Source organism: Tautonia sociabilis, from assembly GCF_003977685.1.
GTDB classification, from domain to species: Bacteria; Planctomycetota; Planctomycetia; order Isosphaerales; family Isosphaeraceae; genus Tautonia; species Tautonia sociabilis.
Window position 1 is genome coordinate 1 of sequence record NZ_RYZH01000035.1, and the last position, 57,671, is coordinate 57,671.

Consider the following 57,671-nt stretch of genomic DNA (forward strand, 5'->3'; position numbering starts at 1 on the left):
AAGGCGATCGTGGCGGTGGCGCGTCGGCTGCTGGGGGTGATGGTCGCCCTGCTGCGGACGATGACGCCGTACCGCCTGGCCGCGACCTGAGCCGAAGCCGAAGCCGAAGCCGAAGCCGAAGCCGAAGGGACGATCCATCACCAAGAGCCGGAGACCTGTCGAGCCACCGCCCGGTGGGCGTGACGACCTGAGGGATGACCCCGGAGCGAACCCCGGCGGCGGCCCCGCCGCTGACCGCCGAGACATTGAGTGGCGGCGTCCCTCGGAATCCTCTTTCCTGGCGACGTCCGGCCTGGCCGGACGATCCCGCATAGATGGTTGAGCGTCCACGTCACGTCGGCCGAGCCTCGTGGAGAAGGATGCGGGCCGGGGCCTCCCCTCGGCCTGTGGCTCAGGGGAGGTGTGCCGGGGTGCACCGCCGCATCGCTGGTGGGCGTGGTCTGGGACGGGCAGGCCGACCGACGCCGACGGCGAGGGGGAGGTGCCGGGGCCCCGAGCCCACCGAACCTGCACCGGCAGCTTGACAGTCCCCCTCTCATAGATGGGTTCGCTCCGCACGGAGAACGCGAGGAACGGAGGCCGATCGAGGAGACGTCCGGATTGCCAAGGAGTCGCTCCCGGGAGCGAAAGCTCGGGCCGACACCAAGAGGATCGCGGGGCCGGGCGGGCGTGGTGAAGGAATGCTCCCGGTCGGAGGGGGATCCCGACCAGGGCGGGCCTCCTGGGGGCCGAGGCGGCTCCCCGAATCCTGGTTCCCCGGGATGTTCCCGAAGGATCGGTCCGCCGACGGTGGGATCGGCGGGAGGCGGGGGTCGGGTCGCTCCCCGTTGGGGGGGCTCGCGACTCGGGGCCGACACAACCCCGGCCATCCCAGGATTCGAGGAATCCGAGATCCGAGATCTCCGGAATCAGAAGGGTTGGGCGGGGGTTGACGGCAAGGATGGCTGAGCGGGCACCAGAGTGGGAGCAGGCGAGCCGAGCGAAGGGTCGACGGGGAGGGGAACGGGCCCGGAGGCGGCCGATCCCTGCCGGGCACCGCCGAAGTTGACCGCAGGCTCGTCCAGGAGGTCGGGAAGCCCGTCGAAGATGGGAGTCTCGAGCAGTGTCTCGTGCAGGCGATCGGGATTCGAGATGATGAGCACTCCATCAATGACGGTGTAGACCAGGTCGAGCTGTCGCAGGATGAGCCAGAGGGTCGTGCGCAGGGGGATCCCTTCCATCTTCATCCTGATCGGAGACTGGAGCGACTGATCAGCCTGCTGGAGCGCGACCTCGTCGACGTAAATCGGGATCCCAAAGCTCAGTTCGTCATCGACGGTCCCCTGGCGGATGTAATCCAGCAGGTCGGAGAGCGGCGTCTCCTGGTCGAAGGGGAGGGAGATCGGCCGGTTGAGCGCGGTCAGGATGGCCTTCGAGGCGGGGTCGGAGCTGCGGCGTCGCTGGGCGACCGCGGCGGGAGTCTGGCCGAGGTCCTCTTCGTCGACGTTGCGGAGACCTCCTCCGAGCGAGGCGCCGACCTCCCGAGAAGGCTCCGGGAGGGACTCGGGGCCCGAGGGCCTGGTGAAGGGGTCGCTGGCGATCGACGAAGCGGCCGCCAATGGTTGGGCGATCGGGTCCGGTAACGCGTGTGCGGGCGGCGGGGCAACCGCGGGAACGAGGGGAGAGGAGGGGGTCGGGGTCGGGGTGGCCAGGGAATTCACGAAGGGCTCGGCCGGCTGCTGGGCAAGCATCAGCTCGGCCTCGGTGAGCGCGAGCGAGACCTCGGTGATGTCATCGCTCGAGGCGGTGCCGAGGCGGTGCTTCTCACTCATGCTTGAGAAGAGGCTCGCGAGGTCGTCTCGGTATTGCTCGGTCACGGCGCGTTTTTCGGCTGCGTCCGCCAGGTTCAACCGGGCGTCGAGCAAGGCCCGGGCCCCGTCGAGGACGTGATCGATCGAGATCGTTCCGGCCTCGAAGGCCCGCTGCCGGGAGTTCAGGCGATCCACCGCCGCCCGGACGAGCTGGGTCTTGAGCCGTTCCAGCTCGGACTGAGACGGGCTGTCCTGGGGGTCGGACGAGCGAACGGGGAGAACCTGCTCGAGGGCGGGGTTCGTCTCGGTGAGGCGTGCCGCGGGGGTCGAGCGTTGGGAGGGTTCGGTGCTCGACGTCGCCGGCCGAGGGACATCAACCGGAGTCGAGGCAATCGCCCCGTCCTCCGAGGAGGAGGAGGAGGCGATCGTCGAGATGGCGCTGGAGGAGGATTCCTGGCCGGCTTCGGGGACGACGAGCCCCCAGCCCCCGGCGAGGGAGCCGCCGACGAGGGCGACAGAGGCGGCGGTGATCGAGAGCTTGGTCAGGACCATGGTGCGGAGTGCTCCCCGGGCGAGCAGCGCCGCGCCGACCGGGACCGACCCGGCGAGTATCGCGGCGCCGCCGGCAACGGCGACGGCGGAGGTCACGGTGGAGCCGAGCACGGGGGCGGGGACGCTCGCGGCGATCGCCTCGGTGGCGTACCAGCTCGACAGGCAGGCGGCGGAGACGCCAACCCCGCGTCGGGAGAGCCGCGATCGCAGCGTCTCCTTCGCGCGATGCAGGCGGCCCTTGACCGTGCCGATCGGCCAGCAGAGGAGGTTGGCGGCCTCGTCGTGCGAGTAGCCCTCGACCCAGCAGAGGACGACCGGGTCGCGGTACTTGCTCGGGAGGAGGTGGAGTTCCTCCCAGAGCAGGGGGCCGAGGTCGACGAGGATCGGATCGGTCGGGAGGATCGATTCCGCCCGACGGGCAGCCGCGACCGCCTCTCGGCGTCTCCTCCGGGCCGAGGCCACTCGGGCCTTGGACGCGATCCGGTAGGCCACGCCGACGAGCCAGGGGCCGAGGGGACGCGACCGGCTGAGGCGACTCGCCTTGCGGGCGAGCACGAGGAAGGTGGCCTGGAAGGCATCCTCGGCCTCGTGAGGGTCTCCCAGCAAGCGTCGGCAGACGGCCAGGACGGCGCTGCCGTGGCGGCGGACGATCGCCTCGAAGGCGGCGTCGTCGAGCGACTCGACGAACCGATCGAGCAGCTGGGCCTCGGTCAGCCCGGCCACCGTCCCGGCGCCGTTGAAGATCCGCTCGACCTGCCGCATCGCGGCCCCGACCGGTGCTCCCGCCATCGGATCAGCCCCCGTTCCTCCTCCCGGATTCCCCCGGATGCGGACGAGGGAGGTGGGACGGCCGGGGTCGAGTCGCCCCCGGGACGGGGGTCCTCCCGAACGTGCCCCGAGCCGACCCGGGACCAACCGACCGCCTTCCGCGAGAATCCGGACCCCCGTGTTCGGGTCTCCGACCGGTACTGCCCGCCCGGGTCGGATCGGTTACACGATACCGGGAGAACGGCCGGCGAGGGAACGATTCGGCGGGGGACGGAGACGCGGTTACCGGGAGGAGGGGGCGCCGTCGGGGTCCCGGGGGATGGTCAGCTCCCGGGTGAGCTGGCGGACGCCCAGCCCTCGGGCGTTGAGCAGGGGGCGGAGGGCGGTGAAGGCGGTCCAGGCCTCTCGGCCGGAGGGGAAGCTGAGCCAGGCCTCGAAGCGTCCCCGGGAGGACTGGCTACGGGCGTTCTGGACGCCCGGGCGGGAGCGGAGCTGGTCGAAGGCGTCCGCCAGCTCGGACAGGACGGCGTGCAGCTCCTCGGGGTCGATCGGGCCGTCGAGGCCGGCCTCGGGGTCGGGCCAGGTGAGGTGGAGCGATCCGCTGAAGCTGGTCGGCTCGCGGCGGTCGAGCAGGGCGTAGATGTCGGAGACCTCCAGGCGGAGCCAGAGGACCTCGACGAGGACCATGCGGGACGGGGGATAGTCTCGGTCCTTCACGCCGGGGCGGACCCGCTCGGCGTCGGCGGCCCAGTCGACGACGGGGCCGGGATCGGGGTCGAGGGAGGAGTCGTTGTAGTCGTGGGGAGGTCGCGAGGGGAACGGGCCGGAGAAGGGGGAGAACTCCCGTCGGGTGAGGAGTTCGTAGGCGCGGACGACGATGCGGAAGGCCCACTCGTCGCCGCCAAGGTCCGGGTGGTGCTTCTTGGACTTGCGGCGGAAGGCCTCCTGGATCGCCGAGGCGTCGGCCTGGCGATCGATGCCGAGGATGTCATGAGGATCGAGGTCGAGGCCGTCGAGCATCGCGATGAGCCCCGGGGCCGAAGGCGGTCAAGAGGGTTCCCCGAGGAGTTTAGTCCGCCGGCCCCTCCTCGTGACGGTCGGCGGTCAGACGGCGGCGGATATAGCCGGCTCGGGCGATGTTGCGCTCGTCGACCTCAAGCTCCTCCCCCTGGATCTTCTGGAGGTGGGCGGGCTGGGTGTGGATGAACAACTCGTTGACGGTGCGGATCTCCAGGTCGTCGATCAGGCCGAGGTTGATTCCCATGCGGACGCTGGAGAGCAGGTGCATCGTCTCGGAGCTGGAGATGGTGTGGGCGGTCTTGAGCACGCCGTAGGCGCGGCTGACCTGGTCGTGCAGGTGCTGGCGGCGCTGGGCAATCCACTCCTGACGGGCCTGACGCTCGTAGGAGATGATCTGGGGGACGACGTCGGACAGGTTGCGGATCAGCTCGCGTTCGCTCTTGCCGAGGGTCTGCTGGTTGGAGATCTGGTAGAAATCGCCGTCGGCCTGGGTTCCCTCGCCGTAAAGACCGCGCACGGCGAGGTTGATCTTGTGCAGGGCTCGGAAGACCTTCTCGATCTGCTTGGTGTTGGCCAGGGCCGGCAGGTGGAGCATGACGCCGACCCGGATGCCGGTGCCGACGTTGGTGGGGCAAGAGGTGAGGTAGCCGAGCTGGGGGTTGAAGGCGAAGTGGAGCTGCTCCTCCAGGCGGTCATCGAGGGCGTTGATCTGCTCCCAGACCTCCGGGAGGCTGAAGCCGGAGTTCATGACCTGGATGCGGAGGTGGTCCTCCTCATTGACCATGATCGACATGTTCTCGCGGGGACCGACGGCCACCCCTCGAGGGCCGTCGCCGCCGGAGAGCTCCCGGCTGATGAGCTGGCGTTCGACCAGGAGCTGGCGGTCGAGGAGGCCGAGGTCGACGAGGGACTGGTATTCCAGGTCGAGGCCGGCCTTGTCCATGGCCGATCGGCAAACGCGCTCGATCTCGAGTTTCTCGGGGTCGCTGGCGCGGGAGGTGAAGGGGAAATCGGCGAGGTTTCGGGCCAGTCGGATGCGGGAGCAGATGACAATGTCGCTCTCGGGCCCGGTGCCGCGGAGCCACTCGCCGGAGGTGCGGGTCAGGGCGTCGAGGTTCATCGGTCGGCATCCTCCTGGCGGAGCTGGTCCCGGAGCGTCGCGGCCAGCTCGTAATCTTCTCGGGCGATGGCCTCTCGCAGGCGGGCCCGGAGCCGGAGGCGGGGGGAGCGGCCGGGTGGGGTCCGCTTCCTCGGGGCCTTGCCGACGTGTCGGGTGGCGCCGTGCGCCGTGCGCAGCAGGGGCGACAGCCCCTGGGAGAAGGCCTCGTAGTCGTTCGGGCAGCCGAGCCGCCCCCCGGTGCGGAAGTCCATGAACTTCAGGCCGCACAGCGGGCAGGAGGCGCGGGCGAGCTCACCGACGAGCTCCCCGACATGCTGGACGATCAGGTGGTCGACGACCGCCTCCAGGGCAGCGTTCGGCGGCGGATCGGGCGGGGTGAGGCCGGCCTTCCGGGCGCAGGGACCGCAAAGGTGAAGCTCGCGGCGGGTGCCGTCAACGGTCTCGCTGAGGTGGACGGACGCCTCCCGGGAGCAGAGCTGGCACATCATGGCACCGGGCTCCGGGGGGATCGGGACGGGGGGGCGGTCGGGACGGGGCGAGGCGCCCCGCGGCCGGGTCGGCTCACCGTCCCTGCTCCTGCTCGAGGGACTTGATCTCGTCCCGGAGCTTGGCGGCGGCCTCGTAATCCTCGGCGGCGATGGCGCGCTTCAGGTCGTTGCGGAGGCGGATCAGGGTATTCTGCTGCCGGCTGGTGCGGGGGGCCCGCTTGGGGGCCTTGCCGGAGTGCCGGACCTCGCCGTGAATGTTTTCCAGCAGGGGCATCAACTCGTCGCGAAACGCCTCGTAATCGTAGGGGCAGCCAAGGCGGCCCGTGGAGCGGAACTCGGCAAAGCTGATCTGGCAGTTCGGGCAGCTCAGCGAATCGGCCGGCGAGGGCTCCCGGCTGGCGGAGGAGCCGGAGACGAGATCCTTGGCGAGCTGGCCGACGGGCAGGCTGTCGGGCTTGGAGGCGGCCGGGGCGAGGTGTTGCAGGGCGTGCTCGTCGCAGAAATGGAAGACCGCGAACTTCCCCGGAACCTCGGGGTCGAGATCGGTAATGTGATAGGTCGCCGGCTTGGAGCACTTCTGGCACTTCATCGCCGCGGTCCCCGGGCCCGAGCCCCACCGGCAGGCCCCGCCGGAGTGAGGCCCAGGCACCCGCGTCGCGGTGCCGTCCGGGCCGGGGGCGGGGCCGAGTTGCATCAGCGTTGACGATCGGGTTCCATTGTAGTGACGCCCCCCGACCTGTCAAGCAACCGCGATCCGCCCTAGCCGGCCGGCGCCGAAGCGCTTAGGTCCGGGACGGGCCGTCGCTTGTCGTCCGGCCGGACGGGCTGATAAGATCCCTCCGCGAGCCCGGGGCCCTCCCGGCCCCGGCGCTCCCGATCCGCCCCCACCCCAGCCGACCCGAGCCATGACGCCCCCTCGACCCTCCAGGCCGATCCTCCACCCCGGACCCGACCGCCTGGAGGCGATCATCAGCGGGGCCCCCGGCCTACCAGTGTATCGGGAGCTGACGGCCGATGGCCTGACCCCCGTTTCGGCCTTCGCCCGGATCGCTCGCCCCGGGCCGTCGTTTTTGTTCGAGAGCGTCGTCGGCGGCGAAAAGGTCGGCCGCTACAGCTTCCTCGGCACCGAGCCGTTCCTCCGGTTCGAGGCGAGGGGGAACCGCGTCTCGATCTTCCCCAACGACGACATCACCCACGCCTGGGAATTCGAGTCGCCCGACCCGTTCCACGAGCTGCGGACGCTGGTCCTCAAGTACGGCTCGGTCCACCTGCCGGGCCTGCCGCGATTCTGCGGCGGGGCGGTCGGCTTCGCGTCCTACGACGCGGTGCGCTACACCGAACGCCTGCCCGATGCCCCTCCCGACGACCGGGGCCTGCCCGACCTGGCCTTCAACTTCTACGACCGGATGGTCATTTTCGACCATATCCGCAAGACCGTCCTGGTCGTGGCCCAGGCCCGCCCCGAGCACCCGGGGGAGGCCGACGCCCGGGCGGCTTACGAACAGGCCGCCGAGCGCCTGGAGGAGCTGGTCGCCCGCCTCTCCGGCCCCGGGCCCGAGTTGCCCCCCGTGGACATCGACACCTCGGGAGAGCCGAGCCTCAAGCCCTCCTCGAACATGACGCGGGAGGAGTTCGAGAACGCCGTCCGACGCTGCCGGGAGTACATCAAGGCCGGAGACGTCTTCCAGGTCGTCCCCAGCCAGCGGTTCCGAGTGGAAACGACGGCCGAGCCGTTCGACATCTACCGGGCGCTGCGGGTGGTCAATCCCAGCCCGTTCCTCTTCTACCTGCCGTTTCAGGACTTCTGCCTGATCGGCTCCTCTCCCGAGATCCTCGTGCGCGTCGAGGACGGCGAGGTGACGATCCGCCCCCTGGCCGGCACCCGGAAGCGGGGCAAGGATGAGCAGGAGGATCTCCGGCTGGCCGAGGAGCTGCTGGCCGATCCGAAGGAGCGGGCCGAACACGTGATGCTCATCGACCTGGGCCGCAACGACGTCGGCCGAGTGGCCGAGCGGGCCAGCGTCCGGCTGACCGAGGTGATGGCCGTCGAGCGGTACAGCCACGTCATGCACATCTCCTCCAACGTGGTCGGCCGGCTGGAGGAGGGGAAGGACTGCTTCGACGCCCTGCGCGCCGGCCTGCCGGCCGGCACCGTCAGCGGGGCGCCGAAGGTGAGGGCGATGGAGATCATCGACGAGGTGGAGCCGACCCGCCGAGGCCCCTACGGCGGTGCCGTCGGGTACATCGACTCGACCGGGAACATGGACACCTGCATCGCCCTGCGGACGCTGGTCGTCCGGGGGAACACGGCCGACATCCAGGCCGGCGCCGGGATCGTCTTCGACAGCGACCCGGCAACCGAGTACGAGGAGACGGTCAGCAAGGCCCGGGGGATGCTCAAGGCGATCGAGCTGGCCCAGGATCGCCTGACCCCCGCGCGCTGCGGCCGGGAGGCCCCGCGACGGCCCTCGAAGTGATCGGCCCGTCGCCCCGGGCGTCGGCGCCCCCGGTCCGCGCGCGATGTGGGGTGTCGGCAACGCGCCGATGCATGGCCGCAACAATCGCGGCCGAGGTGACGAGGGAAGTCAACTTTCAGGCGAGAGCACACGTCGCATTTCGGCACGCGATGATGAGTGACCTTGAGCGAGGATGCCTTCGGGGCCACCATCGACGCAGACCCGCGGCCCGGAATATCGGGGCGGCCGGTCCACGAGGGCCCGGCTGGAGACGCGGCGGTCAGTCCGCATTGATGTAAACGCGAACAAACGAATCGGATACCAGGCATGTACCCGAGACGCTCTCGCATCGTCGGGGCGCTGGCTCTCTGCGCGCTCCTCTCCTGCGCGGCCGAACGTGGCCAGGCCGCGTTCGTCACCTCGCCCTCGGGCCTGCTCGGCCCGGTCGAGGTCATCGACTTCGAGCAGTTCAACTTCTCCCCCAACCCGATGTACCTGACCACCGCTCAGGTCATCGGCAACTCGCTGGGAACCGTCACCTGGGAGCCCACCTCCGGCAACGGGCTGATCGGCAACGGCCAGTTCACCGCCGTGTACGAGCCCTTCGGCCTGGGGTCCAACGGGAAGTGGTCTCGGGACGGTCGGGGAGGCTTCACCGGCCTCAACAGCGAGTCCGGCATCATGACCTACCGCTTCGCCACCCCGGTCTCGGGAGTCGGCGCCCTGATCAACTACCGACCGGAGAACCCGGAACCCGGCCCCGAGGTCCTGATCCTCGGCGCCGGCGACACGATCCTCGAGCACATCGTCCTGTCCGACGATCCCTCGTGGGAGATCTCCGGAACCGCCGACGAGCAGGGGGCCTTCCGCGGCTTCCAGCGCAACCAGGCGGACATCGTCGCCTTCCAGGTCCGCAACCGGGGCATCGCCGTCGACGACCTGACCTTCACCCGCAGCGTCCCCGTCTCCGCGGTCCCCGAGCCGTCAACCGCGGTCCTCGCCCTGGCGGGGCTGGCCGGAGTCGCCGGAATCCAGCGGGCCCGGCGTCGAAGACCGGCCTCCTGATCGCGAGCGGACCGGACGCCGTCTCCGGGAAGCGGCCCGGAGCAGCTCAAGCGACGACCGGAGTCCTCGAGCGGGCCTTGGCAACCAGCTCCGGGAGCACCGGGAGAAGCGATGCAGGTTCGGCCGGGGAGGGCCGATCGGTTGATCCCTCCCGTCATCCGATTCCCCCTCCCGGTTCCGTTCGAGAACGTTGAACCCCAGCGCGACCCGGCCCCTCCGACGATCGAGGGGACCGGGTCGTTGACTTTGGTCGAGAGGGCGGAGCTGCCCGTCCCGCTCGCATCGGCGTCGGGATCTCGGGCAGCGGCCACGACGCCGACGCCGACCAGCCGGCCGAGGGATCGACGCAAGGACCGATCCTGATGCGGCTTAGGAAATTAACACGCGAACCGACCCCCATCGGCCCGGTGTTCGCGTGGGGAGGTGAGCGTCGGCGGGCACTCCGGATCGATGCGCTGGGAGTCGCGTTGTCCCGACCTTCCCCAAGGACTCCCGATCGGTCACTCCCGCCCGATGCCCGAGACGGGCCTGCTGGCCCAGAACCGGGCCTCCCTCCCCCGCTTCCGGAAGGATGATCGCATGAGCACGAGCACGAGTACGATGCCGGGTCCAGCCCTGCTGGAGGAGGCCCCGGCCGCCCAGCGGCCGACGGCGAGCTTCGGCCGATTGACGCCGGTCTTTCTGGTCGATCGGGTCGAGCCCTGCCTGGAGTTCTGGGTCGATCGGCTCGGCTTCGAGGCCCGCATTCGGATCCCGGGGAAAGACGGTCTGGACTTCATCCTCCTGGCGAGGGACGAGGTGGAGCTGGTCTACCGAACTCGGGAAAGTGTGCGACGGCTCTCCCCCGAGGTGCTCAACGGCGGGGACCACCTGCCCTGGCTGATCCTCTGCCTGCCCGTCTCGGACCTCGACGCGGTGCTGCCGAGGCTGGAGGGGGTCGAGATCGTGGTGCCTCCTCGGGAGAACGAGTTCGGGATCCGGGACGTCTACGTCCGGGAGCCGTCCGGCCGGCTGGTCGCTCTGATCGAGCAGGGCTGAGGGCGGCCCCTGTCCGAGAGGGCGGTCGGATCGGATCGGATCGGATCGGATCAGGCGCCGGGGCCCGGGACCGGCTCCGGCGAGTCGGATCGGAGCGATCGAACCTGGCGGAGATTGGCGAGGTAGACGACTACGCTGAGCAGGCCTCCGGCGTACATCAGGGCTCGGAAGCCCATCATCGCCACGGCCCCTCCCGGGTGGTCGACCTGCTGGAAGAGGAAGTCGGAGACCTGCTCGCTGAGGCCCAGCGCCCCGAACGGCAGCGGGACCGAGGTGCTGAAGATCGATAACGGGACCACGACGTAGTGGTCCGCCAGGCTCGGCACCTCGGAGCGGAAGAGCGCGCGGTCGACCAGGTAGAACGCCAGCACGAACAGCCCGTGGCTGAGCATCGCCGAGGCCAGCGCCCCGAGCACCACGGGCCGCTTCGAGCGATAGACGCCGGCCGCCGTCACGAGCTCGGCGAGAATGGCCCCGAGCTTCCCCCGACCGGCGACCAGCCGGAGCATCGGGCGGAACAGCGCCGGGCTGAAAAGGATCGCCAGGCCGATCGGCCCCGAGACCGACGCCGCCCAGGCCAGACCGATCAGGATCCGGACGTCCCGGGTCGACCCCGACCACGCCCACGCCCCGGCCAGACCGGCCAGCAGAAACAGGCCGATCAGGCCGAGCAGGCGGTCGATGACCATCGACGCCACCGCCTGGGTCTTCTTCGCCTGCTCCCGGCAGAGGAACGCCCCCTTGATCACATCGCCGCCGACGGCCCCCGGGATCACCAGGTTGAAGACGTTGCCGATGAACCCGAGCCGGATCGCGTCGGCCACGCGGAAGGGCAGCCCGAGCGCCCGAACCAGCGCGAACCAGCGCAGGAACGTGAGCACCAACGCCGAGAGGTAGACAACAAAGCCGAAGGCGAAGGTCGGGCCGTCGACCTTCCGCGCCATCACCGCTCGGAGCTGCTCCCGGTTGGAGGAGATCGCCAGACCGAGCAGGGCCAGTGCGATCACCGAGAGCGTCAGGTTGACCAGCAGGGACCGGGTGGTTCGCGTCATCGGGTTCGGCTCGGCGGGTCGGGGCACTTCGAGACCTTCCGGGAGGCCGTCCCGCCCCCCTCGCTGCCGAAACGATAAGCAACCGCCGGGAGTCCCGACAACACGACCCCGCCGGGAAGGGCCCGAGTTCCGTCAGAGGCTGCCCTTGGTGGAGGGAATCCCGCCGCATCGGGGATCGGGTTCCCAGGCGTCCCGCAACGCCCGGGCCAGCCCCTTGAAGATCGCCTCGATGACGTGGTGGCTGTTGGAACCGGAGAGCAGGCGGACGTGCAGGTTCATCCGGCCCAGCGTGGCGACCGACCGCCAGAACTCGGGGACCAGCTCGGTGTCGAACGTGCCCACCTTCGGGGTCGGCAAGGAAGCCTCCCACGAGAAGAACGGGCGCCCCCCCAGATCGATCGCGCAGAGAACCAGGGCCTCGTCCATGGGCAGGATCGCGTGGCCAAAGCGCCGGATGCCAGCCCGATCCCCCAGGGCCTGGTCGATCGCCAGGCCGAGGCAGATCCCGACGTCCTCGGTTGAATGGTGGTCGTCGACGTGGCGGTCCCCCTCGCAGCGGACCTCCAGGTTGCAGGAACCGTGCCGGGCGAAGCCGTCGAGCATGTGGTCGAGGAAGCCCACCCCGGTCTGGACCGAGGACCGGCCGTCACCGTCGATCCCCAGGACCAGACGGATGTCGGTCTCCTTGGTCTTGCGGACGATCTCAGCGGAGCGATCGGGCACGGCAAGCCTCAATTCGGACAGGACGAGGGTGGCAGAGCCGACGCCGAGGCCTCGGGCGTCGGCATCGAGGACCGGATCGCGTCGACGGTATCAGCGGCCCCCCGGCCCCGTCAATCCGCCCCGAGCCGCCGAGCCGTTCCCCAGGATCGATCGATTCTCCAAAGCCCAGGGCGACCCCGAACGCCCCCCCGGTCGGGCTTCCGAAGCTCGGCCTCCGGCCGGATCGAGCCCCCCCGGATCGCTCCCTCGGCGCGTCAGCGGACCCTCGACCCGACGCAATCGATCGCCCCCGGTCGGCGACCCGAACCAAGTCCCTCCACAAAATCGGTCACAACCCTCTCGCCGACGGACGCACTGCCTGATATCTTGCTCGAGCGCAATCGAGCGGCAATCCATCCGAATCGCCCCCATGACGACCGAGCAAGGCGACCGACCAAACCTCGGCACAGCGTCTGCGATCGGCCGAGAACCCTCCGATCGAACGGGGGGAGGACGCCCCCTTCGGCCGTCAAGGCACGGTGATCGGGTTGAGAAATCGCAACACGCGAATGATCGGGCGGGAGGTCTGGGAAGGCTGGTCCGTTGTTGAAACGCGTCTCGAACGCTGATCGGCCAAAACCGCCCGGCGCTCTGGACGAACATTCGCGTAAGAAGGCCATCCACAAGTCGTTGAACACCAAACATGATCGGCATCAACAGCGCCGATGTCCGGTTTAATAAACGAAATGCGGCCTTCCGGAAACAGTCGAGGAAATTCGCTCGTTCACTCTTGTATTAACGACGGCCGAAGTTTATCTCTAGTCATCATGTGGGATCAGGACATAGGACAGTGTTCTGTGTCATGGTCGCACGAGCCCGGGCTTCTGTCATAGGGTATGAGGGTGTTCCCCGGGCCCGGGGTGGTTGATTCGGCAGGGACGCTGGAAACAAGGGAGCAAAGAGGACCGCCTCATGCGTCGTAACGTTCTCGCTTGCCTCACGATCGGTCTGATCGCCCTGTCCATTGGGGGCCAGGCCAAGGCCAACCCGATCGTCGGCACTCAGGGTGTCGTCAACATCGGGTCCACGACGACCGACACCGGCAACGTCAACACGGCCACCACCTTCGCCCTGAGTTTTCTGCTGACCACGAGCTCGCAGACCGGCGACTTCGCGACCTATGTCACCTCCCCGGAAAACCTCGGCGTGGCGACGCTGGACGTGAACACTCCGGCCACGTTCACCTTCGGCAATGCCGCCTTCGGCACCTTCGTCGGGACGGCGATCACCCGACTGATGTCCGACTCCCAGAACGAGTCCTTCAACGTCAAGGGTAATTTCACCCCCGGAACGCTGTTCCCGGCGGGCAGCCAGGCGTTTGGGGCTGAGTTCAACATCACGTTCAGCCAGGTGGGCGGGCCGAACACGGCGATTACGGCCGCCGGCACGCTGGTCACCGCCGTCCCCGAGCCGGCCAGCGTGGCGCTGGTCCTCTGCGGCGGTGCCGGCCTGGCGCTGGCCGGGCTGCGTCGCTCTCGGCGGGCGATGGCCTGAGTGACTCTGCTCACCCTGGCGGCCGCCGGCCGCCAGGGCCCCGAAGACCATCGGGGCTCGACGGGCGATCTTTCGCCCGTCGGGGCTCTCCTCGCTGCTCTGCTCTCGGGGTCCGGCGAGCATCGAGGTTTCATCGAACCTGAGGCGGTTGGCCTCGCCGGCTCGTCTCCCCTCGCTTGCGAGGCCGAACTTCCCGGGCGTTGACGCCCAGCCATCGATCGCGCACCTGCCGTTGCCACTCGTCCCCACCGGATCGAGAGCGAGGGAACGAACCACGGAGATCGGAGCGGGCCGATCGGTGCGATCCGCCCCGGATGTGGGGCCCGCTTCGACGTCGGAACCGGGGCCGAGGGAACGCGGATCCGAGTCCGGCGCCAACCCGGAAATGAGCGATCGGCGTCCTCTCGGGCTCGTCGCCGAATGTCCCATTCGCTTCCGATCCGGAGGGCTCCTCGTGGTCGGGGAGGGGTGCGCGCTCGCTTCGCGACTTCGAGCGATCAAACGTCCGTCGGCCCCAAGGCGACGCTCACCCGAACGTGTCGCGTGAAAGGATCATGTGTTTGGTCTGGTTGAAAAAAAACAACGACGACGGCGGCCGCCGACCGCCGACGGGTTGCCAATCGTATCCTGTTTTTCAGCAAGAGGTTGCGCCGAATCAAGGAGAATGTCCATCGAGCCGGGATGGGGTCTCACGGTGGGGGATGAGACGCTCCAAGTCGTTCGCTCATCGAGGATTATCGACGATTCCGCGTTGGAATCGATTTCCTTGGCGGAATCCTTCGCCTCGGTAAAAGGGCTGTGTTGGCCCCTCCTCACATCTTGTAGATTGGGCCCGAGCCGTTTACTCCTAGGGACCCAGTGGGGCCGAGACCGGGTTCTGCTCCCTCCCAGTGTCACCCTACTGGGCTTCTCGTGGAGAGGGATATTCGTGTCCCGATCTCCCGAAGCGGTCTCTACCTCGTGGAAACGATGGTTTCACCCACAGAGAGGAACGCCAATGCGCCGTAACGTCCTTGCTTGTATGGCCCTGGGCCTGTGTTCGTTGTTGATGGTCGGTCGCCAGGCCGAGGCTGCGCCGATCATCGGCAGCCAGGGCATCATTAACACCGGGTCCACGACGACCGACACCGGCAACATCAACACGGCCACGACCTTCACGATGAGCATCCTGCTCACCACGGGCTCGCAGACCGGCGACTTCGCGACCTATGTCACCTCCCCGGAAAACCTCGGCGCGGCGACGCTGGACGTGAACAATCCGGCCACGTTCACCTTCGGCAATGCCGCCTTCGGCACCTTCGTGGGGACGGCGATCACCCGCCTGATGTCCAGCGATCAGAACGAGTCGTTCAACATCAAGGGCAACTTCACCCCCGGTACTTTGTTCCCGGTTGGTAGCGAGGCGTACGCCGCCGAGTTCAACATCACCTTCAGCCAGGTGGGCGGGCCGAACACGGCGATCACCGCCGCCGGCACGCTGATCACTGCCGTCCCCGAGCCGGCCAGCGTGGCGCTGGTCCTCTGCGGCGGTGCCGGCCTGGCGCTGGCCGGGCTGCGTCGCTCTCGGCGGGCGATGGCCTGAGTCTGATGGCCCTGGCGGCCTCCGGCCGTTAGGACGGATGTTCCAAAGGTGCATGGGGCTCGACGGACGATTTCTCGACCGTTCGGCCCCTCTTCTGGCGTTCGGGCCGAGCGAGGACGGGAGAGGTGGTCGATCTCCGGCCGGAGGCGATCGGCCGTTCCCATTCCACCGCCCTCCCGACTTCCCTCCGACGCCCCAGGGCGCTTGAGACGCCCCCTCTCCTTTGCCCCAGCAGACGAGCCAAGAGACCGACACGAGGGGACCGGGCCTCAGGATCGAGGTTCGGTCCCCGTCTTGTTGCGCCATCGCGGAACGGCCGGGGTGGAAGGAAGAGCGGTCGATCGGTCGCCGATCCAGGGCGACCGATTACCTCGCCCCGAGCAGCCAGCGCTCGATCGTGGGGTAAACCTGCTGCCGGCTGGTCAGTCCGACCAGCGCGTCGCTGTGGCCGGAGTCGGCGGCGAAGCCTTGGGAGCGACCGAAGAACATCAGGGTCTTGTCGGCCGAGCCGACGCGATCGAAGAGGAACTGCTGGACCGGGGGCGGCGCGAGCTGGTCCGAGGCGCCGCAGGAGATGAGGATCGGAGCCTGGACATTGCCCAGCAGCGCGGCGTAACTTTGCCGCTTGCCGGCGTCGAGCAGCTCTCCTCGGGTGGCGAGGACGAGGTACTGCTGCAGCAGGCCGATTGAGGGAACGTCGATGCCGTCGTTGGTCAACGCCCGGTAGACCTCGGGAGCGACGTGGCCCTGGTTGAAGAACATGTTGTCGATGCTCGTCTTGGAGTCGATCAGCAGTTCCTCGGGCAGGATCTGGCCGGCGAGCTGGCCATTGCGGAGGGCGATCAGCTCGGTCAGGAACTGGACCGCGAGCTGGCCGTTGGGCATGGTCATCTGGCTTCCCACCGTCACCAGCCGGCCGATGCCCGGGTTCTGAAAGCGGCAGAGATGGCCCAGGGCGATGATGCCCCCCATCGAGTGTCCGATCCAGGCGATCTCCGGGGCCCCGGTCTGCGACCGGACCAGGTGGACCAGCGCCGGGACGTCGTAGATGATGTGGTCATCCAGGTTCCACTTGGCGAACTTGGGATCGAGCGAGGCGTAGCCGGTGGGGGCGACCTTGTTGTTGGTCGCTCGTCGGATCATGCCGCCGACGACCATCGTGGGAGCGGAGTCGATCCGGGCGACCCACTTGGAGCTGAGCCCCGATCCCCTCAGGTCGGCGACCCAGACGTCCCAGCCCCGAGCGGCGAGAAACCGGGCCAGGCTGACCTCGGGGCTGATGTCCCAGAACTGGGAGTTGTAGCTCAGGCCGTGGCAGAGCAGCACCGGCAGGGTGCCGGGGCGGGGGCCATTGACGGGCCGATAGCGGTGGGCGACGAGGGTCCAACCGTCGGCGGTCCGGATTGGCACCAATTCGCCCGACAGGTGCGGCTTGAGCGTGCGCTGGATGTTCTCAGGGCTGAGTTGCTGGCGAAGCAGGTCCTTCCCGAAGTCCTCCAGCAGGGCGCCGAAGTCCTGGCCACGGGCCGCTTTTGCCCCGATCGCGGCCTGGGCCATCAGCAGCCCGGCCGCCCGGATCGCCTGTCGCCGGTCCATCGCGTCGATCCTCCTCGCTCCTTCCGTCCTGGAGTGGGGCAGGGGGTTCGCTGCGCGCGGACCCCGGCCCGGAGTCGGTCGTATCATGTTTCGGCATCGGCGGACAGCCGAGGTGAGGGGATCGGAGGCGATCTCGTCCCCGGAGCCGAGGAGGGAGGGCGGACGACGCCGAGGGTGTCTCCCGGGGCTCCTCGGCTCCTCGGGGATTCGTCCCCTGACCGACTCCCGGAACATCCCTTGCCGATCGCGCCGTTGATCCCGAATGATAGGGGCGCCCTCGCCTTCCGCGAGCCCCCGAGACCGTCCCGATCCCCTCCTCGCGAGCCCCCTCCGAATCGTGGCCACCATCGACGCCCCGGCCGAAGCCCGAAGCTCCCGCAACCCCAGAGTCCGTCCGGAGTTACTCGCGCCGGCCGGCGACCGCGCCTGCCTGCTCGCCGCGATCGAGAACGGCGCCGACGCCGTCTACTTCGGCCTCCGGGGGCACAACGCGAGGGCCCGGGCCTCGAACTTCGAGCTGGACGAGCTGCCCGAGCTCATGGCGACGCTCCACCGCCGGGGGGTGCTCGGCTATGTCACGCTCAACACGCTGGTCTTCCCCGGAGAGCTGGAGGGGCTGGAGGAGATCGTGCGACGGGTGGCGGCGGCGGGGGTGGACGCCGCGATCGTGCAGGACATCGGCCTGGCCCGGCTCATCCGGGCGATCACGCCGGATCTGCAACTCCACGCCTCGACCCAGATGTCGATCACCAGCGCCGCCGGGGTCCGCATGGCCGAGGAGCTGGGGTGCTCCCGGGTCATCCTGGCTCGGGAGCTCTCTCTCAGGGAGATCGCCCGGATCCGGGCGCAGACGAGCCTGCCGGTGGAGGTCTTCGTCCACGGGGCGCTCTGCGTCGCGTACTCGGGCCAGTGCCTGACGAGCGAGGCCCTCGGAGGACGGTCGGCCAACCGGGGAGAGTGCGCCCAGGCGTGCCGGATGGAATACGAGATCATCCGGGACGGCGAGCGGGTGGATCTGAGGGACATCGCGTACCTGCTCAGCCCGCAGGATCTCGCGGCGTTTGACCTGGTGCCCAAGCTCGTTGAGCTGGGCGTCTCCAGCCTGAAGATCGAGGGGAGGCTGAAAGCTCCGGAGTACGTCGCCGGCATCACGAAGAACTACCGGAAGGCGATCGACGCGGCGATCGAGGGCCGTCCGTCCCCGATCGGCGAGGGGGACTCCTACGAGATGGCGATGTCCTTCTCCCGGGGCTTCAGCCACGGCTTCCTCGACGGCAACAACCACAAGGCGCTGGTCCGGGGAGACTACGCCAAGAAGCGAGGAGTGTTCCTCGGACGGGTCGCCGGGGTGGTCGGCGGTCGAGTGCTGGTCGACCTCGCGTCGCCGGTCAAGCCGGGGGACGGGGTCGTCTTCGACGCCTCCCCGGACGGCGAGGCGCCGGAGCAGGGGGGGCGGGTCTACGAGGTCGATCGGCCCTCCCGAGGGCGTCGGCTTCCCCAGCTTCCCGGAGGGGCCGAGGGGCTCTCGACCGGCCCGGCCCTCCTCGGTTTCGGGCGCCGGGACCTGGACCCGGATCGGATCGTCCCGGGGCAGCGCGTCTGGAAGACGGACGATCCCGAGCTGACCCGCCGGCTGCGCAAGTCGTTCGAGGGGGGGCCGAAGCGGTTGGTGGATCTGGATCTGAGCGTCCGGGCGGTCGCCGGGGAGCCGCTGCGGATCGAGGGGACGACCGCGACGGGGTTCCACGCCGCTGCCGAGTCGGAATCGCCGCTGGAGGCCGCCCGGAGCCGGCCGGCGGAGGAGGCCGCGATCCGGGAGCAGCTCGACCGCCTCGGCGGCACGATCTACCGGCTCAGGAACGCCAAGCTGACGGTCGAGGGGGGGCCGATGGTCCCGCTCAGCCTGTTGAACGAGCTGAGGAGACGTCTCGTCGCCCGGCTGGAGGAGGCCGCCGCGATGGCCCCGCCGAGGGCGATCGCCGAGGCCCCGGTCCTCCCGCGATTGCGAGACGCGTTGCGGGCTCGGGCCGCCTCGGAACCGGCGGGAGACGACTCGCCCCCGGTGCTCTCGGCCCTCTGCCGGACGGTGGAGCAGGTCGAGGCGGCCCGGGACGCCGGGGCGGGGGCGATCTACCTCGATTTCGCCGACATCAAGCGGTTCGGCGAGGCGGTGGCGCTGGCCCGTCGCGGGGCCGGCTCCCCCCCGGTCTTCATCGCGACGACCCGGATCGAGAAGCCGGGAGAGGCGAACCTCTTCCGGTACCTGGCGAAGCAGGGGGCCGACGGCCTGCTCGTCAGGAACGCGGGCGGCCTCGCCTTCTGCTCCCGGCAGCGGATCCCGTTCGTAGCGGACTTCTCGCTGAACGCGAGCAACGACCTGAGCGTCGAGTGGTTCAAGGCCAGCGGCGCCCTCCGGGTGACGGCGTCCTACGACCTGAGCGCCGACCAGCTCTTCGACCTGCTGAAGGCCGCGCCGCCGAGTTGGCTGGAGATCGTAATCCATCAACAGATACCAATGTTTCATATGGAGCACTGCGTCTTCTGCGCCTTCCTCTCCCCCGGCACCGATAAGACGAATTGCGGGCGCCCCTGCGACCGGCACGAGGTGCTCCTGAGGGACCGGGTCGGCATGGAGCACCCGCTGACGGCGGACGTGGGCTGCCGGAACACGCTGTTCAACGCCGTTCCCCAGACGGCCGCCGAGTACCTGCCGGCGCTGGTCCGCAAGGGGCTTCGGCACCTCCGGGTCGAGTTCCTGCACGACCGTCCCGAGGCGGTGAGCCGGGTGCTGGGCCTGTATGCCGACGCCCTCGCCGGGCGTCGAGACGCCCGGACGCTCTGGAAGGAGCTCAAGGCGACGAGCCATTACGGCGTCACCCGGGGGCAGCTCGCGGTGATCTGACCGGGATCGGGTCCGGCTGGGTCGATGGCGGAAACCTTGCGCCCTGGCGAGGTTCCTACCGCCCGCCCCGGGGGCTTGCGGGGGGAAATCGGTTGATCCCGGGTCGTCCGGATTGCCGATGAACCGGGGCGATGGGGTGTCCCGCCGGGATCGACGGATCGGCCCGGGGGGTGTCCCTTGCCAGCTCCAGCGAACGAACCCCGGGGCGCGACCGGATCGGTACCAGGCCCAAGCCAGGCCCAGGCCCCACCGATCCCCCAAGGCCCCCGGGACCACCGGACGGCCAGCCCTGGCCGAGCGAGGAAAGGATACCGATCATGTCGCGGCCCAGCCTGCTCGTCCTGGTCGCCTCGGTGGCGGCCGCATCGGTCGGGTGCGCACACTGCGATACCTGCGATGACTTCCCGGCCCCGTGCACCGGGCCCAACTGCGGCTATCCGTACCAGGTGACGCTCCCGATGGAAGGGGAGATGATCGTCGAGCCGATTGTCGGCGGCCCGATGGGAATGCCCGCCGGCCCGATGGGAATGCCCGCCGGCTCGATCGTCTCCGGGCCGATCACCCCCGGGTCAGGGGGAGCCGCCGCCCCGCCGCCGCCGAGCGTCGGCGCGTCGCCTTCTGGGGGGTCGTCGACCGCCCCCCGCGCCGGGGCCGGGGCCGGGACCGGATCGGACTCGCCGCCCCCCGCCACCGACCCCGCGGACCTTCCCCTGCCGCCGGGCACCTCGCCGTTCGGCGGGACCACTCCGAACTGATCGTCCTCGGGCCCGAGTCGACGATCGACCGGCCGGGCCGGAGGGAGCAGGCGCTTCCCCCGGCCCGAGCCCGTTCCCGGAAGGCCGACCTTCCGGTATCGTAGCGACGATCGCGCGGCGGTGAGCGGCGAGGGTCGCCCGGGGATCGCAACCCTCCCGGCGCGGGCCGCGACGCCGCCTTTCCAGGCACCGGAGGGGAGGCCCGCCATGAAGCTGATCGTCGCCATCATCCAGCCCACGAAGCTCGAGGCCGTCAAGCTCGCGCTCTCGAAGGTCGAGGTCTACCGCCTCACCGTCATGGACGTCCAGGGCTTCGGCCGCCAGAAGGGGTTCACCGAGGTCTACCGAGGCCACGAGTTCACCGTCAACCTGCTTCGCAAGATCGAGCTACAGATCGCCGTGAACGAGGACTTCGTCGAGCCGACGATCAACGCCATCATCGACGCCGCCCGATCCGGGCCCGAGGGGGCGATCGGCGACGGGAAGATCTTCGTCCTCCCCCTGGAGGATTGCATCCGCATCCGCACCGGAGAGCGCGGGCCGGAGGCCATCTGACCGCCAGCTCCGGTCGAATCCGACGCGGCGCGATCCGGGATCCGCCGCCACCCACCTCGACTCCTCGATTTCGCACCCTCGAGGGCCGCACCATGGCCGAGACCGACGCGGGCCCCCCTCCCGGAGGGCCCGACGGGCTGCTGCTGAGCAAGGACCTGATCTTCACCAGCAAAATCACCGGGACGGCGAGGGAACTGGGCCATCGGGTCCTGGTGGCCGGCACCGAGGAGCTGGCGCGGTCGATGATCGAGCAATGGCGGCCCCGGGGGGTCTTCGTCGACCTGTCGGCCGGGGAGATGGTGCGGCCCGAGGCGCTGATGGCCTACCGAGCGATCGCGCCGGAGACTCGGTTCGTCGCCTTCGGGTCGCACGTCGACGCGAAGGCCCTGGGGGACGCATGGGATGCCGGCTGCGAGGAGGTCCTGCCGCGCAGCCGGTTCACCGCCGAGCTGCCCGAGCTGATTCGTCGGCTTCTCGGTCCGGAGGGCTGACCGGATTTCCGGAAGGCTCCTCGCCGTCTCCAGGTCGGCTGATCGCCGTCACGATCGCCTTCGCCATCGCCTCCCGGACGCGGGGGCGGGCCAGGGCGGCGGGAAAGCGGTGGGTGAGGTCGGTGTGCGAAGCGTCGAACATCCCCAGCCGGGTCCCCAGGCCGGGCAAGAACTGGTCCTCGGCGGCGACGAGCCCGTCGTTCGGACCGTAGTACGTCTCCAGGTAGCGGGCGACCGGACGGCGGAGGGGGGGCTGGCGCTCGGGAGGGGCGATGGCCTCGATGTAGAAGGTCCGGGGGCCGACAATCGGGATCGACGCGGCGTGCTCCCGGAGCAGGGTCTTCCAGAAATCCCGGGCGGCGTCCCGGGCCAGGTCGGCAAGGCCCTGGTGCTTCCCCCGGTCGAGCTTGCGGGCCTCGATGGAGCGAAAGAGCCTGCCCAGCAGTCGGGCCCGGGGAGGCATCCGGTCGTCCATGGGAGTGCCGGTGCCGAGCACGTAGTCGGCGGCGCCGCTGCCGCCGAACGGCCCCTGGATGAGGAACAGCGCGGCCACGTGCCGGCTGACGAACTGGGGCTCCATCATCGCGAAGGCCAGCGCGTCACAGGCCCCCCGGCTGTGGCCGATGACCACGATCGGCTCGGGGCCGAGCCTCGACGCGGCCAGGAACTCGTCTCGGATGGCACCCAGGTTCTCCTCGAAGGTGGCGTCGGAGCTGGGAGCGATCTCGAAGATCGCCTCTCTCGGGACGCCCATTGCGCGCAGCTCGGCGGTGATCTGGCTGAAATAGCCGGGCATCCGCTCGTTCAACAACCCGAGGACGAAGACATAGCGATATCCCCGGGCCTGCTCCAGCACGCCCTTCTCTAGCGGCATCCTCCCCTCGGAAGCCTCCCGGAACCAGGAGCGGAACTCCTCCGGATCGATCTTCGGGGCGGGATGCAAGCCGCCGACCAGCAGCAGGGCCTTGATGACGAGCGCGGGGACCGGTCCCATGACGTCCTCCCGGGGCGGTTCCGAGTCGGGCCGGAGGGGAGGCCCCCGGCGCTCCCCAGTGTACACGGTCTCCCGGCGAGCAGGGCCTCCCGACCCCGGCCCGGCGCTTCATCCCGCCCAGGAGCGAGTTCGAGGTTTGCGACAATCGGGCTGGAACCACTCGAGAACGAGAAGAAGGAGGGGCGATGAGGCTCGGAGATCAAATCGCGAGGGCGGGGTTCGTCGCGCTGGCGGTCGGCCTGGGGTGGGGGATCCGGGGGGATTTCGGGCACAACGTCGGCGCCATGTACCCCGGAGCGGCGCTGGGACTGGCCTTGGCCTTCGTGAGCGGGCAGCGTTCGCTCTTCCGCTGGATGCCGATCCTGGCCGCACTCTCGGCGCTGGCGATCGGCTCCGGCGGGACGATGAGCTACGGCCTTCTCCACGGCTACGCCCAGGCGGACACCTTCATCAATTATTCCTACGGGTTCCTGACTCTGTTCCTTCAGGGATCGGCCTGGGGGACCTTCGGTGGCGCCCTGATCGGCCTGATGCTGGAGCGCCGGCCGATGCGAACCTCGGACTGGCTCGGTTTGGGCGGGAGCATCCTCATTGGAGGGTGGCTGATCGGCTTCCTGGTCGTCCGGGGGCTGGGATTCCAAATCAACCCGCCCCGGAACAACAGCTCGATCGTCTTCATGGGGGCGGCGATCGGCCAGTTCATCTGGCTGGCCTGCAACGACCGTCCGACGGGACTTCGGGGCGCCTTCCTCGGCTACGTCGGCTTCGGCCTGGGAATGGCCGGCGGCCGACTGCTCGGGAACCTGGCGAACGTGATGCAGGGGGAGTTCGGCTTCACCATCAACCACTGGAACGTGATGGAAGTCTCCTGCGGCCTGATCGGAGGGTTCATCTACACCATGGGCATGGTGAACCGGGCCTATCCCGACCCTCCGAAGGAGAAGAACATCGACCTGGCGTCGGTCTTCGGGATCGTCTTCGTGCTCGGCCTGATCCCACTCTGGCACCGCGTCACCCGGATCGACCCCGAGGAGACGCTGTCCTCCTGGGCCGACCAGTTGAGCGCCGCCGGGGTGGCCGACCCCAACGCGGCCGCCTCCATGACCTTGCGACTGCTCGACGGCTCCTGCGTGCTCGGATTCGTCGGAGTGGCGCTGTGGTTGTGGATCCATTTCCGAGGGATCTTGCGTGGGGCGGCGCTGCCGGTCCTCTGGCTCTCGGGGACGATGCTGCTGTTCCAGAACCTGAACGCGCTGTACTTCCTCCTGCCTCCCCGAGACGGCTACGTGAACATGCATCACGTGTTCTGGGTCCTGCTCGCGCTGATGGTGATTTATGCGGCCATCGCCCGGCCATCGCCGTCGGAGGTCCCCGAGGCGGCGGAAGGGGGGCCGAGGTTCGCGTGGCGGAGGTGGATCGTCGGGACCCTGGCGGCGTTTGCGATGATCGTCGCGCTGGCGGGGGCGATCAACGGCGAGGCGACGATGGCCTCGGCGAACACGAGATGGCCGGCCTGGAGCTGGCGAGACGGCCCGTTCCCCGGCCGGGCCCCCGCTCCCTGACGCTGATCGGTGCATCCCCGGAGGGCCCGGGCGTCAGGGCCCCGCCGGGGGAGCCGGACCGAATCAGCCGCCCGGATCGGCCAGGACGGCCCGAAACCGTTCGAGCATCGGCTCGGCCTGCGGGGAGGCAAGGTTGACCTGCTCTCCCGGATCGGACTGGAGGTCGTACAGCTCCTCGATGATCGCGTCCCGGCCCTCGGTGCGGATGTACTTGAGCGACTGCGGGTCGATGACCGCGATCATCGGGCCCCGGAAGACGGGAGAGCGTCCCTCGTTCGGGGGAACGCTGTCCGGGCCGGGGACCGAGGCGACGACCATCGAGGTCGGTGCCGGGGAGCCGGGTCGTTCTTCCGACTCCCCGGCCTCCCTCCCCCTCCAGGAGTCGGCCAGCGATCGCCCGGGGAGCCGGGGGCCGGGGGAGCCGGCGAGGTCCAGGAGCGTGGCCGGGAGGTCGCGCAGGCTCACCACATCGTCGATCGCAAGCCCCTCGGGGACCATCCCAGGAGCGGCGATGACCAGCGGCACCCGGATCTGGTCGGCGTACAGGCTGACCCCGTGGCCGAAGAGCCCGTGCTCGCCGAACGCCTCGCCGTGGTCGGACGTGACGACGACGACCGTCTCGTCGAGCAGGCCCCGGCGGTCGAGCTCCCGGAAGAGGGCACCGAGCCGGTCGTCGAGGTGGGCGATGCAGGAGTCGTAGCCGTCGACCAGCAACTCCACCCGATCGGGGGGGACCTCCTCTTTTCCTTCGCTGAGCCACCAGTCGGACAGGAAGGAGCGGTCGTCCTTCGAGGCCGGCGGGCGACCGAAGCGGTGCTCGGCCCCGGGGGGGACGACGTAGGGGTCGTGCGCGTCGAAGTAATTCAGGAAGGCGAAGAACGGCCGGTCGGGCCGGCGACGGCGATCGAGCCAGGAGAGGAAGCGGCGGTTGATCCGGTCGGCGTCGATCCGCTCGAAGCGGCGGAGCCAGGGCAGGGCCCCGGGGCGGATCGCATCGGCCCAGGAGCCGAGCCAGTCGACCAGCCGACCGCCGACCTCGGCGCTGGCGAGGACCGTCGCCGGAGTCGTCGGGAAGTCCTCGTAGCGATGGAAGCCCCGGGCCAGCCCGGTGGAATAGGACGTGTAGTAGGTGTTGGCCACGATCCCCACGGTGTCGTAGCCTCGGGCGCCGAACGCCTCGGCCAGGGTGGGCACGTCATTGTCGAGGGCCCCGTAGCGGCCAGGGACGACCTCGAACGGCCACCGGCCGGTCATGAGGCTGGCGTGCGAGGGAAGCGTCCAGGGGGCGGTCGACCGCGCTCCGGTGAAGGTCACGCCCCGGCGGGCGAGCGCGGCGAGCTGGGGAGTCGTCGGCCGGGCCCCCCCGGAGCCGGGGAGGCTCGTATGGTCGGCCCGAACCGTATCCATCACGATCAGCAGGACATTGGGCGCCCCCGTCGCGGGGGCCACGTCGTCCGGAGGCCCCGCCGGGAGGCCCCTCCACACCGCCAGACCGATCAGGATCACAATGAGCCCCGGGCACGTCACCCGGACCACCCAGCCGATGATCCTCCCCCCGGACCCGAAGATCCGGACGACGACGGACGCCGCCCCGGTCGAGAGCAGAAACAGGGCCCCCGGATAGAGCCCAGGGAAGAGCATCAGCAGCGTCGGCATCATCGCCAGGGCCACCAGCAGCGTCGGAATCTCCCGACGAACCGGCCTTGGGAGCCGGGGAGCCAGGGCGATCAGCGGAGAGGAGACGGCGGCCAGCAGCAGCGCGTCAACCAGCGGGATCGTCCAGGGATAGGACTGGATCTTGCCGAGGTACGGCCAAACCTCCCCCGACCGGGCCCGGATCGCCAGAAAGGCGAACAACTCCAGGAACCCGGCCAGAATTCCCACCCAAGACGCCAGGCCGAGCAACCCCAGTCGGGAGATCGGCGCCGAAGCGGCCTCCCGAGCAGGGCAGTCGTCGGCGACGCAGCTTCCGTGTTCGAGCGATCGAGTCATCCGGGTTTCCGATGGCCGAGTCGACGTCCTGAGCCCCGGGTTCGAACGCCTCAAACCGGCGGGCAAAAGCCGGGCCGGTGTCCCGGTCGGTGACGCCTATAAGATTCAGACAGCGTCGACCGGCCTGACCCCGGCCCCACCAACGATCGATTTCACGGACGTTCCCTCGGGAGACGTTCCACCTCGGCGGCCTCCCCGCTTCGGGGCTGCCTCTGGCGCTCGGCCCGTTCATGATGCGACCCGAGGTCGCTCCCCCGCCTTCCCCGGACTCCCCGACCTTCCAACCTTCCTACGAGGAGCCGAATCGACCATGATCGACCCGCTGTTCTCTTACATCGGCCCCGAAACCATGCTCCCGCTCTCCTCGGTTGTTGCCGGGGCGGCCGGAGTGGTCATGATGTTCGGGCGAACGATCACCCGGGGAATCGGCCGCATCCTGCGCCGGTCGCGCGAGCTGTAACCGACGATCACCGGCCCGAGCCAGCCTCATCGATCGTCGAAGATCGTCGTCCATCTCCGTCCTTGAGGGGACCGGATTCGGGACGAGTTCCCCGGATTCGGGGGGGCCGGTCGACCTCCTCGTGAGAGGGATCCACGCCCTCTCCTTCGAGGTTGGAGTGCTCCCCGTCCGCCGGATTGGGACGGAAGCCCTCCGGAAGTCCTCCGATGCAGAGGACCTCGGGGGCGATGGCCCGGACGTCGAGCCGGTGAGGCTGGGGTCGAGCCACTCCCCCCCGGACCCTCGGTTCGCCCACGATCCGATCCGAGACCGAGGAATTCGCTCGGGGACTGGGCTCGGGGAGGACGCTCCCGGCCGGGAAGGAGCGGCGAGGGGGATCACCGACCGGCAGGCCCCTCCTCTCCCCGTTCGCGGTGCGACCGGCGGAAGTCGTCCTCATCGTCGATGCGGGGAGCGAGGCGGAGCCACTCGGGGTCGAACTCCCGGTCGTAGGGGGAGAGGGCCTGGCTCGGGTCGAAGACGGCCGGGTCGACGGCCACCGCGGTATAGGGCGAGAAGTCGGGCTCGTCGGTGAAGACGTCGGACAGGAGGCTGGCGGTCGCGTCGAACTGGTTGAGCGGGGGAAGGTCCAGGATGTGGTAGATCGTCTTGAGGATCGCGCCGAAGTTGGCGTGCGTGTGCGAGACGTGACCGCGACGGACCCAGGGCGAGGCGAACATCAGCAGCGATCGGTGTGCGTCGACGTGATCGACGCCGTCCTGCGCGTCGTCCTCGGTGATGATGACAAGCATCTCCCTCCATTGCGGGGTGCGGCTGAGACGGTGCAGGACCCGGCCCAGGGCGAGGTCGTTGTCGGCCATGTACGACTCGCGGTAGGGGTACCCGGCCTCGGGGCGGGGCCTGGCGCCGTGGTCGTTGGGGATCATCATGGTGATGAGTCGAGGGAAGGGGCGATCGCCGGAGAGGAAGCGCTCGTCCAGCTCGCGCTCGAACTCGTCGATGCGGTACTGGTCGGGGATGCTCGTGTTGTAGGTGGCGTAGGTCCGAGAGGTCCTCGGGTAGAGCGCCGCAGGCAGGGGGAAGGAGACGAGCATGCGAACGCCCGTGTCGGCGAACTCGGCGTGCTCGGCGGCGGCGGCGAATTCGAAGCCGAGGCCGAAGTTGTAGAAGTCGACGCCGTTGCGGGCCAGGTGCTCCCAGAGGCCGCCGGCCTCGTTGTAGTCCTCGGGGTAGACGGCCCCCGACGATCCCGCGACGTAGCGCCGGCCGGGGGCGCTGCTGTCGAGCTTCTGGGTCTTGGTCGTCGCGGCGTTCGTCTCGACCCACTCGTTCGGATAGGTGCCAACCATCCAGCGGTGGCCGTGCACCGAGGCGTCGGAGTCGCAGTAAAAGTTGTCCGAGATCGCGAACCGCCGGGCGATCTCCAGGTGGTTGGGCATGATCGTCACCGGGCGGCCGGCCGGGAGGCCGAACTCCCCCTCCCGGGCGATCCGGCGGCCGTATCGGGAGAGCGAGGGGTCGCCGTTGCCGTCGAGCACCTGGCCGAACACCTCGTCATACGTGCGATTTTCCTTGGTGATGAAGACAATATACTTGATCGGGCTTTCTCTCAGGCCTGGAGCGGGGGGCAGGGGGTTCTTGCCATCGTCCGCGACCTCGACCTCCTCGAAGGTGTTCGCCACCACCCGTCGCGTCCAAGAGGAGAGGGTCTCGGCGTCGGGGACGGCGATGCGCTCGATCGTCCCGAGCATGATGTCGCCCACATAGGTCCCCTCCGGAGGAGCCTGGAACCGCAGGCCGCCGTTGGGGCCGGAGCCGAACCCCCGGGCGGTGGCAACGAGCAGCTCGGAGCCGTCGGGGGAAACCGCCAGCTTGGTCGGGAACCAGCCGGTCGGGATGTAGCCGAGGACCGTTCGTTTTCGGGCGTCGATCACGCCAACCGCGTTCAGGCCGCTCAGCGCCACGAAGAGGCGATCCCCGGTCGGGTCGATGGCCAGGCCGAAGGGGATCAGGCCGCGGTAGCGGTCGATCCGGGGGTCGACCGTCAGCCGGATCGTGTCGACGATCCGCTCCGTCGCCGGGTCGATCACGGAGATGTTGTCGTTGGTCGCGTTGCTCACGAAGACGGCGCGATCGGAGCAGGCGATCGAGTTCGGGCTCGCCCCCCCCTCCACCTCCAGGCCCTCGACCATCTCCCCCATGCGGTAGCCGGTCTTGTGCTTCGCCACGACCTCCCACCGGGCCAGGTCGATCGACCAGACCGAGACGGCCTCCGGAGCGTCGAGCGGGCCGAGCCCCGGGATCCGCCTCCCCTCGACCTCGACCCCCTCCTCCGCCTCGGGAGAGGGAACCGCATACGCCGGGAATTTCAGTCCGGTCCCGGCGGGGTCCTCTGGATCGGCCCCGGGCACGAGCGGGTAGTCGAACATCCCCACGTTCGCCACATACGCCTTCGAGCCGTCCGGCAGGATGCCCAGCCCGAACGGAAAGCGCCCGCAAGGAATCGAGCGGGTCACTCGGTCGGTCGCCGTGTCCAGCTCGACCATCCGGAAGTTGAACTGGTCGAGCACCAGCAGGCGGCTGGTGCCGGGGATGAAGGCGAGGTCGCCGACGAAGCTATCGGCATAGGTCGTTCCGTCGATCTCGCCGTCGATCGGGATCGCCCCGGTGCGTCTTCTGGTCTGGAGGTCGAAGCGGACGACCTCACCCGCGTCCCCTCCGGAGAGGAAGGCGGTGCGGTTGTCGGCGGCGATGGCCACTCCCATGTAGCCTCCCCGGGAGAAGGGGCCGGGCTCCTCGCCATCCAGGCTGGGGTAGCGCCGGGCCGATTCCAGGTCGTCCACCGGGGCGACGGTGACAACCCGGTTGTGGATCGTGACCACGGTCGAGCCGTCGGGCGAGAGCCCCAGACCGAACGGGTCGCTCGTGATCGAGGCCACCGCTCCGACCGGTCGGACGAGCCGACCGCTGGGCAGGACCGAGATGCCGTTCGGGTCGATCCGGCAGAAGGCGTTCCGACCCGGCGGCTGGAGCGTGGCGACTCGTCTGGGAGCGGCATCCTCCTGCGAGGGGCATCGCGTCGAGACCGTCAGCGCGCAGATCGCGGCGAGAGCGGCCGTCGAGCGGATCAAGAGCGGGGCAACGCGCATGGCGGGGGATCCGGATCGGGTTGGTTCGGTTCGCCTCCCCCCGTCCGGACACCGACCCGGCGTCGAGACGGCGAGGCGCCCCGTTCTACCACGACGGGGGCCTCCCCGCATCCGCCCGATCGGTCGATCGGCCTCGCCAATTCGGAGCCATCCGGGCCGGATCCGGTCCCGATCCGGTCGGAGGTTGACGACGGCGACGGGCGGACCGATCTTGAGGCGATCCCCTCCCGATCCCCGCTCGAGGCCAACGCCGATCATGACCATCGCCCTCGCTCGATTGGCCCTGCTGATCCTGTCTTCCGGCATCCCCCCGGCCCCCTCGATCGCGATCAGGGACGACCCGGGGACCGCCGGGGGCGACCTGATCGACCGGCTCCGGGAGATGATCTGGTACCACGGCTTCTCCGTCGAGGAGATGGCCGAGGCGACCGGACTCCCCGGGACGGAGATCCGGGAGGTCATCGAGCGCGCCGGCCTCGCTCCGGAGGGCCGCCCCGCGCTCCCCGAAGGGGCTCCGCTGCTCGTGCTGCCCTATCCGGGGGGCAGGCACCCGAGGATCGGCTTCCGAGACGGTGCGATCGACCCCAGGGCGGACACGAAGCTGAGCGTCGTCTCGCCGTGGGAGCCGGGCGGCTACGCGGTCGTCGACTTGCCGGAGGCGATCTGGTGGGGAGATCGCCTCCTGTTCCTCGCGCACACGCACATCCCGACGATCTGGACCGAGGCCGGCGTCGAGCTGGGGCCGAGCCCCTGGGAGAATCGCGAGGGGGGGACGCTCTCGAACCGCCGCACCTTGCCCAACGGCGTGGTCATCGCCGCTGAGGCTCGGCCGACCCCGGAGGCGGTCTTCCTCGAGCTCTCACTCGAAAACGGCTCGAACCAGCCGCTCGACGGGCTGAGGGCGCAGGTCTGCGTCCTGCTGCGGGGGATGGCCGGGTTCGATCAGCAGTCGAGCGAGAACAAGGTCAACCGGGCCCCATACTCGGCCTGCCAGTCCCCCGATGGCCGGCGCTGGATCGTGACCGCCTGGGAACCGTGCCACCGGGCCTGGGACAACCCGCCCTGCCCGTGCCTCCACTCCGATCCGAGCTTCCCCGACTGCCCCCCCGGCGAGTCGGTCCGAGCCCGGGGGGTGCTGGCCTTCGTCACGGCCAAGGACGCCGACGAGGCGATCCGAACGGTCGAGGCACTGGGCTGGAGGGCTGATCGCCAGGAGCCTTCCCGCACTGGGCGGTGATCGCCCGGGATTGCCGACAGGGTCCGGCACGCCAGTTGCGGAAATTGCCTCAAACGTCATCCCGCCCCCAGTCTCCCGATCACTCGACGCCCCCCCGGCCAACGCCGGGGAGGGCCGGGTCCGGGTCGCGATCAGGGCGGGAAAGCGTTGACCGCGCCCCCTCTCGCACTCGACGATAGGTCGCGAGCCGATCCGGGCCGACGAGTCTCCCGCCGCCGCGAGGGCGGGCCGGGCGATCGAATCGACCGGCGGTCCCCGGCCGGGCAAGTCGTGCCCGGCGGGACGAACCGGGACGGCTCTCCTCCTGGTCCTCGTCCGGTCCGATCGACCGGGCACGGTCCCGACCGCCCCTCCCCCCAACCCGAGCCGCCAGACCGATGACCGCGACGCTCCAGCCCCCCCGACCCGACGCCACCCGGACGCGAGCCCCGTCCCGGATCATCATCGAGGGCGTGACGCCGCAGATCGACGCCGGTCGGTTCCCCATCAAGCGGACCGAGGGTGAGTCGGTCGTCGTTGGCGCCGACGTCTTCGCCGAGGGGCACGACGTCATCCGAGCCGTCCTCCGCCACCGCTTCGGCGACGAGCCCTGGGTCGAGACGCCGATGACCCCCCTGGGCAACGACCGCTGGGAGGCGAGCTTCACCCTCGATCGCATCGGCCGCTTCTCCTACACAGTCGAGGCCTGGGTCGACCGCTTCGCCTCCTGGCGTGACGAGGTCTCGAAGAAGGCCGGCGCCGGCCAGGACATCGCCAGCGAGCTGCTCGAGGGGGCCGAGATCGTCCGTCAGGCCTCCTCCCGGGCGGAGGGGCACGCCGTCCGCTGGCTGGCCGAGCGTGCCGACGCCATCGGCGGAGACGGCGGCCAGGCCCACCGGACCTCCCTGGCGCTCGACCCGCAACTGGCCGAGCTCATGGACCGCTTCCCCGACCGCAGCGGCGGCCACCGCTTCGAGCCGACCCTGGAGGTCATCGTCGACCCGGTGCTCGCCCGCTTCGGTGCCTGGTACGAGATGTTCCCCCGCTCCGCCGCGACCGAGCCGGGCCGCCACGGCACCTTCCGGGATGTGGAGGCCCGCCTGCCCTACATCGCCGGCATGGGGTTCGACATCCTGTACCTGCCTCCGATCCACCCCATCGGTCGAAGCTTCCGCAAGGGGCCGAACAATACCCTGACCCCCGGCCCCGGAGACCCCGGCAGCCCCTGGGCGATCGGCGCCCCGGAGGGGGGGCACCGGGATGTCCACCCCGAGCTGGGCACGATGGCCGACTTCGACCGCCTCGTCGCCGCCGCGAGGGACCACGGCCTGAAGATCGCGCTGGACATCGCCTTCCAGTGCTCCCCCGACCACCCCTACGTCCGGGAGCACCCCGAGTGGTTCCGCCACCGTCCCGACGGCACGATCAAGTACGCCGAGAATCCGCCGAAGAAGTATCAGGACATCTATCCACTCGAGTTCGACGGCCCGGACTGGAAGGGGCTCTACGAGGAGCTTCGCGACGTTTTCCTGCACTGGATCGACCACGGCGTCACCGTCTTCCGCGTCGACAACCCGCACACCAAGCCGTTCCGCTTCTGGGACTGGTGCCTCGCCGAGGTCAAGCGGCGCTGCCCCGAAGCGATCTTCCTCTCCGAGGCCTTCACCCGCCCGAAGCTGATGAAGCGGCTGGCCAAGGGGGGCTTCACCCAAAGCTACACCTACTTCACCTGGCGGAACGACAAGCGGGGGCTGACCGAGTACCTCACCGAGCTGACCACGACCGAGTGCCGCGAGTACATGCGGCCGAACTTCTTCGCCAACACCCCGGACATCCTCCACGAGTACCTCCAGACCGGCGGCCCGGCCGCCTTCAAGGTCCGCCTGGTTCTCGCCGCCACGATGGCGGCGGCGTACGGCATCTACGGCCCTCCCTTCGAGCAGTGCGTCGGCACTCCGATCCGGCCAGGGTCGGAGGAGTACCTCGATTCGGAGAAGTACCAGGTCCGCTACTGGAATCTTAACGCCCCGGGGAACCTCACCGGCCTGATCGTCCGGGTCAACCAGATCCGTCGCCAGCACCCGGCCTTGCAATCGGACGGGAGCCTCCGGTTCCACCACATCGACAACGACGCGCTGATCGCCTACAGCAAGACCACCCCCGACCGGTCGGACGTGATCCTGGTCGTCGTGAACCTGGACCCCTTCCACACCCAAACCGGATGGACCTTCCTCGACCTGGAGGAGCTGGGGGTGCACGGCGGCGGCCCCTTCACGGTCCACGACCTGATTTCCGACGCCCGGTATCATTGGGATGGGCCGGCCAACTTCGTGATGCTCGACCCGCATCACATGCCCGCGCACATCTTCCACGTCTCCCGCTAAGCCGAGGCCGCGTTGGGCAGCGACGCCGAAGGCGCCCGGAGAGTCCCCGGGCGCGCCGCCGCCACCCGCCGGGGGCCCCCGGAGGTTCGAAGGCAAGAACCATGGCATTGACGACTGGATCGGATCCGCTCTGGTACAAGGACGCGATCATCTATGAGCTCCACGTCCGGGCCTTCTTCGACAGCAACGGCGACGGCATCGGCGACTTCCCCGGCCTCACCGAGAAGCTCGACTACCTCCAGGATCTGGGCGTCACCGCCCTGTGGCTTTTGCCCTTCTACCCGTCCCCGCTGAAGGACGACGGCTACGACATCGCCCACTACCGCAGCATCAATCCCTCCTACGGCACTCGCCGCGACTTCAAGGTGTTCGTGCGCGAGGCGCACCGCCGCGGCATGCGCGTGATCAACGAGCTGGTCATCAACCACACCTCCGACCAGCATCCCTGGTTCCAGGCCGCCCGCCTCGCCCCCCGAGGGTCCAAGAAGCGCGACTTCTACGTCTGGAGCGACACCGACGAAAAGTACTCCGACGCCCGCATCATCTTCACCGACACCGAGAAGTCCAACTGGACCTGGGATCCCGTCGCCCAGCAGTACTACTGGCACCGCTTCTTCAGCCACCAGCCAGACCTGAACTTCGACAACCCGCACGTCCTCCGCGCCGTCATTCGCATCATGCGGTTCTGGTTCGACCTGGGGGTCGACGGCATGCGGTTGGACGCCATCCCCTACCTGATCGAGCGCGACGGCACCAACTGCGAGAACCTTCCGGAAACGCACGCCGTCCTCAAACAGCTCCGAGCCGCGCTGGACGAAAACTACCGCGACAAGATGTTCCTGGCCGAGGCCAACCAGTGGCCCGACGACGTCCGCCCCTACTTCGGCGACGGCGACGAGTGCCACATGGCCTTCCACTTCCCCGTGATGCCCCGCATCTTCATGGCTGTCCGCCAGGAGGACCGCACCCCGATCGTCGACATCATGGAACGCACGCCGGACATCCCCGAGTCGTGCCAGTGGGCCATGTTCCTCCGCAACCACGACGAGCTGACGCTCGAGATGGTCACCAGCGAGGAACGCGACTACATGTACAATGAGTACGCCGCCGATCCCCAGGCCCGCATCAACCTGGGCATCCGGCGCCGGCTCGCCCCGCTCGTCAACTACAGCCGACGCCGGCTGGAACTGCTCAACAGCCTGCTCCTGTCCTTCCCCGGCACGCCGGTCCTTTACTACGGCGACGAGATCGGCATGGGGGACAACATCTACCTCGGCGACCGCAACGGCGTCCGGACGCCGATGCAATGGACCGGCGACCGCAACGCCGGTTTCTCGAAGGCCGACTTCGCCCGGCTGTACTCGGCGCCGATCATGGACCCGATCACCGGCTACCAGGCCATCAACGTCGAGGCCCAGCAGCGCGACCCCTCCAGCCTGCTGAACTGGATGAAGCGGATGATCGCCCTGCGGAAGCGCTACCGCGCCTTCGGCCGGGGCACGATGGAGTTCCTCAAGCCGACCAACCGCAAGGTCTTGGCCTACGTGCGCCGGTACAAGGACGACATCATCCTCTGCGTCGCCAACCTCTCCCGGTTCGTCCAGCCCTGCGAACTGGACCTCTCCACCTTCCAGGGCATGCGGCCGGTCGAGATGCTCGGGAACACCGAGTTTCCTCGCATCGGCGAGCTGCCGTACTTCATCACCCTCGGCCCGCACGCCTTCTACTGGTTCACACTGCACCGAACCGACGAGGCGACGATCCTCGATCTCGGCCCCAGCGAGGTCGAGGGACAGACCTACCCGGTCATCGAACTGGAGGAGGGCTGGCACTCCCTCCTGCGCGGCGCGGCCCGGCGGCGGATGCAGACGGAGATCATCCCGGCCTTCCTCCGCCGCCAGCGCTGGTTCGCCGGCAAGGCGAGGAAGATTCGATCGGTCGAGATCCTCGACGCCACCCAGCCCAGGGGGCTCCCCGAGCGCTCGGCCCTGCTGACCGTCGAGGTGCGCTACGAGGACGGCCGGCCGGAAACCTACGTGCTGCCGATCGCCCTGGCTCTTGGCCCCGGAGGAGAGGACCTCATCAGCAATGTGCCCAAGCTGATCATGGCCCGAGCCCGGATCCCCGGCGGCGACGGCGTCCTGCACGACGCGGTCGCCGACGACGGCTTCTGCCTGGCGCTGCTCGACGCCGTTCGGAGCCGACGAGAGTTCTCCACCGGCGCCGGCCGCTACCGGGCCGAGCCAACCTCGGCCCTGACCGAGATCCTCGGCCGCATGGACGTCGACCTGATGCCCCGCCGCGGCTCGGGAGAGCAGAGCAACACAAGCATCATCTTCGGCCAGCGCCTGATCATGAAGCTGTTCCGCCGCGTCGAGCCCGGCCTGAACCCCGAGCTGGAAATCGGCCGAGCCCTGACCGAGAAAACCGACTTCGAGCACTTCCCCAAGCTCGCCGGCTCGATTGAGTACCGCCGCCCCGACACCGAGCCGACCGCCGTGGCCGTCTTCCAGGAGCTCGTCTCCTACCAGGCCGTCGGCTGGGAGCACGCCCTCGACGAGCTCAGCCGCTACTACGAGCTTGTGCTCAGCCGTCCCGAGTTGGAGCCCTTGCCGGTGGCCGTCGGCAGCCCGCTCGCGTTGATCCATGGTGACGTTCCCGAGGTCGCCCGGGACACGATTGGAGCCTACCTGTCCTCGGCCGCCACCCTCGGCCGACGCACCGCCGAGTTGCACGCCGCGCTGGCTGGCATTTCGGGAGACCCCGCCTTCGCCCCCGAGCCCATCGGCCCGGACGACCTGAAGGAACTCTCGGCCGAGATCCGTCTCCAGATCGACTCCGCCCTGGATCTGCTGCGGAAGCGGCTCGACGATCTGCCCGACGACGTGACCGCGCTCGCCCGACGGGTCCTCGACTCCTCGGCCGCGCTCACCGAGCCGATCGACGCCCTGCCGGGCTCCCGGATCGACGCCCCGAAGATCCGGGTGCACGGCGACTTCCACCTCGGCCAGGTTCTCTGGTCGCGGAACGACTACATCCTGCTCGACTTCGAAGGGGAACCGGCCAAGTCGCTCGCCCAGCGCCGGGCGAAGCACTCGCCGGTCAAGGACGTGGTGGGCATGCTCCGCTCCTTCAGTTACGCCGCGTTCGACTCCCTCTTCCGAGCGGCCCAGGACCGAGACACCGACTACGAGCGGCTGCTCCCCTGGGCCCTCGCCTGGGAGTCGTGGACCTCCGCGGCCTTCCTCGCCTCCTACCTCGAGGTGGCCGGGCCGGCCGGCATCGTGCCCGACGACCGCGACCAACTGGCGACGCTGCTCCGCTGCTACACCCTGGACAAGGCCCTCTATGAGCTCCAGTACGAGCTGAACAACCGTCCGAGCTGGGTCCGGATCCCGCTCTCGGCCGTGGCCCTGCTGGCCGAGCGGGCGGCTCCTGCCGAGGGGAACCGGCCGTGAGCCCCCCTCGGGCGGACGACCAGGAGGTCGAGCGTTTCCTCTCGGGAAACAGCCGCCGCGCCTTCGAGTGGCTCGGCGCCCGGCTCTCCCGAGAGGAAGGGGCCGACGGCGCCCGATTCGCCACCTGGGCTCCATCGGCTCGGGGCGTCTCCGTCGTTGGCGACTTCAACGAGTGGAACCCAGCGGCCCACCCGCTGCGAGAGCGGGAGGGGACGGGCATCTGGGAGGGGTTCGTCCCCGGCATCGCGCTCGGCCAGCGCTACCAGTTCGCCATCGCACCGGCCGGAGGAGGCCCGATCCTCCGGAAGGCCGACCCCTACGCCCTGCTCGCCGAGCCGAGCCCCGGCACCGCCTCCCAGCTCTGGGACCTCTCCGGCTTCGACTGGGGAGACGGGCCCTGGATGCTCTCCCGATCCCGGACCGACCACCTGGGCAACCCGCTCTCGATCTACGAGGTCCACCTTGGCTCCTGGCTCCCCCCCGAGCCCGACGGCTCCCGCCGATCGTACCGAGAGCTTGCCCCCCGACTGGCCGACACCATCGCCGAGCTGGGCTTCACCCACATCGAGCTGATGCCGCTGGCCGAGCATCCCTTCACCGGCTCCTGGGGGTATCAGGTCACCGGCTACTACGCGCCCACCAGCCGATACGGGCGTCCCCAGGACCTGATGGCCTTCGTCGACCACTTCCACCGCCGGGGGATCGGCGTCATCCTCGACTGGGTCCCCGGCCACTTCCCCCGAGACCCGCACGGCCTCTCCCGATTCGACGGCACCTTTCTCTACGAATACGATGACCCCCGCAAGCGAGAGCACGGCGAGTGGGGCACCGACGTCTTCGACTACCAGAAGGGCCCCGTCGTCAGCTTCCTCATCTCCAACGCCCTGTTCTGGCTGGAGCACTATCACTTCGACGGGCTCCGGGTCGACGCCGTGTCCTCGATGCTCTACCTCGATTACGCCCGGCGCCCCGGCCAGTGGGCCACCAACCGCTACGGAGGCCGGGAGAACACCGAGGCCATCCGCTTCCTCCGCCGGCTGAACGAGGCCGTCCACGCCTGCTTCCCCGGCGTGCTGACCATCGCCGAGGAATCCACCTCCTGGCCCGGCGTCACCCGGCCGACCGACCGCGGCGGCCTCGGGTTCGACCTGAAGTGGGACCTGGGCTGGATGCACGACATCGTCAACGACTACCTGCGCCTCCCTCCCGAGCGACGCCCCAGCGCCGCCGATCAGTTGACGATCCGATCCCGGTACATGTTCGAGGAGCGCTACGTCTTGCCCCTCTCTCACGACGAGGTCGTGCACGGCAAGGGGTCGCTCGTCGGCAAGATGCCCGGCGACGACCACCGGAGGTTCGCCAACGTCCGCCTGCTGCTGGGACACCAGTTCGCCCAGCCCGGCCGACCGCTGCTGTTCATGGGAGGGGAGTTCGGCCAGCGCCGCGAGTGGGACCACGACCGCGGTCTCGACTGGGAGCTGCTCGATCTGCCCGCCCACTTCGGCCTCCGGCGCTGGGTTCGCGACCTGACCGCCTTCTGCCGGGCCGAGCCCGCCGTCTTTCGGCTTCAGGACGACCCGAGGGGCTTTGAGTGGGTCGACCACCAGGGGGCCGATCGCGGCGTCATCAGCTTCCTCCGCCGGGGCCCGAGGTCCCGACAGGTCGTCCTGTTCGTGTTCAACTTCCTGGACGAGCCCCGCGTCGACGAGCGGGTCGGCGTGCCGCTTCCGGGCCGCTGGGCCGAGCGCCTCAACAGCGACTCGGCCTACTACGGCGGCGGCAACATCGGCAACCTCGGCGGGGTCCAGGCCCAGGAAATCCCCTGGCAGCGCCAGCCGTATTCGGTCGTCCTCACCCTGCCTCCCCTGGCCATGCTGGTCCTGGTCCCGGCCCCCGAGGCCTCGGACTCCGACGACTCGTGACGGCCTTCCCCTCACCCCCCTCCCGACGCTCCGGCCGTTCCTGGACCGCCCGGGAACCGTCGGATAGGCTACGGGCGCGCGAGCCCTTCCCGAACACGATCGACCAACCGACCGGACCACCCTCCGACGGATTGGCCGATCTCCCGACCGATCGCCGAAGCGACGCACACCGAGGTTCCCATGCCGATCCTCACCCTGACCGACCTGGCCCACGACCTCTGGACCGACAGCCTCGCCCTCTCGCCGGCCAACCTCGGCCTGCCGACCGATCAGGACTGGTCGATCACCAAGCGAACGCTCCGGGGAGGCCGTCGCGACGGGGTCGACCTGATCCGGCTGCACAATGGCCGGCTCTCGATCGACATTGTGCCGACTCGGGGCATGGGCCTCTGGCGGGGCCAGTACCGCGGAGACCGCCTCGGATGGTCGTCCCCGGTCGTCGATGGCCCGATCCACCCCGGGCTCGTCAACCTCGCCGGGCTTGGCGGCTTCGGCTGGCTCGACGGCTTCGACGAGCTGCTCGCCCGCTGCGGCCTGGAACACAACGGCCCTCCCGTGCAAGACGGACCGTTCTCCCACGGGCTGCACGGCCGCATCCAGAACATTCCGGCCCACCTGGTGACGGTCCAGGTCTCCGAGACGCCTCCCTTCGAGCTGATCGTCGAGGGCCAGGTCGACGAGGCCCGCCTCTTCGGTCCCCGGCTGCGAATGACCTCGCGGTACAGCACCGTCCCCGGGTCGAACCGCCTGGTTGTCCGGGACGAGTTCGTCAACCTCGGCGACCGCCCCGCCCGCCTCGCCGCCCTCTACCACTGGAACTTTGGCCCGCCCTTCCTGGAGAACGGCGCCCGGTTCGTCGCCGCCGCAAGGACCGTCGTCCCGCAGACCCGACGCGCCGCCGAGGGAATCGGCCAGTATGACACCTTCGGCCCCCCCGAGCCGGGCTTCGCCGAGCAGGTCTATCTCCTGCAGCTCATCGGCGACGGGCCGGATGGGAGCACCCCGGCGATGCTCCGATCGGCCTCGGGGACCAAGGCGGTCGTGCTCCGGATCCACACGTCGCAGCTTCCCTGCTTCACCCTCTGGAAGAACACGATGGGCCCGAATGAAGGGTACGTCACCGGCCTGGAGCCGGCGACGAACTACCCGAACCCCCGCCCCTTCGAGCAGCGGCACGGCAGGTTCGTCGAACTCGCCCCCGGGGGCCGGCACTTGGTCGAGATGACGCTGGAGGTGCTCGATACTCCCGAGGCGGTCGCCGCCGTGGAGGCCGAGGTCAAGGCGCTCCAGGACCGCGCCGCCCCGGAGGTCTCCGAGGCTCCGAGGGAACCGTTCAGCCCCGCGACCTGAGTTCGATTCCGCCGGCCCCGATCCCGGGGCCGGTCAAGGCCGCAGATACGACGGCGGCTCCCCCTCTCCCTTGAGGTGGAGGTCGAAGAACTCGACCATCATGCGCTTGGTGCGGGAGAGTTCCGGATCCCGCCAGCCGTGGCCGGCGCCGATGATCAGCTCGAGCCGGCCGTCGACTCCTGCCTCGGCCATCGCCTCGGCGAGTTTGATCGCCTGGCTCGGAGGCACAAGCGGGTCGGCCGTGCCCTGAAAGGTGAGAATCGGCGGGTCGTCCTCGGAGACGAAGGTCAGCGGCGAGGCGGCCTTCGTCTCTTCGGGCTTCTCCTCGGCCGTGCCGCCGATGAAATCCCGGACCAGCGGCTTCGAGATCTCGGGGAGGTCGTCCGCCGCCAGGTCGGTCGGCCCGAAGAAGTTCACGACCGCCTGGATCCTCGTTCCGGGCTGCCCGTCCTCGACCGGGCCTTCCAGGCCGTCGTCCTCGTCGGTAACGCCCAGCATCAGAGCCAGGTGCCCGCCGGCCGAGAAGCCGACCGCCCCGACCCGATCGGGGTCGACGCCGAACCGCTCCGCGTTCCCCTTCAGCCAGCGAAGGGCGGCCTTCACGTCGTGGACTTGAGCCGGGAAGGTCGTCTCGGGGCAGAAGCGGTACTGGGGAGAGATGGCGACGTACCCCAGGCCCGCCAGCTCCGCCAGCAGTCCCCTCAGATCCGCCTTGTCCCCCGCCCGCCAGGCGCCGCCGTGGATGGCGACGATCGCCGGGTAGGGACCGCCTTCCCCGGCCGGCCGGGCAAGGTCCAGCTTCAATTCGCGGCCGTCGATGGTGGCATACGTCAAATCCTCGATCGCCTCCACCTTCGGAGACGGCCCCTGCGCCCGACCCGAGCCGGGCAGGACGAGAGCGGCACCCAGGCAGAGCCAGACGATCCGGCGTCCGATCGAAGCTCGCATCATCATTGGTGGAATTCTCGATTCAGAGGGAAGGGGAGGCCCCTCGAGCCTCCTCGAGCAGGGAACCGGGCGTTGCCTCCCCTTCGGCCAAGGCGGGCCCGGGTTAGAACCAGAGGGACTTCTCGACGACGTTGGCCAGCGGCTCCCCCTTCACGAAGCGCCGGAGGTTGGCCGTCAGCACCGCCAGGTGCCGGGGGGCGACCGCGGGGGAGTAGCCGGCGGTGTGCGGGGTGATGATCACGTTGGGGAAGCCCCAAAGGGGGTGGTCGGCGGGGAGCGGCTCGATCTCGAACACGTCGAGGGCCGCTCCGGCGATCGTGCCCGATCGCAGCGCGGCGACAAGGTCGTCGAGCACCACGATCGCCCCCCGTCCGATGTTGATCAGGTAGCTCGATCGGCGCATCCGGCCGATCGTCTCCGCGTTGAAGAGGCCGGCCGTCTCGGGAGTGTGCGGGGCGGCGATGACCACGAAGTCGCTCTGCGCCAGGAGGCTCGGCAACTTCTCGATCGGCCAGACCTCCGTCACGCCCTCCACCGAGGGGCAACGCTCGGGGAATCGGTCGACCGCGCTGACGGTGATGCCGAAGGCCATCGCCCGGCGGGCGATCTCCCGGCCGATGGCTCCGAAGCCGACGACCCCCATCGTGGCTCCCGGCAGGAAGATCGTGGCCCGGTCCATCGCGTTGACCGTTCCCGGCCCAGAGGCGAAGCTCACCCGGGCCTCCTCTCCCCCGACCGGCTCGTATCGCCGTTCCTGCTGCTGGCGGATGTAGGTGTGCAGGTTCCGGGAGAAGCAAAGGACGTAGCCCATCACCTGGTCGGCGATCACATCGCCGAAGAGCCCCCGCATGTTCGTCAACGTGCAGGGATGTTCGACCAGCGCCGGGAAGATGTAATGCTCCAGGCTGGCCGTGAAGGTCTGAACCCATCGCAGCCGATCGGCCCGGTCGAGCATCTCCGGTGTGAGCTTGCCGAGCACCGCGTCGGCCCCGGGCATGGCCGAGATCGCCTCGGCCTCGTCTCGGGCGTTGACGAACTCGGCTTCGGGGGCCGCTTCCGCCAGCGCGGCCAGGCGGTCGGGCTCGACGGCGGGGTGAATCACGATCTTCATGGCGGTGGTCGATCCGGTGGGGCGGCCGATTCGGGGAGCGGGCGTCTCGGCCCCGCCCGCCGGGGAGGGCCGGGCACGTCCGCTTCAGCCTAACCGACTCCCGGCCCTCCGACCACGAGGCCCTCGCCGATTCAACTCCCCGTCGAGCCAGTGAGGCCAACCGCCCCCCGACCGTCTCGCCATCGGCTCCCCTCCCCAGGACTCCCCGACGATGATGGAGCCGATCCCTCCTCGGACCAACGGGGACCTCCCCCGCCATCTCCCGAGGGAGTGCCGGGACGAACCGGGACGGCCGAGGTTCCCGGGCTCCTTCTTGCGCTCGGGGATGGCCCTGCCACCGGATTCGGGGATGATGGGGACGCTTCGGCAGGAGAATCCCGCCACAGTCCCCTTGCTCGGCCACAAGGGCCGGGGCGGAGGAGGCCGAGACGGAGGACGCGGGGATCGAGGACGCCGCCCCACGTCGGAGAGCGTGGGGGGCCGTTCCCAGAGGCGGAGTCGATCGAGTGATGAACGACCAAGCGACGACGGGAACGGGATCGGAAGACCGCCCGGCCTCCTGGTTCGACGCCATCGCCCCCGGCCTGCTGGTCGCCGCCACGGGGGTCGGCGCCGGCGACCTGCTGACGGCCGGCTACGCGGGGTCAAGAGTCGGCCTGGCCCTGATCTGGGCCGTGCTCATCGGGGCGACCCTGAAATGGACGCTCACCGAGGGACTCGCCCGATGGCAGATGGCGACGGGGACGACCCTGCTCGAAGGCTGGGTGAACCGCCTTGGCGGCTGGATCCGCTGGGTATTCCTGGGCTATCTGCTGCTCTGGTCCCTGGTCACGGGAGCCTCGCTGGGCAAGGCGTGCGGTGTGGCCGGCGACGGGCTCCTGCCGATCGGAGACCGGGCCACCTCCCAGGCGATCTGGACCGTGGTCCATGCAATCGGCGGCCTGCTGCTCGTCTGGATCGGCGGCTTCCGCCTCTTCGAGCGGCTGATGGCGGCGCTGGTCGCCTCGATGTTCGCCTGCGTCCTGCTGGCGGCCGTCCTCCTGCGGCCCGACTGGGAGGCGGTGGCCGGCGCTCTGGTCCGTCCGACCCTCCGACGGACCGACCTCCCCTACGCGATCGGGCTCCTCGGCGGCGTGGGAGGGACGATGACCCTCTTGTCCTACGGCTACTGGATCCGGGAAACGGGCCGGTCGGGGGAGTCCGGGGCAAGGCTCTGCCGGCTGGACCTGGGGATCGCCTACCTCGGCACGGCCCTCTTCGGCATCGCGATGCTGGTCATCAGCTCTCGGGTGACGATCAGCCGGGAGGGAGCCGAGGTCGCCCTCGTCCTGGCCGACCAGATCGGTGAGGCCACCGGCCCCGCCCTCCGCTGGCTCTTCCTGTTCGGCTTCTGGGGAGCGGTCTTCTCCAGCCTCCTGGGGGTCTGGCAGAGTGCCCCCTACCTCTTTGCCGACTTCCTGCAATTGAGCCGGGCCCGCCTCGACCCCGACGCCGCCGACCCCAGCCGAGTCGACCTGGCCCGGACCCCGGCCTATCGGGCCTACCTCGTGGGGATCGGGCTCGTGCCGCTGATCCTGGTGGGCTGGTCGGTGCGGTCGGTTCAGCTCGCCCACGCGATCCTCGGCGCCTTCTTCATGCCGCTGCTGGCCCTGACGCTCCTGATCCTGAACAACAACCGCTCCTGGGTCGGCCACCGGTTCCGCAACGGCTGGCTACCGAACGCCCTGCTGGTGCTCACGCTGGTGGTCTTCCTCGTGGTGGGAGCGCTCGACCTCCATCGTCGGTTCTTCCCCTCGGAATGAGCCCGCCGTGAGAATCCCCTTCGATCGTTCGCAGTCCCCCGATCCTCAAGAAGCCCGGCCAGCATGGCCGGCCCGGCTCGAGCCCCCGGATGCCCGAGCCGAGCCGAGCTGGGACGGGCCGCGTCGGCGACGGGAGCGAACTCACCCAAGCCGGACCGATCACCTCGTCCCTCCCCCGCCCCCCGAGGGATCGAGCCCTGCTCCCCTCGTTGCGAATTCGCCTTCGCCCCGGCGACCTGGTTGCATCCCGGGACTTGTGCGATTATTGTTTAACCGGAATGCGGGGTCGGAAGCCGATCCCAGTTCGCTCCCGATCCGTCGCCGGGAGGACGGAGCGGGGGTTGTTCGGAATCGCAACGGAGGCACCCCATGCGCCCGATGGTGCCCGGCGCCCTGGCCGCGCCGATCGTCCTGATGTTGCTCGCCTCCGGACTCCGGTCGGCGCCGGCCGCCGAGGCGGAGCTCTCCCTGCACGAGCGGATCGACCGGCTCATCGAGGCCAAGCTCGACGCCCCTCCCGCCGCTCCCGCCACCGACGGCGAATTCCTCCGCCGGGCCTATCTGGACCTCGCCGGCACCATTCCCTCTCCCGAGGAAGCCCGAGCCTTCCTCGACGATCCCTCCCCCTACAAGCGGGACCGGCTGGTCGATCGGCTGCTGGAGCTTCCCTCCTACGCCCGTCGGATGCAGTACGTCTTCGACGCGACGCTCTTGGAACGCCGGGGAGACCAGCACGTCCCCCGGGCCGACTGGGAAGCGTTCCTCCTCCGATGCTTCGCGGAGAACGTCCCCTACGACGAGTTCGTCCGTCGGATTCTCGAGGCGGACGGCTCCGAGCCCCCCGAGCAGCGCGCCCCGGCGAAGTTCATCCTGGAACGGGGAGCCGATCCCGATCTCCTGACCCGGGACATCGGCCGACTGTTCCTCGGTCGCGACCTCCAGTGCGCCCAGTGCCATGACCACCCGCTGATCGAAGACTACAAGCAAGCCCACTACTACGGCCTCCGCGCCTTCCTCGACCGCACCAGCCTCTTCACCGACCCGAAGACCAGCCGGGCCATGCTCGCCGAGAAGGCCGAGGGGGAGACGACCTTCCAGTCCGTCTTCCGCAAGAGCGTCACCCACACCACCGCCCCCCGCATCCTCGACCTCGAGCCGATCGCCGATCCCGAGCTGCCGGAGAACGAGGCCGAGCGCTACGAGGTCGCCCCGGCGAAGGACGTGCGCTCGATCCCCAAGTACAGCCGATTCGACCAGCTCGCCCCGAGCCTGGCGTCCGACGACGTCGACGCCTTCTCCCGGACGATCGCCAACCGGCTCTGGGCCCTGATGATGAAGCGAGGCCTGGTCCACCCCCTCGACCTCGATCACGCCGACAACCCGCCCTCGCACCCCGAGTTGCTCGACCTGCTGGCCAACTCGATCCGAGCGATGGATTACGACATCAAGGCCTTCCTGCGCGAGCTGGCCCGGACCCGAGCCTACCGGCGCTCCAGCGAGCCGCCCCCCGGCGCCAGCGAGGACCTCGTCGAGCCCTCTCGGTTCGCCGTCGCCGGGCTCGAGCCGCTCTCGCCGGAGCAGCTTGCCTGGAGCCTGATGCAGGCCCTCGGCGTCGTCGACGCTCATCGGCAGCAGGCCGAGGCGGACCTCGACGCCCTGGAGGCGGACCTCTGCGACCTGTGCCGGGAGGACCGCGATCGCATCGCCAACCGCCCCTGGCGGATCGAGCAAATGGTCCACGACCGCCTCGCCGGGAATGTCCGCGGCTTCGTCCAGATCTTCGGGGCCTCGGAGGGCCAGCCCGACTCCTCGGTCGAGTCGAGCGTCCACCAGGCCCTCTTCCTCAGCAACGGGCCGCTCGTGCAGTCGTGGCTCAACCCCTCGGGCACCAACCTGACCGCCCGCCTCGCCGCGATCGAGGACCCGGCCGCGGTGGCCGAGCCGCTCTACCTCGCCGTGCTCAGCCGACGCCCCTCCGAGGAGGAGCGCGCCGAGGTCGTCTCGTACCTTGAATCCCGGGGGGCCGATCAGCGGGCCGCCGCCGTCCGGGAGCTGGCCTGGGCCCTCGTCACCTGCTCCGAGTTCCGCTTCGACCACTGACCCGAAGACTTCGGCGCCGATCTGGACCGAAAGGAGCCCCCCATGCGGTGCTCGTATTCCTGCCGATCGATCGAGCATGTCCTCTCGCGACGATCGTTCCTCGGCGGCCTGGCCGCCGGGTTCGGGGCCGCGGCCGGGTTCGCGGGCCGGCCGATGGGGGCGCTGGCGGCCGACCTGCAGCGCGGCGGCTATCAGATCCTCATGATTTACCTCGCCGGGGGCTCCAGCCAGCTCGAAACCTGGGACCCCAAACCCGGCACCGCCACCGGCGGCCCCTTCCGGGCGATCGAAACCTCGGTGCCGGGTGTGCGCATCTCCGAGCTGCTGCCGAAGACCGCCCAGCAGATGCACCACCTCTCCCTCTTCCGAGGCCTGAACACCTCGGAGGATGACCACGGGAAGGGGCATTACCTGATGCACACCGGCCGCCGCCAGGCGCCGGGGGTGGAGCACCCGCATCTCGGCTCGCTGGCCGCCCGGTTCCTCGCCCCGGAGCGCGACCCGCTGCCCGGCTACATCCACATCACTCCCGGCGGCGGCGGCTTCAGCGGCAAGGACGCCGCCTTCCTCGGCCCGAAGTACGGCGCGCTGACCCTCGGCAACGGCAACCCCCCGGTCAACGCCGACCGCCCCGGCTCGATCGGAGAGGCCGAGGACCTCGCCCGCCACCAGCTTCGCATGCGGCTCGACCGCCGCTTCGACACCCGACGCCGCACCGCCGAGACCGAGGCCTACACCGCCACCTACGACCAGGCCCTCCAGCTCATGGAACGCCGCGACGTCTTCGACGTCACCAAGGAGCCCACCCGCGACCAGGACCGCTACGGTTCCCACGACCTCGGCCGCCACTGCCTGCTCGCCCGTCGCCTGCTCGAGGCCGGCGCCACCTTCGTAAAGGTGACGCACTCGAACTACGACACCCACAACGAGAACTTCGACTTCCACCTGGAGCAGGTCGGCGAGTTCGACGTCTCCTTCTCCGCCCTGATCGCCGACCTGGCCGAGCGAGGCATGCTCGATCGCACCCTCGTCATCGTCAACTCCGAGTTCGGCCGCACCCCGAACATCAACCAGTACTACGGCCGAGATCACTGGAGCAAGGCCTGGTCCGTCGCCCTGGCCGGCGCCGGGATCAAGCGCGGGTCGGTCGTGGGCGCGACCAACGAGAACGGTACCGAGGTCGTCGACGGCGAGGCCCACGGCGAGGCCCTCTTCCACACCTACCTCCGCGCCATCGGCATCGACCCGGTGATCGACGAGTTCTCCGTCAACGGACGAGCGTTCCAGATCGCCGACCCCGCCTTCTACCCGATCGAGGACCTGCTCGCATGAGACGTCCTCGATCGGACGACCCGCCCGCTCCCGCTCCCGCTCCCGCCCCCGCCCCCGAGCCGGCCCCGGACCCCTCGGCCGGGTGCGGGGCCGATCCCGCTCAGGCGCACGTCTCCCGGGAGCTGCCCCACGACCGCCCGCTGATCTGCTGCGCCTTCGACCCCACCGGCCGGTTCGTCTTCGCCGGCTCGGAGGACCTCACGGTCCGACGCTGGGATCTCGAGGCCGAATCTCCCTCGGCCGTCCCGTTCGCCGGCCACGAGAGCTGGGTCTTCGACCTGGCGTGCTCCCCCGACGGCGCCACGCTGCTGAGCGTCGGCGGCGACGGCCGCCTGATCTGGTGGTGCGCCTCGGCCAACGAGCCCTCCCCCTGCCGAACCATCCAGGCGCACGAGGGCTGGGCCCGCTCCGTCGCCATCAGCCCCGACGGCTCGCTGGCCGCCTCGGCCGGCAACGATCGGACGGTCAAGCTCTGGTCGATGGCCGACGGCTCCCTCGTCCACTGCCTCTCCGAGGGCCACGACAAGCCGATCTACGCCGTCGCCTTCCACCCCAACGGCCGATCGCTGATCTCGGCCGACCTACAGGGAAGGATCATCGACTGGGACGCCTCCTGCGGCGAGCAGCGTCGACGCTTCGACGCCTCGGCCCTCTATTCCTACAACGCCGGCCAGCAGGTTGATTACGGCGGCGTTCGAGACCTCGCCTTCTCCCCCGACGGCGATCGCCTCGCCTGCGGCGGCCTGGTCAACGGCAGCAACCCGCTCGGCGCCGTCAACGACACCGCGGTTCTGCTCTTCGACTGGGAGAAGCGAACCGAACCGGCCTTGCTTAAGGGCAAGGGGGACCTGAAGGGAGTCGCCTGGGGAGTCCGCTTCCACCCCGACGGCTTCCTCGCGGTCGCTTCCGGTGGTTCGGGAGGCGGGCATCTGCTCTTCTATCACCCTGGCGAAACCGAGGAATTCCACCGCTTCTCCCTGCCCAATACCGCCCGGGGGCTCGACCTCCACCCCGACGGCCTCCACCTGGCCACGGCCCACCACGACGGCAAGCTCCGCATCACCCTGATGCGCCCCCAGCCGGAGTGAGGAACCGCCGCCAGGCCCCATCGGCCCGATCAGCCCTGGAGGGTTCCTCATGGCCATGCTCCGCCTTCGAGGTCGACCGGGATGGGCGACCCCGATCCTTCTGGCCTTCGCCCTGACCGCCGCCTTGGGCTCCTCTCCGGACGACCTCCCCGGAGAGGAGGCCAACCTCCTCGGCGAGGTGCGGGGGATCGTCTCCTACTCCGGCCCCTTGCTCGACCCGATCCCCAACTTCGAGGCGGCCTCCCGGCGCGATCCCATCGAGGTCGACCCCCAGACGCTCGGCCTCAAGGACGCCGTCGCCTGGCTGGAAGGCGTCCCCTCCCGAGAGGACGACGATCGGGAGGGAGCGGAGGAGCCGATCGAGGTGGATCAGGTGAACTTCGAGTTCATCCCGCACGTCCTGGCGGTCGAGGCCGGCCGGCCGGTCGCCTTCCTCAACAACGACGTCGCCAACCACGGGGTCACGGCCTCGTCTCGGGACGCCCGCAATCGCTTCAACGTGACGACCCCTCCCGGCGGGAGCTACACCCACCGCTTCCGGGCTTCCCGGCAGCCGGTGGCCGTCGGCTGTCCGGTTCACGCGGCCATGTCGGCCTGGGTCTTCGTCTTCGACCACCCGTACTTCGCCATCACCGGCGAGGACGGCTCGTTCCTCATCCCCGACGTTCCCCCCGGGCGCTACACCCTGCACGTCCGGCATGTCGAGGGCGGCATGACCGATCGCCGGCCGGTCGTCGTCGAGCCCGGCGGCCCGACCCGGCTCCGAATCGCGTTCGACGGTGACGACCTCAACCCGGCGACCTCCCGAGATCCGTCCGGTTGAGCCGGCCGATCGGGCCGAGGCCCGGTAGAATGGCCGGGAAGGACACCGGACCGGGGGCCTCGCCGTGAGTGTTGCCGAGTCGATCTATGACGTCGCCGTGCTTGGCGCCGGCGCGGCCGGGCTCTTCGCCGCCTCCCGGGCGGCGGAGCGGGGGCGCCGCGTTCTGCTCGTTGAGAAGAACCGCCGGCCGGGCGTGAAGATCCTCATGTCGGGCGGCACCCGGTGCAACATCACCAATGCCCGGGGGCTGAAGGACCTGTCCGTGGTTTCCGGGCCGATCGACCCCGCCTTCGACCCCAAGGAGGCAAGGGGAGCCCGAGGCATCATGCTCGCCTTCGGCGACAAGGGGAGATTCCTCGCCTCCTCCCTCCGTTCCCTGAGCGTCGAGCGGACCGTGGCCCTCTTCGAGGCCGAGGGGGTGGCGACGAAGATCGAGGGGAACGGCAAGGTCTTCCCCGTCTCCGACCGAGCGGTCGACGTGCTCGACGCCCTCCTGCGCCGACTCGTCCGCAGCGGCGCCGAGCTTCGCACAGAATCCCCCTGCGGCGGCGTGACAACCGATCCGGACGGCGAGGGGTTCCTCGTCCGATTGCCGAACGGCTCGATCCGAGCCCGGCGGGTCGTCGTCGCCGTGGGAGGCCGGTCGTACCCCGGCAGCGGCACGACCGGGGACGGTTACGAGATCGCCCGGTCCTTCGGCCACACCATCGTCGACCCGAGGCCGGCGCTGGTGCCCATTCGGGTCGAGGCCGAATGGGTCCGGGAGCTGAAGGGGATCACCATCTCCGACGCGATCGCCCGGATCCTGCCGCCCTCGGGGCCGGCGCTCGCCGAGCGCCGAGAGGCCGTTCTTTTCGCTCACTTCGGCCTGACCGGACCGGCAGTGCTCGACGTGAGCGGGGTCGTCGCCCGCCGTGACGACCCGGGGACGCTCTCGATCGGGCTCGACGTCCTTCCCGGCGATCGAGCCGAGGCCCTCGACGCCCGGCTCCAGGCCGATTCCCGGACCGGGCGCCGGTCGGTCGCCGGCCTGCTCTCCCAGGACCTCCCGAAGCGGCTCGCCCTGGCGTTGATGCGGGCCTCCGGCGTCCCGGAAGACCGGATCGGCCCGGAACTGGGCCGAGACGAGCGCCGACGGCTCGTCTCCTCGATCAAGGCCCTCCGCCTGCCGATCGCCGGCACGCTCGGCTTCGCCAAGGCGGAAGTCACCAGCGGCGGCGTCTCGCTCGACGAGGTCGACCCCGATACCCTCCAGAGCCGGTTGTGCCCCGGGTTGCACTTCATCGGCGAGGTGCTCGACCTCGACGGCCGCATCGGCGGCTACAACTTCCAGGCCGCCTGGAGCACCGGCTGGCGCTGCGGCGAGGTGGTCTGACCGACGCCGAGCGAGGTCTCCGGAACCAGCGGGGGCGGGGCGAAGCCGGCTCCGATCGGCCCCCGGCGCGGGTCTTCCAGGCCCCGAGCGTCCCGTCCTGCCGGTCGGTCGTCGAGGAACCCTAGGATCAGCGGATCAGAGAATGTATCGGCTCAGGTCCTCGTCGGCCGAGAGCGGGGCGAGGACCCTCCTCACGTCGTCGGCGTCGATCAGGACGCGGTCGCCGCACCGCTCGGGGGCGTCGAAGCTGATCGGCTCGACGACTCGCTCCAGGATCGTGTGCAGGCGACGAGCGCCGATGTTCTGCGTGGTCCGGTTCACCGAGAAGGCGATCTCCGCCATCGTGTCGATCGCCGCCTCGGTGAACTCGAGGGTCAGGCCCTCGGTCGCGAGCAGCTCCTGGTACTGGCGGACGAGCGAGGCCCTCGGCTCCCTCAGGATCCGGGCGAAGTCGTCCCGGGTCAGGTCGTTCAGCTCGACCCGGATCGGGAACCTCCCCTGAAGCTCCGGCATCAGATCCGAAGGCTTGGAGCGGTGGAACGCCCCGGCGGCCACGAAGAGGACGAAGTCGGTGCGAACGGGCCCGTACTTGGTCGTCACCGTCGTCCCCTCGACGATCGGCAACAGGTCGCGCTGCACCCCCTGTCGAGACACGTCCGGCCCCCGGGAGGCCCCCTCCTCGCCGGCGATCTTGTCCACCTCGTCCAGGAAGATGATCCCGGACTCCTCCGCCAGCGTCACGGCCTCCCGGTTGATCTTCTCCGGGTCGAGCATCGCCTCGGCCTCCTGCTCGACCAGGATCGGCCTAGCCTCTCGGACGGGCATCCGCCGAGTCTGGCTCGGCCGGGGCATGAGCTTTTCGAGCATGCCCTGAAGGTCCATCTCCATTTGCTCGATGTTGCCGGCGCCGCCGAGGATCGACACCGGCGCCATCGCCCGGCCGGGGACGGTGATGTTGACCTCGGAGTTCTCCAGCTCCCCGCGTTCGAGGCGATCCTTCAGCTTCTCCCGGGTCCGCTTACGCCGCTCGGCGACATCGTCCAGCTCGCCTTCCGGGGTCGAGGCCCACGTCCCCCGCGAGGAGGCCGCTGGATCGGGCAGCAGCAGGTCGACCAGCCGATCCTCGGCCCGGGCCCTCGCCTCGACCTCCACCCGGCTGCGCTCCCGGGCCTTGACCAGCAGGATGGCCGCCTCGACGAGGTCTCGGACCATGCTCTCCACGTCCCGGCCGTAGTAACCCACCTCGGTGAACTTCGTGGCCTCCACCTTGACGAACGGGGCGCCGACGAGCTGCGCCAGCCTTCGGGCGATCTCCGTCTTGCCCACTCCGGTCGGGCCGATCAGCAGGATGTTCTTCGGCGTGACCTGGCTCCGCATCTGCTCGCCGAGCCGCCGACGCCGCCACCGATTGCGCAACGCCAGGGCGACGGCCCGCTTGGCGTCGTGCTGCCCGACGATGTCTCGGTCCAGCTCGGCCACGATCTGGCGGGGGGTGAGTTCGTCGCTCACGGCAATTCCTCGACGATGAGGCTCTCGTTCGTATAGATGTCGATCCCCGCGGCGATCGTCAGCGCCTCCCGGACGACCCGACCCGGGGGCAGGTCGGTGTGGGAGAGCAGCGCCCGGGCGGCGGCCAGGGCGTAGGCCCCTCCGGAGCCGACCGCGAGGATGCCGTCGGTTGGCTGGATCACGTCGCCGGAGCCGCTCAGGAGCAGGCTGTGCCGATCGTCGGCGACAATGAGCATCGCCTCTAATCGCCGCAGCGCCCGGTCGGTACGCCATTGCTTGGCCAGCTCGATGGCGGCCCTGGGGACGTTGTTCGGGTGGTCTTTCAGCTTCGCCTCGAACCGCTCGAGCAGGGCAAAGCCGTCGGCGGCGCTGCCGGCGAAGCCGGCGAGCACGCGCCCTTCGGCCAGGCGGCGGACCTTCGCGGCGTCGGCCTTCATGATCTGGTTGCCCAGCGTCACCTGACCGTCCCCGCCCAAGGCGACGCTCCCCTCCCGGCGCACCGAGAGGATCGTCGTGGCGTGCCATCTCATCGGATTGGGCTCCTCCGGCCTCCGGTCAGCGCCCTCGGCTCGGGCGACGCGGCCTGCACTGGCATCGTAGGCCCCCGGCCGGCCGATCGCCAAGGGAGGCGACCGCGGAGGCTCCCCATCCCAATGGACGCGGAACCCGATCCGGATTGCGAACCCGGGGCCTCGGCCGGTAGCCTTTCCGGGTGGGAACCCCGCTCGGCCCGACTCGAAAGCGACGCCATGTCCCTCGACCGACGATCGGCCCTCGGCCCCTCGCACTGGCGCCCGTCCTTCGGAGCCTGGCCCGAGCCAGGAGGCGTGCGCTTCCGGGTCTGGGCGCCGACGGAGCCCGGGGCGTCGGTCGTCATTCAGGGGGATCCGCCCCGGGTCGAGCCGCTGGAGCGCTTCCCCGACGGCACGTTCGGCGCCCTGGTCCGCGGCATCGGCCCCGGCACCCGCTACAAATACCGGATCGGCAGCGGCGACTTCCCCGACCCCGCCTCCCGATTCCAGCCCGAGGGGGTGCATGGCCCCTCCCAGGTGGTTGACCCGGCCGACTTCCGCTGGAGCGACCGCGGCTGGACCGGCCTGACGCTCGACGCGCTGACCGTCTACGAACTGCACGTCGGCACCTTCAGCCCCGAGGGGACCTTCGCCGGCGTCCGGGCTCGACTGCCCTACCTCCGAGACCTCGGCGTCTCGGCCGTCGAGCTGATGCCGGTGGCCGATTTTCCCGGCGACCGCAACTGGGGATACGACGGCGCCGCCCTGTTCGCCCCCTCCCGACGCTACGGCCGCCCCGACGACCTTCGCCAGCTCGTGGATGAGGCCCACCGCCTCGGCCTCGCGGTGCTGCTCGACGTGGTCTACAACCACCTCGGTCCGAGCGGCTGCTACCTGCCCGTCTTCAGCCCCTTCGTCTTCTCCGAGACGCACACCAACCCCTGGGGCAAGAGCCTGAACTTCGACGGCCCGCACAACACCCTGGTCCGCCAGTTCTTCATCGAGAACGCGCTGCACTGGATCCACGAGTACCGGTTCGACGGCCTCCGCCTCGACGCGACCCACGCGATCATCGACGACAGCGACCGGCCGTTCCTCGCCGACCTCGCCGCCCGGGTCCGCGAATCGGTCGCCGATCGCGAAGTCCTCGTCATCGCCGAGGACCACCGCAACCTCGCCCAGATGATCCGGCCGGAAGGGCAGGGGGGCTGGGGCCTGGATGCCGTCTGGGCCGACGACTTCCACCACATCGTCCGAGTCGCCCTGACCGGCGAGAACGAGGGCTACTACCAGGACTTCACCGGCTCGATGGCCGAGCTCGCCGCCTGCCTGAACACGGGGTGGCTCTACACCGGCCAGCGCTCCGCCAACCGGGACGAGCCGCGCGGCTCCGAGCCGATCGGCGTCCCCCCGAGGCGGATGGTCGTCTGCACCCAGAACCACGACCAGATCGGAAACCGGGCGATGGGCGACCGCCTCCACCATGACTGCGACCTGGCCTCCTACCGGGCCGCCACCGCCTTGCTCCTCTGCGCCCCCGAGACTCCCATGCTGTTCCAGGGGCAGGAGTGGGCCACCCGCACCCCCTTCCAGTTCTTCACCGACCACGAACCCGACCTCGGCCGGGCCGTGACCGAAGGCCGCCGGCAGGAGTTCCGCCACTTCGCCGCCTTCGCCGACCCCTCCTCCCGCACTCGCATCCCCGATCCCCAGGCCGAGGCGACCTTCCTCGCCAGCCGGCTCGACTGGTCCGAGCCCGATCGCGAGCCCCACGCCTCCATCCTCCGCCTCTTCCAAACGCTGCTCACCCTCCGGCGCTCCGAGCCCTCCCTGCGCGACTGCCGGATCGGTTCCTCAAGGGCCGCCGCGCTGGGGTCCGAGGCGCTGCTGCTTCGCAGGGATCCGGAATGCGGCCCTTCGCTGCTGCTGCTGCTGCACCTCGGCGGGCCGGCGGAGGTTTCCCTCGCCGGCCGATCGGAGCTGGAGGGGCTCGACCCCTCCCGATGCCAGCTCGTCCTGACCACCGACGACCTCCCCTTCGCCCCCGACGGCCGGCCCCCCACCGTCTCCCTCGTCGGCGACGCCCCGACGATCCGCTTCGAGGGGCCCTCGGCCGTGCTCCTGCGTGCCTGGCCGTTTCCCAAGGCCTAGCACCTCGACCCGGCTCGCCCCGACCTCGGAACGGCAAGAATCGCGGCGTCCCCGTCCCGAGACGGGACCGGGGGAGTGCGGAACGTCGGGAATCTCGCCATGATGGGGACACCGGCCCGACCCCGGATCAGCCCGGATCCCGGGCCGCGACCGAATCAACTCCAATAAACGCCCAGACGGCGAAGCAGCCATGCCCATCCGATCCCAGCAGCCCCCCATCCGCATCGCCATGATCGGCTCCGGGGCCGTGAGCGATTACCACCACGTCCCCGGCGTCCGGATCGACCCCCGCGCCGAGCTGGTCGCCGCCTGCGACGCCGACCCCACCCTCCTCGATCGCCGCAAGGCCGACTGGGGCATCGACCGCGTCTCGACCGACTACCGGGACATCGTCAACGACCCCGACGTCGACGCCGTCGTCATCGCCACCCCCAACTTCACCCACCGGGAGATCAGCGAGGCCGCGGCGAAGGCCGGCAAGCACGTCCTGTGCGAGAAGCCCCTCGGCCTGGACGCCAGCGAGGTCCGCTCCATGTACGAGGCCGCCCGAGACGCCGGCGTCGTCCACATGACGGCCTTCACCTACCGCTTCGCCCCCGCGATGATCTACCTACGCCACCTGCTGAAGTCCGGAGCCCTGGGAGAACCCCGCCACTTCCGCTCCCAACGCTTCCTCGACCTGCCGGAAACCAGCTGGGGATGGCGCCAGTACAAGGCCAAGGCCGGCGCCGGCGACCTGTTCGACATGACCATCCACCGGATCGACTTCGCCATCGACCTGCTCGGCCCCATCGCCCGAGTCTGCGGCGCGGTCGCCCGATTCGCCCCGAGGGATCGCCTCCCCGACGGCACCGCCTGCCCCCCCTCCGAGGTCGACGACTGGTCCAGCATCATCGGCGAGTTCGACTGCGGAGCCACCGGCGTCTGGGAAGGGACCACCCTCGCCAAGGGCTACCATCGCGACGGCTTCGGCCACGAATGGGCCGAGATCAACGGCTCCGAGGGCTCCGCCGTCTATCGCCTCCACGAGCCGAACACCATCCTCCTGGGCAAGACCGGCACGGACCTGGCCCCCGAGCCCGTCCCCCCGCACTTCCTCAAACCCTCCTCCAGCCCGAGGGACCCCAACGACGGGCCCCCCGCCACCATCTTCCGCTACGACCTGATCTGGGAGTTCGTCTCCGCCATCGTCGAGGGCCGAAACGCCATCCCCAGCTTCCTCGACGGCCTCAACGCCCAGCTCGTCGCCGACGCCGTCCTCCGCTCCCACGCCGAGCGCCGATGGGTCGACACCCCGCCGGCGGCCCCCTGAACCACCCCCCGACCCCTCGACCACCCGGCTCGCATCGGGGACCACGCTCGGGCTCCCCGATCCGCCTTCCTCCCCATCACTCCGATCGGAGACCTCCCTTGACAATTGTCCGACGTCCAGGGACAATCGCCCGAGGATCGACAGGTGTCCGAGGTGCGAGGGCTGGCGATGGCGATCCGATCGAGGAGGAGGTGGATGGGGGCCGTCCTGGCGGTCGTGGCGCCGGCGGTGGTGGTGGCCTGGGCGCCGAGAGGGAAGGAAGAGGCCGATGCGGTCGGGCAGTGGATCGGCCGAAGCTGGGGGGAGGTTCGGGTCGAGGAGGTCGGGCCGACCCTGGACGTCCCGGGCACGGCCTGCTCGGCGAGCGAAACGGCGATTGAGCCAAAGGTGGAGCTGCTGGCCGATGTGCCTCCGGTGATGGGCATCTTCGGGATGGCGGCGCCGACCCGGATCATCGAGCTGGTGCCCGAGGGGACCCGGGTGGCGAAGGGCGAGGTGATCTGCCTCCTGGATCCGAGTGCCTACGCCGACGCCGCCCGACGGCTCCGGATCGAGGTCGAAGCCGCCCGGTCCTCCCGGGCGGAGGCCGAGCGGGCCCTCGCCGTCGCCGAGGCGAACCTGGTCGCCTTCCGGGACGGCGACCGCGTTCAGCAGGAGCGCCGGCTGGAGGCCGAGCGCGCGATCGCCCAGGTCGACCTGACGAGGGCCGAGGGGCACCTCTCCTGGTCGTCCCGGATGGGAGCGCTCGGTTACGTCTCGATGGCGGACCTCGCCGAGGACCGCGTGGCCCGCCTCCGGGCCCAGGTGGCCTGGAACCAGGCCGAGGTGGCCCTTGACACCTACCGAAGGGCCACAATCGAGCGCACCCTCCGTGATCTGGAGGCAACCGTCGAGCGCGCCCGCACCCAACTCGCCTTCGCCCTCGAGGAACTCAAGGGGACCGAGGACCGCCTGAAGCACCTGGAGCGACAGGTCGAGCACTGCACCATCCGCGCTCCCCATGACGGCACCGTCTTCTTCGCCGACGTCTCCTACGGCGAGTACTACCGGGTCCGAGAGGGGGCCGAGGTCTATCCCGGTCTGCCCCTGTTCCTGTTCCCCGACCTGGAGCGGATGGAGGTCGAGCTGTTCGTCCACGAGCGGTTCGCCCGGCGCGTCTCCGAGGGGCAGGAGGCCGCCGTCTCATTCGAGGCGTTTCCCGGCCGCTCCTTCCTCGGCCACGTCTCGGAGGTCGAGCTGATCCCGACCCCCGACTGGCGGCACTTCGGCGAGTGGCAACACTTCCGCGTGCGAGTCGCGCTCGATGAGAAGCCCGATGGCCTGCTGCCGGACATGTCGGCCCGAGTCGAGCTGCGTCCCGGCCCCCGGACCGAGGCCCTGACGGTCCCGGCCGAGGCCGTCCTCTGGGATGAGAGCGGCCCCTTCTGCGTCGTGAACACCCCGTCCGGACCCGCTCGGAGGGACATCCGGGTCGACCGGGGCACGGTCGATCGGCTCGTCGTGCTCGACGGACTGGAGCCGGGAGATTCCGTTCTCCTCAACCCCGAGGCCAGGCCCCGCGACGGCTGATTCGGTGTTCCCCTCCGTACTCGACGCAATCCGAGTGGTTGCGACGATCGATTGTCGAGTCAGGAG

40 protein-coding genes are annotated in these 57,671 nt (G+C 69.7%); 25 read left to right on the forward strand and 15 right to left on the reverse strand.

The window, feature by feature from the left end; all coding sequences use genetic code 11:
- Positions 1–908: 908 nt before the first annotated feature.
- The 5 genes from TsocGM_RS17175 to TsocGM_RS17195 all read right to left on the reverse strand — a co-directional run bounded on the left by TsocGM_RS17175 (position 909) and on the right by TsocGM_RS17195 (position 6,327).
- A complete protein-coding gene (locus TsocGM_RS17175) occupies positions 909–3,131 on the reverse strand; it encodes an RNA polymerase sigma factor (protein WP_126726694.1) in 2,223 nt (740 codons plus the stop codon).
- A gap of 261 nt (positions 3,132–3,392) precedes the next feature.
- A complete protein-coding gene (locus TsocGM_RS17180; RefSeq protein WP_126726695.1) occupies positions 3,393–4,130 on the reverse strand; it encodes a J domain-containing protein in 738 nt (245 codons plus the stop codon).
- A gap of 49 nt (positions 4,131–4,179) precedes the next feature.
- A complete protein-coding gene (locus TsocGM_RS17185) occupies positions 4,180–5,250 on the reverse strand; it encodes a protein arginine kinase (RefSeq protein ID WP_126726696.1) in 1,071 nt (356 codons plus the stop codon).
- On the reverse strand, positions 5,247–5,738 hold the full coding sequence (locus tag TsocGM_RS17190) for a UvrB/UvrC motif-containing protein (protein WP_126726697.1): 492 nt from the start codon (positions 5,736–5,738) through the stop codon (positions 5,247–5,249). Before TsocGM_RS17190 ends, TsocGM_RS17185 begins: the two co-directional genes overlap by 4 nt.
- A 73-nt stretch (positions 5,739–5,811) precedes the next feature.
- Positions 5,812–6,327 carry a UvrB/UvrC motif-containing protein gene (locus TsocGM_RS17195; protein ID WP_126726698.1) on the reverse strand — a complete coding sequence of 172 codons (516 nt, stop codon included), beginning with the start codon at positions 6,325–6,327 and terminating at the stop codon, positions 5,812–5,814.
- Between the two features lie 316 nt (positions 6,328–6,643).
- Here TsocGM_RS17195 and trpE point away from each other — a divergent pair, with 316 nt between their 5' ends.
- From trpE to TsocGM_RS17210, 3 genes are all read left to right on the forward strand, one after another.
- Positions 6,644–8,215, forward strand: coding sequence for an anthranilate synthase component I (gene trpE / locus TsocGM_RS17200; protein ID WP_126726699.1), 1,572 nt, complete (start codon positions 6,644–6,646; stop codon positions 8,213–8,215).
- A 306-nt stretch (positions 8,216–8,521) separates the two neighbouring features.
- Positions 8,522–9,259 carry a PEP-CTERM sorting domain-containing protein gene (locus TsocGM_RS17205; protein ID WP_126726700.1) on the forward strand — a complete coding sequence of 246 codons (738 nt, stop codon included), beginning with the start codon at positions 8,522–8,524 and terminating at the stop codon, positions 9,257–9,259.
- Positions 9,260–9,838: 579 nt separating this feature from the next.
- Entirely contained in the window at positions 9,839–10,297 is a 459-nt protein-coding gene (locus tag TsocGM_RS17210; protein WP_126726701.1) for a VOC family protein, read from the forward strand.
- Positions 10,298–10,347: 50 nt separating this feature from the next.
- Here TsocGM_RS17210 and TsocGM_RS17215 read toward each other — a convergent pair whose 3' ends face one another.
- Together TsocGM_RS17215 and hisB are read right to left on the reverse strand one after the other, a co-directional pair.
- A complete protein-coding gene (locus tag TsocGM_RS17215) occupies positions 10,348–11,349 on the reverse strand; it encodes a lysylphosphatidylglycerol synthase transmembrane domain-containing protein (protein ID WP_126726702.1) in 1,002 nt (333 codons plus the stop codon).
- 132 nt (positions 11,350–11,481) lie between these two features.
- Entirely contained in the window at positions 11,482–12,072 is a 591-nt protein-coding gene (hisB, locus tag TsocGM_RS17220) for an imidazoleglycerol-phosphate dehydratase HisB (protein ID WP_233578986.1), read from the reverse strand.
- Between the two features lie 951 nt (positions 12,073–13,023).
- Here hisB and TsocGM_RS17225 point away from each other — a divergent pair.
- Entirely contained in the window at positions 13,024–13,605 is a 582-nt protein-coding gene (locus TsocGM_RS17225) for a PEP-CTERM sorting domain-containing protein (protein WP_126726704.1), read from the forward strand.
- A 997-nt stretch (positions 13,606–14,602) separates the two neighbouring features.
- Positions 14,603–15,187, forward strand: coding sequence for a PEP-CTERM sorting domain-containing protein (locus TsocGM_RS26130; protein WP_158633604.1), 585 nt, complete (start codon positions 14,603–14,605; stop codon positions 15,185–15,187).
- Between the two features lie 366 nt (positions 15,188–15,553).
- Here TsocGM_RS26130 and TsocGM_RS17235 read toward each other — a convergent pair whose 3' ends face one another.
- Positions 15,554–16,783, reverse strand: a complete 1,230-nt coding sequence (locus TsocGM_RS17235) for an alpha/beta hydrolase (RefSeq protein ID WP_158633605.1) — start codon at positions 16,781–16,783, stop codon at positions 15,554–15,556.
- Positions 16,784–17,120: 337 nt separating this feature from the next.
- On the opposite strand from TsocGM_RS17235, the gene TsocGM_RS17240 reads away from it, so the two are divergent.
- From TsocGM_RS17240 to TsocGM_RS17255, 4 genes are all read left to right on the forward strand, one after another.
- Complete coding sequence (locus TsocGM_RS17240; protein ID WP_233578987.1) at positions 17,121–19,685, forward strand: DUF3656 domain-containing U32 family peptidase; 2,565 nt, start codon at positions 17,121–17,123, stop codon at positions 19,683–19,685.
- A gap of 317 nt (positions 19,686–20,002) precedes the next feature.
- Positions 20,003–20,440: a hypothetical protein gene (locus TsocGM_RS17245; RefSeq protein WP_126726708.1), complete on the forward strand. Its 438-nt coding sequence runs from the start codon at positions 20,003–20,005 to the stop codon at positions 20,438–20,440.
- A 207-nt stretch (positions 20,441–20,647) separates the two neighbouring features.
- Positions 20,648–20,995, forward strand: coding sequence for a P-II family nitrogen regulator (locus tag TsocGM_RS17250; protein WP_126726709.1), 348 nt, complete (start codon positions 20,648–20,650; stop codon positions 20,993–20,995).
- A gap of 92 nt (positions 20,996–21,087) precedes the next feature.
- On the forward strand, positions 21,088–21,486 hold the full coding sequence (locus TsocGM_RS17255) for a DNA-binding transcriptional response regulator (protein ID WP_126726710.1): 399 nt from the start codon (positions 21,088–21,090) through the stop codon (positions 21,484–21,486).
- On the opposite strand, the gene TsocGM_RS17260 is transcribed toward TsocGM_RS17255, so the two are convergent.
- Positions 21,434–22,480: a hypothetical protein gene (locus TsocGM_RS17260; protein WP_126726711.1), complete on the reverse strand. Its 1,047-nt coding sequence runs from the start codon at positions 22,478–22,480 to the stop codon at positions 21,434–21,436. The two genes, TsocGM_RS17255 and TsocGM_RS17260, sit on opposite strands and share 53 nt — an antisense overlap.
- 185 nt (positions 22,481–22,665) lie before the next feature.
- On the opposite strand from TsocGM_RS17260, the gene TsocGM_RS17265 reads away from it, so the two are divergent.
- Positions 22,666–24,042, forward strand: coding sequence for a hypothetical protein (locus tag TsocGM_RS17265; protein ID WP_126726712.1), 1,377 nt, complete (start codon positions 22,666–22,668; stop codon positions 24,040–24,042).
- 63 nt (positions 24,043–24,105) lie between these two features.
- On the opposite strand, the gene TsocGM_RS17270 is transcribed toward TsocGM_RS17265, so the two are convergent.
- Positions 24,106–26,034 (reverse strand): sulfatase, encoded by a 1,929-nt coding sequence (locus TsocGM_RS17270; RefSeq protein ID WP_126726713.1) that lies wholly within the window; start codon positions 26,032–26,034, stop codon positions 24,106–24,108.
- A gap of 310 nt (positions 26,035–26,344) precedes the next feature.
- Between TsocGM_RS17270 and TsocGM_RS26135 the strand changes: the two genes are divergently transcribed.
- A complete protein-coding gene (locus tag TsocGM_RS26135; protein ID WP_158633606.1) occupies positions 26,345–26,494 on the forward strand; it encodes a hypothetical protein in 150 nt (49 codons plus the stop codon).
- A gap of 377 nt (positions 26,495–26,871) precedes the next feature.
- Here the strand turns inward: TsocGM_RS26135 and TsocGM_RS17275 are convergent, their stop codons facing one another.
- Complete coding sequence (locus TsocGM_RS17275) at positions 26,872–29,643, reverse strand: bifunctional YncE family protein/alkaline phosphatase family protein (RefSeq protein WP_158633607.1); 2,772 nt, start codon at positions 29,641–29,643, stop codon at positions 26,872–26,874.
- 256 nt (positions 29,644–29,899) lie between these two features.
- Here TsocGM_RS17275 and TsocGM_RS17280 point away from each other — a divergent pair, with 256 nt between their 5' ends.
- The 5 genes from TsocGM_RS17280 (at position 29,900) to TsocGM_RS17300 (ending at position 39,973) form a co-directional block, all read left to right on the forward strand.
- Entirely contained in the window at positions 29,900–30,880 is a 981-nt protein-coding gene (locus TsocGM_RS17280; RefSeq protein ID WP_158633608.1) for a hypothetical protein, read from the forward strand.
- A gap of 377 nt (positions 30,881–31,257) precedes the next feature.
- Positions 31,258–33,243 carry an alpha-1,4-glucan--maltose-1-phosphate maltosyltransferase gene (locus tag TsocGM_RS17285; RefSeq protein ID WP_126726716.1) on the forward strand — a complete coding sequence of 662 codons (1,986 nt, stop codon included), beginning with the start codon at positions 31,258–31,260 and terminating at the stop codon, positions 33,241–33,243.
- Between the two features lie 101 nt (positions 33,244–33,344).
- Entirely contained in the window at positions 33,345–36,701 is a 3,357-nt protein-coding gene (gene treS, locus TsocGM_RS17290) for a maltose alpha-D-glucosyltransferase (RefSeq protein WP_126726717.1), read from the forward strand.
- Positions 36,698–38,623: a 1,4-alpha-glucan branching protein GlgB gene (gene glgB, locus TsocGM_RS17295; protein ID WP_158633609.1), complete on the forward strand. Its 1,926-nt coding sequence runs from the start codon at positions 36,698–36,700 to the stop codon at positions 38,621–38,623. Before treS ends, glgB begins: the two co-directional genes overlap by 4 nt.
- A 180-nt stretch (positions 38,624–38,803) precedes the next feature.
- Complete coding sequence (locus TsocGM_RS17300; protein ID WP_126726719.1) at positions 38,804–39,973, forward strand: aldose 1-epimerase family protein; 1,170 nt, start codon at positions 38,804–38,806, stop codon at positions 39,971–39,973.
- Positions 39,974–40,006: 33 nt separating this feature from the next.
- On the opposite strand, the gene TsocGM_RS17305 is transcribed toward TsocGM_RS17300, so the two are convergent.
- Both TsocGM_RS17305 and TsocGM_RS17310 read right to left on the reverse strand, forming a co-directional pair.
- Positions 40,007–40,927 carry an alpha/beta hydrolase gene (locus tag TsocGM_RS17305; RefSeq protein WP_126726720.1) on the reverse strand — a complete coding sequence of 307 codons (921 nt, stop codon included), beginning with the start codon at positions 40,925–40,927 and terminating at the stop codon, positions 40,007–40,009.
- 97 nt (positions 40,928–41,024) lie between these two features.
- On the reverse strand, positions 41,025–42,032 hold the full coding sequence (locus TsocGM_RS17310; protein WP_126726721.1) for a D-2-hydroxyacid dehydrogenase: 1,008 nt from the start codon (positions 42,030–42,032) through the stop codon (positions 41,025–41,027).
- A 509-nt stretch (positions 42,033–42,541) separates the two neighbouring features.
- Between TsocGM_RS17310 and TsocGM_RS17315 the strand changes: the two genes are divergently transcribed.
- The 6 genes from TsocGM_RS17315 to TsocGM_RS17350 all read left to right on the forward strand — a co-directional run bounded on the left by TsocGM_RS17315 (position 42,542) and on the right by TsocGM_RS17350 (position 50,552).
- On the forward strand, positions 42,542–43,834 hold the full coding sequence (locus tag TsocGM_RS17315; protein WP_199756812.1) for an Nramp family divalent metal transporter: 1,293 nt from the start codon (positions 42,542–42,544) through the stop codon (positions 43,832–43,834).
- A gap of 369 nt (positions 43,835–44,203) precedes the next feature.
- A complete protein-coding gene (locus tag TsocGM_RS17320; RefSeq protein WP_199756813.1) occupies positions 44,204–45,934 on the forward strand; it encodes a DUF1549 domain-containing protein in 1,731 nt (576 codons plus the stop codon).
- 42 nt (positions 45,935–45,976) lie between these two features.
- A complete protein-coding gene (locus TsocGM_RS17325; RefSeq protein ID WP_126726722.1) occupies positions 45,977–47,266 on the forward strand; it encodes a DUF1501 domain-containing protein in 1,290 nt (429 codons plus the stop codon).
- Complete coding sequence (locus TsocGM_RS26140; protein WP_158633610.1) at positions 47,263–48,354, forward strand: WD40 repeat domain-containing protein; 1,092 nt, start codon at positions 47,263–47,265, stop codon at positions 48,352–48,354. Before TsocGM_RS17325 ends, TsocGM_RS26140 begins: the two co-directional genes overlap by 4 nt.
- 49 nt (positions 48,355–48,403) lie before the next feature.
- Positions 48,404–49,177 (forward strand): carboxypeptidase regulatory-like domain-containing protein, encoded by a 774-nt coding sequence (locus TsocGM_RS17345; protein WP_126726724.1) that lies wholly within the window; start codon positions 48,404–48,406, stop codon positions 49,175–49,177.
- A gap of 64 nt (positions 49,178–49,241) precedes the next feature.
- The gene (locus tag TsocGM_RS17350) at positions 49,242–50,552 is read left to right on the forward strand and encodes a BaiN/RdsA family NAD(P)/FAD-dependent oxidoreductase (protein ID WP_126726725.1); all 1,311 of its coding nucleotides are present in this window, start codon (positions 49,242–49,244) and stop codon (positions 50,550–50,552) included.
- Between the two features lie 135 nt (positions 50,553–50,687).
- Here the strand turns inward: TsocGM_RS17350 and hslU are convergent, their stop codons facing one another.
- Complete coding sequence (hslU, locus tag TsocGM_RS17355; protein WP_233578988.1) at positions 50,688–52,061, reverse strand: ATP-dependent protease ATPase subunit HslU; 1,374 nt, start codon at positions 52,059–52,061, stop codon at positions 50,688–50,690.
- Complete coding sequence (gene hslV, locus TsocGM_RS27170; RefSeq protein ID WP_233578989.1) at positions 52,058–52,591, reverse strand: ATP-dependent protease subunit HslV; 534 nt, start codon at positions 52,589–52,591, stop codon at positions 52,058–52,060. Before hslV ends, hslU begins: the two co-directional genes overlap by 4 nt.
- Positions 52,592–52,810: 219 nt before the next feature.
- Here hslV and treZ point away from each other — a divergent pair, with 219 nt between their 5' ends.
- The 3 genes from treZ to TsocGM_RS17370 all read left to right on the forward strand — a co-directional run bounded on the left by treZ (position 52,811) and on the right by TsocGM_RS17370 (position 57,605).
- Positions 52,811–54,724 (forward strand): malto-oligosyltrehalose trehalohydrolase, encoded by a 1,914-nt coding sequence (treZ, locus tag TsocGM_RS17360; protein WP_126726727.1) that lies wholly within the window; start codon positions 52,811–52,813, stop codon positions 54,722–54,724.
- 190 nt (positions 54,725–54,914) lie between these two features.
- Positions 54,915–56,036, forward strand: a complete 1,122-nt coding sequence (locus TsocGM_RS17365) for a Gfo/Idh/MocA family protein (RefSeq protein ID WP_126726728.1) — start codon at positions 54,915–54,917, stop codon at positions 56,034–56,036.
- A 144-nt stretch (positions 56,037–56,180) separates the two neighbouring features.
- Entirely contained in the window at positions 56,181–57,605 is a 1,425-nt protein-coding gene (locus tag TsocGM_RS17370) for an efflux RND transporter periplasmic adaptor subunit (protein WP_126726729.1), read from the forward strand.
- Positions 57,606–57,671 lie beyond the last annotated feature (66 nt).

What these genes read in the sequence shown, in the direction of transcription:
- TsocGM_RS17175 (WP_126726694.1), bottom strand. Translation starts at nt 3,131, where the DNA reads ATGGCGGGAGCACCGGTCGGGGCCGCGATGCGGCAGGTCGAGCGGATC.
- TsocGM_RS17180 (WP_126726695.1), bottom strand. Translation starts at nt 4,130, where the DNA reads ATGCTCGACGGCCTCGACCTCGATCCTCATGACATCCTCGGCATCGAT.
- TsocGM_RS17185 (WP_126726696.1), bottom strand. Translation starts at nt 5,250, where the DNA reads ATGAACCTCGACGCCCTGACCCGCACCTCCGGCGAGTGGCTCCGCGGC.
- TsocGM_RS17190 (WP_126726697.1), bottom strand. Translation starts at nt 5,738, where the DNA reads ATGATGTGCCAGCTCTGCTCCCGGGAGGCGTCCGTCCACCTCAGCGAG.
- TsocGM_RS17195 (WP_126726698.1), bottom strand. Translation starts at nt 6,327, where the DNA reads ATGAAGTGCCAGAAGTGCTCCAAGCCGGCGACCTATCACATTACCGAT.
- trpE (WP_126726699.1), top strand. Translation starts at nt 6,644, where the DNA reads ATGACGCCCCCTCGACCCTCCAGGCCGATCCTCCACCCCGGACCCGAC.
- TsocGM_RS17205 (WP_126726700.1), top strand. Translation starts at nt 8,522, where the DNA reads ATGTACCCGAGACGCTCTCGCATCGTCGGGGCGCTGGCTCTCTGCGCG.
- TsocGM_RS17210 (WP_126726701.1), top strand. Translation starts at nt 9,839, where the DNA reads ATGAGCACGAGCACGAGTACGATGCCGGGTCCAGCCCTGCTGGAGGAG.
- TsocGM_RS17215 (WP_126726702.1), bottom strand. Translation starts at nt 11,349, where the DNA reads ATGACGCGAACCACCCGGTCCCTGCTGGTCAACCTGACGCTCTCGGTG.
- TsocGM_RS17225 (WP_126726704.1), top strand. Translation starts at nt 13,024, where the DNA reads ATGCGTCGTAACGTTCTCGCTTGCCTCACGATCGGTCTGATCGCCCTG.
- TsocGM_RS26130 (WP_158633604.1), top strand. Translation starts at nt 14,603, where the DNA reads ATGCGCCGTAACGTCCTTGCTTGTATGGCCCTGGGCCTGTGTTCGTTG.
- TsocGM_RS17235 (WP_158633605.1), bottom strand. Translation starts at nt 16,783, where the DNA reads ATGGACCGGCGACAGGCGATCCGGGCGGCCGGGCTGCTGATGGCCCAG.
- TsocGM_RS17245 (WP_126726708.1), top strand. Translation starts at nt 20,003, where the DNA reads ATGTCGCGGCCCAGCCTGCTCGTCCTGGTCGCCTCGGTGGCGGCCGCA.
- TsocGM_RS17250 (WP_126726709.1), top strand. Translation starts at nt 20,648, where the DNA reads ATGAAGCTGATCGTCGCCATCATCCAGCCCACGAAGCTCGAGGCCGTC.
- TsocGM_RS17255 (WP_126726710.1), top strand. Translation starts at nt 21,088, where the DNA reads ATGGCCGAGACCGACGCGGGCCCCCCTCCCGGAGGGCCCGACGGGCTG.
- TsocGM_RS17260 (WP_126726711.1), bottom strand. Translation starts at nt 22,480, where the DNA reads ATGGGACCGGTCCCCGCGCTCGTCATCAAGGCCCTGCTGCTGGTCGGC.
- TsocGM_RS17265 (WP_126726712.1), top strand. Translation starts at nt 22,666, where the DNA reads ATGAGGCTCGGAGATCAAATCGCGAGGGCGGGGTTCGTCGCGCTGGCG.
- TsocGM_RS17270 (WP_126726713.1), bottom strand. Translation starts at nt 26,034, where the DNA reads ATGACTCGATCGCTCGAACACGGAAGCTGCGTCGCCGACGACTGCCCT.
- TsocGM_RS26135 (WP_158633606.1), top strand. Translation starts at nt 26,345, where the DNA reads ATGATCGACCCGCTGTTCTCTTACATCGGCCCCGAAACCATGCTCCCG.
- TsocGM_RS17275 (WP_158633607.1), bottom strand. Translation starts at nt 29,643, where the DNA reads ATGCGCGTTGCCCCGCTCTTGATCCGCTCGACGGCCGCTCTCGCCGCG.
- TsocGM_RS17280 (WP_158633608.1), top strand. Translation starts at nt 29,900, where the DNA reads ATGACCATCGCCCTCGCTCGATTGGCCCTGCTGATCCTGTCTTCCGGC.
- TsocGM_RS17285 (WP_126726716.1), top strand. Translation starts at nt 31,258, where the DNA reads ATGACCGCGACGCTCCAGCCCCCCCGACCCGACGCCACCCGGACGCGA.
- treS (WP_126726717.1), top strand. Translation starts at nt 33,345, where the DNA reads ATGGCATTGACGACTGGATCGGATCCGCTCTGGTACAAGGACGCGATC.
- TsocGM_RS17300 (WP_126726719.1), top strand. Translation starts at nt 38,804, where the DNA reads ATGCCGATCCTCACCCTGACCGACCTGGCCCACGACCTCTGGACCGAC.
- TsocGM_RS17305 (WP_126726720.1), bottom strand. Translation starts at nt 40,927, where the DNA reads ATGATGATGCGAGCTTCGATCGGACGCCGGATCGTCTGGCTCTGCCTG.
- TsocGM_RS17310 (WP_126726721.1), bottom strand. Translation starts at nt 42,032, where the DNA reads ATGAAGATCGTGATTCACCCCGCCGTCGAGCCCGACCGCCTGGCCGCG.
- TsocGM_RS17315 (WP_199756812.1), top strand. Translation starts at nt 42,542, where the DNA reads ATGAACGACCAAGCGACGACGGGAACGGGATCGGAAGACCGCCCGGCC.
- TsocGM_RS17320 (WP_199756813.1), top strand. Translation starts at nt 44,204, where the DNA reads ATGCGCCCGATGGTGCCCGGCGCCCTGGCCGCGCCGATCGTCCTGATG.
- TsocGM_RS17325 (WP_126726722.1), top strand. Translation starts at nt 45,977, where the DNA reads ATGCGGTGCTCGTATTCCTGCCGATCGATCGAGCATGTCCTCTCGCGA.
- TsocGM_RS26140 (WP_158633610.1), top strand. Translation starts at nt 47,263, where the DNA reads ATGAGACGTCCTCGATCGGACGACCCGCCCGCTCCCGCTCCCGCTCCC.
- TsocGM_RS17345 (WP_126726724.1), top strand. Translation starts at nt 48,404, where the DNA reads ATGGCCATGCTCCGCCTTCGAGGTCGACCGGGATGGGCGACCCCGATC.
- hslV (WP_233578989.1), bottom strand. Translation starts at nt 52,591, where the DNA reads ATGAGATGGCACGCCACGACGATCCTCTCGGTGCGCCGGGAGGGGAGC.
- treZ (WP_126726727.1), top strand. Translation starts at nt 52,811, where the DNA reads ATGTCCCTCGACCGACGATCGGCCCTCGGCCCCTCGCACTGGCGCCCG.
- TsocGM_RS17365 (WP_126726728.1), top strand. Translation starts at nt 54,915, where the DNA reads ATGCCCATCCGATCCCAGCAGCCCCCCATCCGCATCGCCATGATCGGC.